Annotated in this window: 48 protein-coding genes; 11 read left to right on the forward strand and 37 right to left on the reverse strand. The window is 68.1% G+C overall.

Annotation, left to right across the window (positions count from 1 at the left end; translation table 11 throughout):
• Positions 1-300: 300 nt before the first annotated feature.
• The gene (locus tag WDC87_RS05090) at positions 301-1,206 is read right to left on the reverse strand and encodes an NAD(P)/FAD-dependent oxidoreductase (protein WP_088497009.1); all 906 of its coding nucleotides are present in this window, start codon (positions 1,204-1,206) and stop codon (positions 301-303) included.
• Positions 1,196-1,651, reverse strand: a complete 456-nt coding sequence (locus WDC87_RS05095; RefSeq protein ID WP_072168047.1) for an Rrf2 family transcriptional regulator — start codon at positions 1,649-1,651, stop codon at positions 1,196-1,198. Before WDC87_RS05095 ends, WDC87_RS05090 begins: the two co-directional genes overlap by 11 nt.
• A gap of 183 nt (positions 1,652-1,834) precedes the next feature.
• Here WDC87_RS05095 and WDC87_RS05100 point away from each other — a divergent pair, with 183 nt between their 5' ends.
• Both WDC87_RS05100 and dkgB read left to right on the forward strand, forming a co-directional pair.
• Positions 1,835-4,057 carry a methyl-accepting chemotaxis protein gene (locus tag WDC87_RS05100; protein WP_252744809.1) on the forward strand — a complete coding sequence of 741 codons (2,223 nt, stop codon included), beginning with the start codon at positions 1,835-1,837 and terminating at the stop codon, positions 4,055-4,057.
• Positions 4,058-4,199: 142 nt separating this feature from the next.
• Complete coding sequence (gene dkgB / locus WDC87_RS05105) at positions 4,200-5,009, forward strand: 2,5-didehydrogluconate reductase DkgB (RefSeq protein WP_088497006.1); 810 nt, start codon at positions 4,200-4,202, stop codon at positions 5,007-5,009.
• Positions 5,010-5,118: 109 nt separating this feature from the next.
• Here dkgB and WDC87_RS05110 read toward each other — a convergent pair whose 3' ends face one another.
• Both WDC87_RS05110 and WDC87_RS05115 read right to left on the reverse strand, forming a co-directional pair.
• Positions 5,119-6,807: an ATP-binding protein gene (locus WDC87_RS05110; protein ID WP_242015902.1), complete on the reverse strand. Its 1,689-nt coding sequence runs from the start codon at positions 6,805-6,807 to the stop codon at positions 5,119-5,121.
• A gap of 46 nt (positions 6,808-6,853) precedes the next feature.
• Positions 6,854-7,180 carry a hypothetical protein gene (locus WDC87_RS05115; RefSeq protein ID WP_242015900.1) on the reverse strand — a complete coding sequence of 109 codons (327 nt, stop codon included), beginning with the start codon at positions 7,178-7,180 and terminating at the stop codon, positions 6,854-6,856.
• Between the two features lie 427 nt (positions 7,181-7,607).
• Here WDC87_RS05115 and WDC87_RS05120 point away from each other — a divergent pair, with 427 nt between their 5' ends.
• Entirely contained in the window at positions 7,608-8,345 is a 738-nt protein-coding gene (locus WDC87_RS05120; protein ID WP_336331287.1) for a YdcF family protein, read from the forward strand.
• Here WDC87_RS05120 and WDC87_RS05125 read toward each other — a convergent pair.
• Positions 8,302-9,009, reverse strand: coding sequence for an alpha/beta hydrolase (locus tag WDC87_RS05125; protein ID WP_252744810.1), 708 nt, complete (start codon positions 9,007-9,009; stop codon positions 8,302-8,304). The two genes, WDC87_RS05120 and WDC87_RS05125, sit on opposite strands and share 44 nt — an antisense overlap.
• Before the next feature lie 109 nt (positions 9,010-9,118).
• On the opposite strand from WDC87_RS05125, the gene WDC87_RS05130 reads away from it, so the two are divergent.
• Positions 9,119-9,499: a YbjQ family protein gene (locus tag WDC87_RS05130; protein WP_065185897.1), complete on the forward strand. Its 381-nt coding sequence runs from the start codon at positions 9,119-9,121 to the stop codon at positions 9,497-9,499.
• Between the two features lie 55 nt (positions 9,500-9,554).
• On the opposite strand, the gene WDC87_RS05135 is transcribed toward WDC87_RS05130, so the two are convergent.
• A complete protein-coding gene (locus WDC87_RS05135; protein WP_252744811.1) occupies positions 9,555-12,281 on the reverse strand; it encodes a bifunctional acetate--CoA ligase family protein/GNAT family N-acetyltransferase in 2,727 nt (908 codons plus the stop codon).
• A gap of 85 nt (positions 12,282-12,366) precedes the next feature.
• Positions 12,367-13,737 carry a magnesium transporter gene (gene mgtE / locus WDC87_RS05140; protein WP_134971770.1) on the reverse strand — a complete coding sequence of 457 codons (1,371 nt, stop codon included), beginning with the start codon at positions 13,735-13,737 and terminating at the stop codon, positions 12,367-12,369.
• 343 nt (positions 13,738-14,080) lie between these two features.
• Here mgtE and WDC87_RS05145 point away from each other — a divergent pair, with 343 nt between their 5' ends.
• A complete protein-coding gene (locus WDC87_RS05145; protein WP_072168053.1) occupies positions 14,081-15,859 on the forward strand; it encodes a monovalent cation:proton antiporter-2 (CPA2) family protein in 1,779 nt (592 codons plus the stop codon).
• Between the two features lie 134 nt (positions 15,860-15,993).
• Here the strand turns inward: WDC87_RS05145 and WDC87_RS05150 are convergent, their stop codons facing one another.
• From WDC87_RS05150 to WDC87_RS05275, 26 genes are all read right to left on the reverse strand, one after another.
• Positions 15,994-19,332 carry an ankyrin repeat domain-containing protein gene (locus tag WDC87_RS05150; RefSeq protein ID WP_301655139.1) on the reverse strand — a complete coding sequence of 1,113 codons (3,339 nt, stop codon included), beginning with the start codon at positions 19,330-19,332 and terminating at the stop codon, positions 15,994-15,996.
• Entirely contained in the window at positions 19,325-19,585 is a 261-nt protein-coding gene (locus WDC87_RS05155) for a YcgL domain-containing protein (protein WP_014648833.1), read from the reverse strand. Before WDC87_RS05155 ends, WDC87_RS05150 begins: the two co-directional genes overlap by 8 nt.
• Before the next feature lie 160 nt (positions 19,586-19,745).
• Positions 19,746-20,186 carry a hypothetical protein gene (locus tag WDC87_RS05160; protein WP_005420284.1) on the reverse strand — a complete coding sequence of 147 codons (441 nt, stop codon included), beginning with the start codon at positions 20,184-20,186 and terminating at the stop codon, positions 19,746-19,748.
• 59 nt (positions 20,187-20,245) lie between these two features.
• Positions 20,246-21,484 (reverse strand): beta-ketoacyl-ACP synthase, encoded by a 1,239-nt coding sequence (locus tag WDC87_RS05165; protein WP_252744812.1) that lies wholly within the window; start codon positions 21,482-21,484, stop codon positions 20,246-20,248.
• Positions 21,484-22,215 carry a 3-ketoacyl-ACP reductase FabG2 gene (locus tag WDC87_RS05170; RefSeq protein ID WP_049416034.1) on the reverse strand — a complete coding sequence of 244 codons (732 nt, stop codon included), beginning with the start codon at positions 22,213-22,215 and terminating at the stop codon, positions 21,484-21,486. Before WDC87_RS05170 ends, WDC87_RS05165 begins: the two co-directional genes overlap by 1 nt.
• The gene (locus tag WDC87_RS05175; RefSeq protein ID WP_005420287.1) at positions 22,212-22,667 is read right to left on the reverse strand and encodes a hypothetical protein; all 456 of its coding nucleotides are present in this window, start codon (positions 22,665-22,667) and stop codon (positions 22,212-22,214) included. The genes WDC87_RS05170 and WDC87_RS05175 overlap by 4 nt, the downstream gene beginning before the upstream one ends.
• The gene (locus WDC87_RS05180) at positions 22,664-23,848 is read right to left on the reverse strand and encodes a beta-ketoacyl-ACP synthase (RefSeq protein ID WP_227837063.1); all 1,185 of its coding nucleotides are present in this window, start codon (positions 23,846-23,848) and stop codon (positions 22,664-22,666) included. The genes WDC87_RS05175 and WDC87_RS05180 overlap by 4 nt, the downstream gene beginning before the upstream one ends.
• Entirely contained in the window at positions 23,845-24,402 is a 558-nt protein-coding gene (locus tag WDC87_RS05185; protein WP_252744813.1) for a DUF3261 domain-containing protein, read from the reverse strand. The genes WDC87_RS05180 and WDC87_RS05185 overlap by 4 nt, the downstream gene beginning before the upstream one ends.
• The gene (locus WDC87_RS05190) at positions 24,390-25,640 is read right to left on the reverse strand and encodes an NAD(P)/FAD-dependent oxidoreductase (protein ID WP_252744814.1); all 1,251 of its coding nucleotides are present in this window, start codon (positions 25,638-25,640) and stop codon (positions 24,390-24,392) included. Before WDC87_RS05190 ends, WDC87_RS05185 begins: the two co-directional genes overlap by 13 nt.
• 53 nt (positions 25,641-25,693) lie before the next feature.
• Positions 25,694-28,048, reverse strand: coding sequence for an MMPL family transporter (locus WDC87_RS05195; RefSeq protein ID WP_252744815.1), 2,355 nt, complete (start codon positions 28,046-28,048; stop codon positions 25,694-25,696).
• Complete coding sequence (locus WDC87_RS05200) at positions 28,041-28,664, reverse strand: outer membrane lipoprotein carrier protein LolA (protein WP_172412127.1); 624 nt, start codon at positions 28,662-28,664, stop codon at positions 28,041-28,043. The genes WDC87_RS05195 and WDC87_RS05200 overlap by 8 nt, the downstream gene beginning before the upstream one ends.
• Positions 28,665-28,666: 2 nt before the next feature.
• Complete coding sequence (locus WDC87_RS05205; protein ID WP_252744816.1) at positions 28,667-29,098, reverse strand: acyl-CoA thioesterase; 432 nt, start codon at positions 29,096-29,098, stop codon at positions 28,667-28,669.
• Positions 29,085-30,635 carry an aromatic amino acid ammonia-lyase gene (locus WDC87_RS05210; RefSeq protein WP_151355158.1) on the reverse strand — a complete coding sequence of 517 codons (1,551 nt, stop codon included), beginning with the start codon at positions 30,633-30,635 and terminating at the stop codon, positions 29,085-29,087. The genes WDC87_RS05205 and WDC87_RS05210 overlap by 14 nt, the downstream gene beginning before the upstream one ends.
• A complete protein-coding gene (locus WDC87_RS05215; RefSeq protein WP_088497001.1) occupies positions 30,625-31,566 on the reverse strand; it encodes an acyltransferase in 942 nt (313 codons plus the stop codon). The genes WDC87_RS05210 and WDC87_RS05215 overlap by 11 nt, the downstream gene beginning before the upstream one ends.
• Position 31,567: 1 nt before the next feature.
• Entirely contained in the window at positions 31,568-32,338 is a 771-nt protein-coding gene (locus tag WDC87_RS05220) for a glycosyltransferase family 2 protein (RefSeq protein ID WP_065196793.1), read from the reverse strand.
• A complete protein-coding gene (locus tag WDC87_RS05225; RefSeq protein WP_252744817.1) occupies positions 32,328-34,013 on the reverse strand; it encodes an AMP-binding protein in 1,686 nt (561 codons plus the stop codon). The genes WDC87_RS05220 and WDC87_RS05225 overlap by 11 nt, the downstream gene beginning before the upstream one ends.
• On the reverse strand, positions 34,006-34,557 hold the full coding sequence (locus WDC87_RS05230) for a membrane protein (RefSeq protein WP_049416044.1): 552 nt from the start codon (positions 34,555-34,557) through the stop codon (positions 34,006-34,008). Before WDC87_RS05230 ends, WDC87_RS05225 begins: the two co-directional genes overlap by 8 nt.
• Positions 34,558-34,579: 22 nt before the next feature.
• Positions 34,580-34,837: an acyl carrier protein gene (locus WDC87_RS05235; RefSeq protein ID WP_005411609.1), complete on the reverse strand. Its 258-nt coding sequence runs from the start codon at positions 34,835-34,837 to the stop codon at positions 34,580-34,582.
• A 17-nt stretch (positions 34,838-34,854) separates the two neighbouring features.
• Entirely contained in the window at positions 34,855-35,112 is a 258-nt protein-coding gene (locus WDC87_RS05240) for a phosphopantetheine-binding protein (RefSeq protein ID WP_005411610.1), read from the reverse strand.
• Positions 35,099-35,896, reverse strand: coding sequence for a lysophospholipid acyltransferase family protein (locus tag WDC87_RS05245; protein ID WP_072167809.1), 798 nt, complete (start codon positions 35,894-35,896; stop codon positions 35,099-35,101). Before WDC87_RS05245 ends, WDC87_RS05240 begins: the two co-directional genes overlap by 14 nt.
• Positions 35,889-36,632 (reverse strand): beta-ketoacyl synthase chain length factor, encoded by a 744-nt coding sequence (locus WDC87_RS05250; RefSeq protein ID WP_227837050.1) that lies wholly within the window; start codon positions 36,630-36,632, stop codon positions 35,889-35,891. The genes WDC87_RS05245 and WDC87_RS05250 overlap by 8 nt, the downstream gene beginning before the upstream one ends.
• A gap of 214 nt (positions 36,633-36,846) precedes the next feature.
• Positions 36,847-37,860 (reverse strand): cytochrome d ubiquinol oxidase subunit II, encoded by a 1,014-nt coding sequence (cydB, locus tag WDC87_RS05255; RefSeq protein WP_252744818.1) that lies wholly within the window; start codon positions 37,858-37,860, stop codon positions 36,847-36,849.
• A 1-nt stretch (position 37,861) separates the two neighbouring features.
• Positions 37,862-39,259: a cytochrome ubiquinol oxidase subunit I gene (locus WDC87_RS05260; protein ID WP_252744819.1), complete on the reverse strand. Its 1,398-nt coding sequence runs from the start codon at positions 39,257-39,259 to the stop codon at positions 37,862-37,864.
• A gap of 213 nt (positions 39,260-39,472) precedes the next feature.
• Complete coding sequence (locus tag WDC87_RS05265; protein ID WP_053498343.1) at positions 39,473-39,688, reverse strand: hypothetical protein; 216 nt, start codon at positions 39,686-39,688, stop codon at positions 39,473-39,475.
• Positions 39,685-40,338 (reverse strand): sigma-70 family RNA polymerase sigma factor, encoded by a 654-nt coding sequence (locus WDC87_RS05270; RefSeq protein WP_088496996.1) that lies wholly within the window; start codon positions 40,336-40,338, stop codon positions 39,685-39,687. Before WDC87_RS05270 ends, WDC87_RS05265 begins: the two co-directional genes overlap by 4 nt.
• Positions 40,339-40,374: 36 nt before the next feature.
• Complete coding sequence (locus WDC87_RS05275) at positions 40,375-40,704, reverse strand: hypothetical protein (protein WP_252744820.1); 330 nt, start codon at positions 40,702-40,704, stop codon at positions 40,375-40,377.
• A 167-nt stretch (positions 40,705-40,871) separates the two neighbouring features.
• On the opposite strand from WDC87_RS05275, the gene WDC87_RS05280 reads away from it, so the two are divergent.
• The 5 genes from WDC87_RS05280 (at position 40,872) to hemF (ending at position 46,883) form a co-directional block, all read left to right on the forward strand.
• The gene (locus tag WDC87_RS05280; protein ID WP_252744821.1) at positions 40,872-43,241 is read left to right on the forward strand and encodes a S9 family peptidase; all 2,370 of its coding nucleotides are present in this window, start codon (positions 40,872-40,874) and stop codon (positions 43,239-43,241) included.
• On the forward strand, positions 43,238-43,657 hold the full coding sequence (locus WDC87_RS05285; RefSeq protein ID WP_005420325.1) for an NUDIX domain-containing protein: 420 nt from the start codon (positions 43,238-43,240) through the stop codon (positions 43,655-43,657). Before WDC87_RS05280 ends, WDC87_RS05285 begins: the two co-directional genes overlap by 4 nt.
• 30 nt (positions 43,658-43,687) lie before the next feature.
• Positions 43,688-44,248 carry a hypothetical protein gene (locus WDC87_RS05290; protein WP_032954647.1) on the forward strand — a complete coding sequence of 187 codons (561 nt, stop codon included), beginning with the start codon at positions 43,688-43,690 and terminating at the stop codon, positions 44,246-44,248.
• A gap of 70 nt (positions 44,249-44,318) precedes the next feature.
• Entirely contained in the window at positions 44,319-45,932 is a 1,614-nt protein-coding gene (locus WDC87_RS05295) for a hypothetical protein (protein WP_252744822.1), read from the forward strand.
• Positions 45,933-45,986: 54 nt separating this feature from the next.
• Positions 45,987-46,883, forward strand: a complete 897-nt coding sequence (hemF, locus tag WDC87_RS05300; protein ID WP_049415973.1) for an oxygen-dependent coproporphyrinogen oxidase — start codon at positions 45,987-45,989, stop codon at positions 46,881-46,883.
• 36 nt (positions 46,884-46,919) lie between these two features.
• Here the strand turns inward: hemF and WDC87_RS05305 are convergent, their stop codons facing one another.
• Together WDC87_RS05305 and polA are read right to left on the reverse strand one after the other, a co-directional pair.
• Positions 46,920-47,399: a YetF domain-containing protein gene (locus tag WDC87_RS05305; protein ID WP_049471161.1), complete on the reverse strand. Its 480-nt coding sequence runs from the start codon at positions 47,397-47,399 to the stop codon at positions 46,920-46,922.
• A 368-nt stretch (positions 47,400-47,767) separates the two neighbouring features.
• Positions 47,768-50,542, reverse strand: coding sequence for a DNA polymerase I (polA, locus tag WDC87_RS05310; RefSeq protein WP_088496993.1), 2,775 nt, complete (start codon positions 50,540-50,542; stop codon positions 47,768-47,770).
• 98 nt (positions 50,543-50,640) lie between these two features.
• Between polA and WDC87_RS05315 the strand changes: the two genes are divergently transcribed.
• Complete coding sequence (locus WDC87_RS05315) at positions 50,641-50,925, forward strand: DUF2782 domain-containing protein (protein WP_049443782.1); 285 nt, start codon at positions 50,641-50,643, stop codon at positions 50,923-50,925.
• A 147-nt stretch (positions 50,926-51,072) separates the two neighbouring features.
• Here the strand turns inward: WDC87_RS05315 and WDC87_RS05320 are convergent, their stop codons facing one another.
• Together WDC87_RS05320 and WDC87_RS05325 are read right to left on the reverse strand one after the other, a co-directional pair.
• Positions 51,073-51,519 (reverse strand): universal stress protein, encoded by a 447-nt coding sequence (locus WDC87_RS05320; protein WP_005420335.1) that lies wholly within the window; start codon positions 51,517-51,519, stop codon positions 51,073-51,075.
• A gap of 204 nt (positions 51,520-51,723) precedes the next feature.
• Positions 51,724-52,278, reverse strand: a complete 555-nt coding sequence (locus WDC87_RS05325) for a hypothetical protein (protein ID WP_088496992.1) — start codon at positions 52,276-52,278, stop codon at positions 51,724-51,726.
• Between the last annotated feature and the right edge of the window lie 72 nt (positions 52,279-52,350).

Genomic DNA, 52,350 nt, shown 5'->3' on the forward strand with positions numbered 1-52,350 from the left:
CCCCCCCCCCCCCCCCCCCCCCCCCCCCCCCCCCCCCCCCCCCCCCCCCCCCCCCCCCCCCCCCCCCCCCCCCCCCCCGTTTTTACAAGCACAACCCCCAAAACCAAATTTGTGCCTTTGTGGTGGGCTGGGATATGTTAATAAGACACAGGTCCACACCGGGCGCCAGGTGTTGTGGGTGATGGGTTAAAGGGGGCGGGCCCGGCCAAGGCCGCCACCCACCGCACCCAATTGCAGTAGATCCACGCCATGCGTGGATGGAACGGCGCCGACCAGGGTCGGCCTCTACCTGTGCAACGTTCAGCGCACGACGCTGTCTTCGGCCACCAGCGCGTGGTGCACGCCGATGCCCGCGCGCACGCCTTCGGCCATGGCCAGGGTGATGTTGCCGACCGTCGTCGCATCGCCTGCGGCATACACGTTCGGCACCGAGGTCTGCTTCATCATGTCGACCTCGATCAGCTCGCCCAGCGGGCTCTCGGCCAATGTGCAGCCCAGCTGCTGCACCAGCGGTGTGGCCATCACCTGGGTGGCCGGCACGAACAGCGCCCGCTGGGCGATGCGGCGGCCGTCGGCCAGCTCCACCTCCAGCCAGGTCGGCTGGTCGCCCTGCACGCGCAGCACCGGTGACGTCTCGATCTGCACGCCGCGCTGCTGCATGGCAGCCCGTTCCTCATCGGTGATCGGCAGGCCCTGGCTGAAGAAGGTGACATTGCCCCAGTCGGCAAACAGCGGCGCCTTGCTGGCGGACATCGGATGGCCACCAAGCAGGCCGATGGCGCCGCCACCCACTTCGTAACCGTGGCAGTAGGGGCAGTGCAGCACGGTGCTGCCCCAGCGCTCGGCCAGACCCGGCAGCGCCGGCAGCTGGTCGGCGATGCCGCTGGCCAGCAGCAGCTTGCGCGCGGCCAGCACCTGGCCATCGGCGGTACGTACTTCCACGGCCTCTGCGCTGGCGTTGGCCTGCACGGCCTCGGCATGCACCCAGCGCACGCTGGGGTAGTCCAGCAGCTGCTGGCGCGCGGCCTTCAGCAGCTCGGCACCGCTGATGCCATCCAGCCCCATCACCCCGTGCGAATGGCTGGCGAAACGATTGCGCGGCAAACCGGCGTCGATGACGGTGACCGGGCGGCGGGCACGGGCCAGGATCAGGCCCGCAGCAATGCCGGCATAGCTGCCGCCGACGATGAGCACATCAGGATTCATGGTGACCTTCCAGGGAACGGTGATGGGCGAGATGGCGGGCGAAGTCGGCGCCGAGCTTGTCCAGCGTGGTCGCCCGCAGGCGCTGTTCGAGCAGGCGCTGTGCTTCGCGTGCACCCTCCAGCAAAGCGCTGTTGACCAGCTGCTGGATCGGGCAGCCACCGCCGGAATCACGGGTACCGACCTGCACCAGCGACGGTGCGCCCACCGCCAGGTAGACGTCATGCAGGGTGATGGCTGCGGCATCGCGGGCCAACTGGCTGCCACCGCCATGACCGCGGGCGCTGTGAACCAGGCCCGCCCTGTGCAGCTGCGCCAGCAGGCGGCGGATCACCACCGGATGGGTCGGCAGGCAGGACGCCAGCTGCTCGGAGGTGCGCGGGCCGTCCTGGCCGACCAGGTGCGCCATCACGTGCAGGGCGTCAGAGAGCAGGTTCGCGGATTTCATGTAACTACATTAGTTACATTTATATCCCCTGTCCAGGGTCCGTATTCGTTCCATATGGACACATTTGTCCTATGAAACACTTTCTTCACATCACTAAACGAAACGCTAATGTGATGTTCGTCGGACTTCAGCGGGAGCTTGGCGGGTCGATACCGCATTGCCCCTTCCCGAGAGTGCTTCCCGATGAATGCGTCTGTCCGTGCTCCGCGCCTGCAGTCCAAGCTGCTCGGCGCGGTTTCTGTTGGCTTGGCCGTGGTCCTGCTGTGCGCGCTGGCTGGCCTGGCCTCCGCCTGGTTCAAGTTGTCCACCGAGGTTCCACCCGAAGTCGCGCACAGCCGCGACGCCGAACGCCTGCAGCGTGAGTTCCGCGGCCAGGTGCAGGAATGGAAGAACGTGCTGCTGCGTGGTCACGACGACGCGTTGCGTCAGCGCCATCTGGACGCCTTCGACAACGAAGGCCGCCTGGTCGAACGGCTGGCCAAGGGCCTGGTGACCAGCCCGGACGCGCGCACGCGTGAACTGGCGCAGGCGTTCATCGGCCTGCACGCGCAGCTGCAGCAGGACTATCACGCGGCGCTGCAGGCATTTGCCGCGGCCGGCTACGATCCCGCCGTCGGCGACACCCTCGTGCGCGGCAAGGATCGCGCGGTGGCGACCGCACTGGATGCATTGAGCAGGCATGCCACGCAGGTGGCCGAAGCGGCGCTGGCGGCACGTTCGCAGCAGGCGCGGCAGACCCTGCTGCTGTGCGCGTCACTGACGGTGCTGGCCGCCGTGCTGTTGCTGATCGGCCTGTCCTGGTGGCTGCGGCGCGCCGTGGTGCAGCCGGTACTGGCGGTGGAAGCCGCTGCACGCGCAGTGGCTGCCGGCGACCTGCAGCACGTGGTACAGGTGCGCAGCCGCGACGAGATCGGACGCCTCGCCCAGGCGATGCAGGCGTTGCAGTCCACGCTGCGCGGCGTGCTGGATGCGCAGGCCGCGATGGCCCAGGCGCACGAGGCCGGCACCATCAGCCATCGCATGGACGCCGCTGCCTTCCCGGGCGCGTTCGGCACCATGGTGGCCGACTGCAACACGCTGGTCGACGCGCACATCCGGGTGAAGATGCGCGCGATCTCGATCATGGGCCGCTACGCCGTCGGCGACCTCAGCCAGGACATGGAACGCCTGCCCGGCGAGAAGGCAGTGATCACCGAAGCGCTGGATGCGGTCAAGCACAACCTCGGGGCGATCAACGGCGAAATCCGCCGCCTGGCCGAAGCGGCGGCCGCCGGTGACTTCAGCCAGCGCGGCGACAGCGCGCGCTTCGAGCATGACTTCCGCGCGATGGTCGATGGCCTGAACCGCCTGATGCAGACCACAGAACTGAACCTCGGCGAAGTCTCGACGATGCTGCGCGCGATCGCCGATGGCCGCCTCGGTGCACGCATGCACGGTGATTTCCAGGGTGTGTTCGCGCGTATCGCCGGCGATGCCAATACCACCGCCACGCAGCTGGCGACCATCGTCACCGACATCAAGCACGCCTCCGGCAACATCCACACCGCCGCCGCGGAGATCGCCGCCGGCAACAATGACCTGTCGCGCCGTACCGAGCAGCAGGCCGCCAATCTGGAAGAGACCGCGGCATCCATGGAAGAGCTGACCTCCACCGTGCGCCAGAACGCCGAACACGCGCGCCAGGCCAACCAGCTGGCGATCGGTGCACAGGGTGTCGCCTCACACGGTGGCAGCGTGGTCGGGCAGGTGGTGGCGACCATGGGTGCGATCGAAACGTCGTCGCGGCAGATCGCCGACATCATCAGCGTGATCGATGGCATCGCGTTCCAGACCAACATCCTGGCGCTGAACGCGGCGGTGGAAGCGGCACGCGCCGGTGAGCAGGGCCGCGGATTCGCGGTTGTCGCCAGCGAAGTGCGCACGCTGGCGCAGCGCTCTGCGGCGGCGGCAAAGGAGATCAAGTCGCTGATCGAGGCGTCGGTGGAACAGGTCGGTGAGGGTGCGCAGCGCGTGCGCGAGGCCGGCGACACCATGGCCGAGATCGTCGCCTCGGTGCAGCGCGTGACCGACATCATGGCCGAGATCTCTGCGGCGTCGCAGGAGCAGAGCGCAGGCATCGAACAGGTCAGCCAGACGGTGATCCAGATGGACGGCACCACCCAGCAGAACGCCGCGCTGGTGGAGGAAGCCAGCGCCGCGGCGCGCAGCCTGGAACAGCAGGCGAACCGGTTGATCGATGCGGTCGATGTGTTCGACCTGTCGGCCACGGCGACAGCGAAGGACGCGTTGGCGCGCGGCCTGAGGGATCCGGTTGCCGGCCAGCGGCCGGCACCACCGTGGAGCGCGGACTGGGGTAGTGCCGGCCGCTGGCCGGCAGCGTCCAACGCTACATGGGTGGCGGCATGAACAGTGCGGACCAACGTTCCGCACTCATTACGGCCTGTGGTCGTACACGGCAGTGCAATGCACCGTTGCCGGCATGCACACGGCCGCTGGCCTACCCTTTCGTGGATAGTCCCGTCTCCCTCCCCCACTGCTGGAGCCCCTCATGACAGTCCCCGCCTTCGGTCTTGGCACTTTCCGCCTCAAAGACCAGACCGTGATCGATTCCGTGCGCAACGCGCTGGAGGTCGGCTACCGCGCCATCGATACCGCGCAGATCTACGGCAACGAAGCCGAAGTCGGCCAGGCCATCGCCGATTCCGGCGTGCCGCGCGATGAGATCTACCTGACCACCAAGATCTGGATCACCGAGTTCAAGCGCGAAGCGCTGCTGGCCAGCCTGCGTACCAGTCTGGAAAAGCTGCGCACCGATCATGTGGACCTGACGCTGATCCACTGGCCGTCGCCGAACGGCAAGGTCGACGTGCCGATGGAGGAGTACCTGACCGCACTGGCCGAGGCCAAGGCACAGGGCCTGACGAAGGAGATCGGCATCTCCAACTTCACCATCGCGCAGACCCGCAAGGCGATCGGCATCCTGGGTGCCGGCGCCATCGCCACCAACCAGATCGAGATCCACCCGTACCTGCAGAACCGCCTGCTGGTGAAATTCCTGCAGGACAACGGCATCCACATCACCGCCTACATGAGCCTGGCCTATGGTGAGGTAATCAAGGACCCGGTGATCCAGGCCATTGCCGGCCGCCACCAGGCCACGCCGGCACAGGTCGCGCTGGCCTGGGCGCTGCAGCAGGGCTTCTCGGTCATTCCGTCCTCGACCAGGCGCGAGAACCTGGCCAGCAACCTGGAGGCAGCAGCGATCCGCCTGACCGACGAAGACATGGGACAGATCGCCAAGCTCGACCGCGGCCATCGCCTTGCCAACCCCGAAGGCATCGCCCCAGCCTGGGATTGATTCCAACGACGGCGCGCAACTGCTCTGGTAGACGCCGACCCTGGTCGGCGCAGACGTCTGACCGATCGATGAAACGCCGTGCCGACCAAGGTCGGCACCTACCGGTCGGTCAGCGCTCGGCAACACCGCGCAACATATCCAGCACGTCGTGGATGTCCAGCGGCTTGCATAGAAAACCGGCAGCCCCCAGCGCGCGGGCTCTTTCAATCACCTGTACCCGCGTATCCGCGCTCATTACAAGAACCGGTGGCGCGCCGGGGTCCCTGGCTACCGACTCCAGCACCTCCCATCCGCTGCAGCCCGGCATGTGCAGATCCAGCAGCACCACATCAGGTCCGAGTGCCATGATCACTTTCCGCGCATCGTGGCCATCATGGCGGGAGCTGAGGCGATGGCCGGCGCTCTGCAGCAGGCGCTCCACCACCTCACGGTTGGTTTCCACGTCCTCGAACAGCAGGCAGTGCAGCGGTCGCACCGATGCTGCATGTGACTGAAGAAGCTGTTCAAGGGAAGGAGGAGAGTCCACCTCCAAGGTGGAGGCCACGGTGAAGCACCACACGAATGAGGCACCGCCTGCTTCACTGCGGCCCACGCTTATCGTTCCGCCCATGGCATCGGAAATCAGCCGAACGATGTACAGCCCCAGCCCGACACCCTGCTCGCAGCGTGCCTCTCCCTGGCTGAGCTGTACGAACGGCGAGAAGATCATCTCCAGATCCGCGTCTTCGATCCCCAAGCCGGAATCGCAGACCTCGATCTGAACCTGCCAGTCGTCACCTGACCGGGCAGCATTGATGGATACCGATACCTCGCCCGCCATAGGGCTGAACTTGATGGCGTTGCAGACAAGATTGGTCACCACTTGTTCGATACGGCCGCCGTCTGCCAGCATCCAGACATCGGGCTCACTCCCATCCAGCTGCAGAAGTACGCCCTTGTCGGCGGCAGCGGGCATGCAGGTCGCCTGTACCCCTTCGATGATCGAACGCAGCGAACAAGGATGAAGCCGCAACTGCAGCCGGCCACCATCGATGCTGGCCACGTCCAGCACATCATCGATACGGTGCCTGAGCGCCTGCGCCTGCGTGGCGACCGTCGCCAGTGCATGCCGTTGGGCCGCACTTACTGTCCCCACTTCCAGCAGCTGGATCCCACTGATGATAGCGTTCAGCGGCGTCCGCAGCTCGTGGCTCATCGTACTGACGAATCGGCCCTGTGCCTCACGCGAAGCAATGGCACGCAGCGCTATGTCACGCATCGCGGCTACCAGCGACGCCACCACCAGCGGCAACAGGACCGTCAATGCCAGCGCGTAGGCCAGGTAGGCGGGTCGAGAGACCCAGTAGCCTTCAGGCGCGGCCCACAGCAATGCCAGCGCAGTCGATGCAATCGCGGGAGCAATTGCCCTGCGGCCATACACCGCGGTGGCGGAGATCACGAGGAAAGGCAGGGCTGCATTGAGCGTCATCAGCAGGATGAACGCCGCATTCACCTGGATCGCAACCATTGCCAGGCTGAGCAGAAGGCCTACCCCATCGCACCAGCGGTGGCAGCGCTCCATGCAGAGACTTGCAACGAGTGCCCATGTCACGGATACCGCAAGCAGTGCAACGGCCACCGGCAACGCACGGGCCGCCTCATTGGCCAGAACCGGCTGCGGACCATCCACCCACAGCCAGCACCATAGCACCACCAGTGCCTGCAGCAGCACCCGGAATCCGCTGGCGCGTGGCTCCTGCAGGGACGACAGAAGCCAGGCCAGGCGATGCATCTCCAGCGCACGGGCTGCCTGCAGCAATGCTGCCGGTGCGGGGGCCTGCGAGGAAACACGGGGCTCGTGCACGTCAGCCCCCTTCCATCCGGAAATGCGTCGTCGCACGATGCAGAAGACGCTGCGCAGACAGTGCCAACGCGCATGCCCGCCGCCGCACAGCGCGCGCTTCTGTACCCGAGCGGAGACAGTCACTCAACGCGTCGCAGGCCAGCGCAACTCCGGCGCTGCCCAACGCCGAGGTAACGCTCTTCAAGGCATGCAGGCGCGCCAGCTCCTGCTCCATGCCACCGAAGGATTCTTCCTTCGCCATGCTCATCCACTGCGATATCGCCGCGTCCAACGCTGCGGTGAATGATGGGAGCTGGTGGGGCGACGTTGCCGCAATGAGATCCAGCATCGAGCGTTCCCCAAGCTCAGGCCGGTCCATGGCGTGTGGACCTGAGTGCAGTCCAACCCGGGACTTCAAGCTCTGCATCGCCTTCCTCCATCTGTCGCATTCAACACTTGAACGGGTGTACTCCTGCGCCCTGTTACGCCTGACTGGAAACCTCATGCGTCAGCATGCATGACCCACGAGCTACTGCATCCGCTGATGGATCTGTACGAAAAACTGTGGAAAGCAGCCACCCAACAGATGCCCTGCAGCAACCGCGAGCATGATTCCGCCTACGATGGCAGCACATCGGGCCGGGAGTGACAGTCGCTTCAGGTCCATGGCACCCAGCATGTAGGCAACGAATGCACTACGCCATCGGAATCCTTTCAAACTTCCCTCATGGACCACCATGCTGACATTGACGCTTCTCCTGCTGCTTTCATGCAGCGTGCTGGTCTTGAAACGCCGCCTGCGCAGCGCTGCACTTCTGGCGACGCTTCCCCTGGCCATTGCGGCCAGCGCCAGCCAGCCGATCACGCAATGGCTGCTGGACCGCGCGCAGGACACGCCGCTTGTCACTGAACATGCGCTACATCCACGCACTGTGATCGTACTGCTGGGTGCCGGAATCGATCACGATGCCCATGGCCCCAGGCCCGGGCTGGCCGGTTACAGCCGCCTGATGAGGGCTGCACAGCGTTACCACGAATGCGATCGCACGCGCGAGGTCTGTACGGTGCTTGCCAGCGGAGGCGTCACTGCCAACGGCGATGTCGCTGAGGCCGATGTCTACGCACGCGAACTGATGGCACTGGGCGTGCCCACCGAGCATATCGTCCGCGAGCGCACCAGCGCGAACACCTGGCAGAACGCCAGGAACAGCAGCGCGATCATCGGACATGACAGTTCGCGGGTGGTGCTGGTCACCTCGGGCCTGCATCTCACGCGGAGCTTGATCTACTTCCGTCACTTCGGCGTCGTGGCCGAGGGCCTGCCCAGCGACCGCCTCCGTGCCACCCGGGGGTGGTTGCCCTCCACATTCAATCTATTGCTGGTCGAAGTGATATTGCATGAGCGTATCGGCGTTCTGCGCTACCACCTCTACAACCGGATGGGCTGGAACGACGCCTCCATCGAGCCGGTCAGCATCGCGCCTGCAACAACCACCCACGCATTGCCGCACTGACCTCGTCCGGTTTCTCCATCGGCGCCAGGTGCCCGCAATCGGGCACCACCACCAGCTGCGAGTGCGGCACCATCGCGTGCATTTCCTCGCTCACCGCGAGTGGCGTAATGCGGTCGTTGGCGCCACATACGATCAGCAGCGGATCGCGGTAACCGGCCAGCACATCATGGCCATCGCGGCGTTCCAGTGCGCTCTGGCGCAGGAACACTTCCGCGCCCAGGCGAGCGGTCATGTCGCGCACGCGCTGCACCAGCACGTAGTCGTCCAGCCGCGAGGCGTCGATGTAGCTGCGCATCAGCACATCGCCGAAGCCGTGGAACTTCCCCGGCAGACGCACGCTGGCGCGCTGGCTGCGCCGCTGCTCGGCGCGCTCCGGCGAGTCGGCGTGGATCGAGGTGTCAATCAGCGCCAGCTGCAGCACCCGTTCCGGCGCGATGCGCAGGATCTGCTGGGCCACGAAGCCGCCCAGCGAGAACCCGGCCAGCGCAAAGCGCTCCGGTGCCTGCGCCAGCACGTCTTCGGCCACCGCCTGCAGGGTCTCGCCACGGGTCTGGTCGCCCACGGTGCAGTCGGCGATATCGGCCAGGTCGGCCAGCTGCGCGCGCCACAGCTCGGCATCGTTGAGCAGGCCGGGCAGCAGCAACAGGGGGATACGGTCGGTCATGGGGATATTGTCGCGCCAGCACGGTGACGGAACCATGCCGCAACGGGCGATTGCGTTGTAGAGTCGCGCCATGCTCGACTCTACAGAAGGCAGCGACACGGACGCGACCATGGCAGACCCCTACAACAGCGGCACCCCTTCCCCGCCGGCACTGCGCTTCGACGATGCGCTGGTCACCACCGCCTTCGAGCTGCCCGGCCATCGCGTCGTGCGCAACCTCGGCGTGGTGCGCGGCATCACCGTGCGCTCGCGTTCGATCGTCGGCAACTTCCTGGGCGGCATCCAGACGCTCTTCGGTGGCAACATCACCATCTACACCGAGCTGTGCGAACAGGCTCGCGAGGAAACCTACCGCGACATGGTCAAGCACGCGCGGCAGCTGGGTGCCAACGCGATCATCGGCATGCGTTACGACGCCACTGATGTGATGACCGGGCTGACCGAAGTGCTGTGCTATGGCACGGCGGTGGTGGTAGAGCCGGTGCGGTGATGCAGCCGCCAAGCGTACGCAAAAGCAGCCGAGCGTAGGCTCGGCTCTACTGGAATTACGCCACCGGCGGCACGTCGGGCACCTCGACCTGCTGCACCGGCAAGGTCACCATCATCACCGTCGGGTCGTCCGGGTCCAGCCTGGTCTTGAATCCCAGGCTCTGGCACATCGCCAGCATGGTGCTGTTCTCGCGCAGCACCTGGCCTTCGACCACGTCCAGGCCCAGCCACTTCGCGTACTCGATCATGATCGCCATCAGCCGCCAGCCGATGCCGTGGCCCTTCAGGTCCGAGCGGATCAGGATGCCGTACTCGCCGCGGTGGTAATCGGCATCGGCATGCAGGCGCACAGCGCCCAGCATCTCGCCGCTGCGCGGTTCGATCGCTACCAGCGCAATCGAGCGCGCGTAGTCGAGCTGGGTCAGGCGCGCGATGAATTCGTGGCTGAAGTGCTTCACCGACTGGAAGAAGCGCAGGCGCAGGTCCTCGTCGCTGACGCGGGCGAAGAACGCACGGAACAGCGCGTCATCCTCCGGCCGCACCGGGCGCACGAAGGCCCGGCCGCCATCGGACAGTTCGATGGTGCGCTCCCACTCCTTCGGATACGGAAACACCGAAAAGCGTGGATGGCCACGGCCCTTGTGCAGGATGCGCGACGGTGCCACTGCCACGCGTGCGTCGAGGGCAAGGATGCCCTTGCTGTCGACCAGCAGCGGGTTGATGTCCAGCGTGCGCACTTCGGGAATATCGGCGGCCAGCTGTGCCAGCTTGACCAGCGCCAGCGCCAGTGCGCGCTCGTCGGCGGCGGGCACATCGCCGTAGGCCTTGAGGATGCGCGAAGCGCGGGTCTGGCCGATCAGCTCGTGGGCCAGGCGCAGGTCCAGCGGCGGCAGGGCCAGCGCCTTGTCGTTGATCACTTCGACGGCGGTTCCGCCACGGCCGACCACGATCACCGGGCCGAACGTCGCGTCATCGGCGATGCCGACGATCAGTTCGCGCGCCTTCGGGCGGACGATGGTCGGCTGCACCAGCAGGCCATCGATGCGCGCATCCGGCCGCAGCTGGCGCGCACGCGACAGGATCGCGTTGGCCGCGCTCTGCACCGCCGGCAGCGTGGACAGGTTCAGGCGCACACCATCCACTTCCGACTTGTGCGGAATATCCGGCGAGAGAATCTTCAGCGCAACCGTGGCACCGCGCTCCAGCAGCGGCTGCGCCAGGTCCATCGCCTCGTGCGCATCACGCGCATGCATCACCGGCGCGGACGGAATGCCGTAGGCCTTGAGCAGCTCATGCGTGGCCAGCGGGTCCAGCCACTGCTGGCCATTGGCCAGCGCAGCATCAACCAACGCTCGCGCGGCCGCCGCATCGACATTGAAGTCCTGCGGCAGGCTGGGTGGCGTTTCCATCAGGGCGTTCTGCGCTTCGCGGTAACGCACCAGATGCTGGAAGCCGCGTACGGCCTCCGCCTCGGTCGGATAGGTCGGCACCCGCGCCGCGTTGAGCGTGGCGGTGGCCTGGTCATCGTTGCCCAGCCAGACCGCGAACACCGGCTTGTCGCGATGATGGCGCGGGCGCAGGCCGAGCGTGCGGGTCAGTGCCTGCGCAGCGTCAGCGGACGAGGTGAACGCGGTTGGCACGTTGACCACCATCACCGCGTCGTTCTCGTTGTCGGCCAGCAGCGCTTCGATGGCCGCGGCATAGCGCTCGCCATCGGCATCGACCACGATGTCGACCGGATTGCTGCGCGACCAGCCCTGCGGCAATACCGCATCGAGCTTCTGCACCGTGCTGTCGGACAGGGTGGCCAGCGTGCCACGCAATGCGATGAGTTGGTCCACGGCCAGGCGACCGACACCACCACCATTGCTGAGGATGGCCAGGCGGCGACCGGGGAAGGTACCCAGCCGCCCCAGCGATTCGGCGGCGGTGAACAGCTCGTCCAGCGCGCCGACGCGCAGCAGGCCGGCGCGGTTGAAGGCCGCGCCGTACACATCATCGGCACGCGCCAGGGCCTGCACATGGGTATCGCGGCTGCCCGGCTGCACGCGCTCGGCGCGGCCGGACTTCACCACCACCACCGGCTTGGCGCGGGCGGCGGCACGCGCGGCCGACATGAATTTGCGCGCGTCCTTGATCTGCTCGACATAGAGCAGGATGGCGCGGGTGCGGTAGTCGGTGGCGAAGTAATCGAGCAGGTCGCCGAAGTCGACGTCCATCGTGTCGCCCAGCGAGACCACGGCGGAGAACCCGACCGAGCGCGCCACGCCCCACTCCACCAGCGCGGCGGCGATCGCCGAGGATTCGGAAATCAGCGCGAGGTCGCCTGCCTGCGGGAAATGTGCGGCGATACTGGCATTCAGTCGCGCGTGCGGCGCGATCACGCCCAGGCAGTGCGGCCCGAGGATGCGCAGGCCATGCTTGCGCGCCACCGCCTCTACCTGTGCGGACAACGAACCCGGGCCTTCGCCCAGGTGCGCGGTGAGGATGATCGCCGCCTGCACGCCGCGCTCGGCGGCGGTACGCACCACCTGCGGCACGATCGCCGCCGGTGCGGTGATGACGACCAGGTCCGGTACCCAGTCCAGATCCTTCAAGCGCTTGACCGTGAGGATGCCATCGATTTCGGCATGCCGCGGGTTGATCCACGCCACCTTGCCGGGGAAACCGGTGCCGCGCAGGTTACGCATCACCGCGCGGCCGGCCGAACGCTCACGCGGACTGCCGCCGATCACCGCGACCGACTGCGGACGGAACACAGACTGCAGGTGGTAGGTACTCATGCGCCTACGGTACCCAAAAAAGGGGACGGAGGGGATTAAGTCGTTTGTGCACAAACGACTTAATCCTCTCCGTCCCCTTTTTCTGTTACAGCAGCGTGCCGTGCAGGATCAGCGCGGCGATGCTGAAGTAGATCACCAGGCCGGTCACATCCACCAGGGTGGCCACGAACGGCGCCGAGGCGCTGGCCGGGTCGAAGCCGAGCCGCTTCAGGACGAAGGGCAGCATCGAGCCGGACAGCGAACCGAAGGTGACGATGCCGACCAGCGCGGCACCGATGGTGATCGCCAGCAGGATCCAGTGCTCGCCGTAGTCATGCAGGCCACCCAGCTGCCAGATCACGATGCGCACGATCGCCAGGCAGCCGAGGATGGCACCCAGCACCATGCCGGTCGGGATCTCGCGGATGGCCACCTTCCACCAGTCGCGCAGGCGCAGTTCGCGCAGCGCCAGGCTGCGGATCAGCAGCGAGGTGGCCTGCGAGCCGGAATTGCCGCCCGAGCTCATGATCAACGGGATGAACAGGGTCAGCACCACCGCGCGCGCCAGTTCGTCTTCGTAGTGCTGCATCGCGCTGGCGGTCAGCATCTCGCCCAGGAACAGCACGCTCAGCCAGCCGGCGCGCTTGCGCAGCATCTCGAAGAAGCCGATCTGCATGTACGGCTTGTCCAGCGCTTCCATGCCGCCGAACTTGTGCGCGTCCTCGGTGGATTCCTCGATCAGCGCATCGAGCACGTCGTCCACGGTGACGATGCCGAGCATCTGCTGCTGCGCGTCGACCACCGGGATCGCCAGCAGGTCGTGGCGGCGGATCAGCCGCGCCACTTCTTCCTGGTCCATCAGCGCGTCCACCGTCACCGGCGGATTGACCTGGGCGACGTCCAGGATCGATTCCTCGGGCAGGCCGGTGATCAGCCGGCGCATGGTCACCACCTGCTGCAACTGCTGGGTGGCCGGCTCCAGCACGTAGATCGCGTACACCGTCTCGCGGGTACGCTCGACCTGGCGGATGTGCTGCAGGGTCTGCGCCACGGTCCAGCTGGCGGGTACCGCCACGTACTCGGTGGTCATCAGCGCGCCGGCGGTGTTCGGCGGATAGCTCAGCAGCTTCTGGATGGCCTGGCGGGCGTCGGTGCCCAGCAGCGGGATCAGCCGCGCGCGTTCTTCCTCATCCAGCTCGTGGACGATGTCGGTGGCGCGATCGTCAGCCATCAACCCGAGCAGGGCAGCGGCGCGTGCCGGCGGCAGCGCGGCCACCAGCTCACCGCTGCGGTGCAGTTCCGGCGCTTCCAGCATCTTCACTGCACGCGGCAACGGCAGCGCGGCCAGCGTTTCCGCAGCGCGGGCCAGTTCCAGTGTGTTGAGGAATTCCACCGCATCGGCGGTGTTGTAGTTCGCCAGCGGTGCGGCCAATGCGGCGGCATCGGCCACCGGGCGCAGCAATTGCTTCTGGTTCATCGGTTTTGCCTTGTGGGGGTGCGACCTCGCGCAACGCCAACGCAGGCAAACCGTCCCGATGTCAGGCGGTGGCCATCGCTGGCGTCGAACGAGGTCGACTTCTACTGTCGCTGGACATGGGTTGGGGACTCCGGAATGCGCGTGCCGGCGGTGCGCCGCCAGCGGCGGGCAGTCTGGACCCGCGGGCCATGCAGGTCAACCCGGCATCCCTGCGCCGGGCGCCGGCCGGCCGGTTGTTCTCGTGCATACACCGACCGGCGCGCATAATGGCCGGGTGGCGCTCGCCACGCTTTCCTCACCCGAACGGACGCACTGCGGGCTTCCCCGATGACCAGGTATTCCCATGCATAGCGGCGGTCTGGAACTGGCCCTGGTGCTGCTGCTGGCGGCGGTCATTGCCGTGCCGGTGTTCAAGAAGTTCGGCTTCGGCGCGGTGCTGGGCTACCTGGCGGCCGGCGTGGTGCTGGGCCCGGACGGGCTGGGCTTCGTGCAGGACGCCGACCGCATCCTCGGCGCGGCCGAGATCGGCGTGGTGATGCTGCTGTTCGTGATCGGCCTGGAGCTGTCGCCGGCACGTCTGAAGGTGATGCGGCGCTCGGTGTTCGGCGCGGGCGCGGCGCAGGTGGCGATGTCCGGGCTGGTGCTGGGCGGCCTGCTGCTGCTCGACCACTTCCAGTGGAAGAGCGCGCTGGTGGTCGGTGTTGCGCTGGCGCTGTCATCCACCGCGGTAGGCCTGCAGCTGCTGTCCGAGCACAAGGCGATCAACAGCGACCATGGCCGGCTGGGTTTTGCCATCCTGCTGTTCCAGGACCTGATCGCGATCCCGCTGCTGGCGGCCATCCCGCTGCTGGGCGGGGCGAAGAACGAGACCCTGCGCTGGGAAGACGCCGCCGTGGCCCTCGGCGCGCTGGCCGTGGTGATCCTGTGCGGACGACCGGTGCTGCGCAAGGTGTTCAGTATCATCGCCCGCACCCGCAGCCCGGAAGTGTTCACCGCCACCGCCCTGCTGGTGGTGCTGGGCACTGCCTGGTTCATGCAGGAAGCGGGCCTCAGCCCCAGCCTGGGCGCGTTCCTGGCCGGGGTGCTGCTGTCCGATTCGGAGTTCCGGCACGAACTGGAAGCGCAGATCGAGCCGTTCAAGGGCCTGCTGCTGGGGCTGTTCTTCATCGCGGTGGGCATGGGCATCGATCTCGACCGCATCGCCGCAGAGCCGTGGCTGATCGCCGCCGGCGTGGCGATCCTGCTGGTGGTCAAGTTCAGCCTGCTGTATGTGATTGGCCGTATTGCAAAGCTCAGTCCGCGGCAGTCGCTGCTGCTGGGCAGCGTGCTGTGGCTGGGGGGCGAGTTCGCCTTCGTGGTGTTCAACGAAGCGCAGCGCGCGCACCTGCTGGGCAACGCCAATCACGATCGGCTGGTGGCGATCGTCGGCCTGTCGATGGCGATCACGCCACTGCTGATGATCGCGCTGCTCAAGCTGCTCGGCCAGGAGAAGGCTCCACCGCGCGGGACCGCCGAGGCCGACAAGGTGGCACCGGACAACCGGCCCAAGGTGCTGATCGCCGGCATGGGCCGCTTCGGCCAGGTGATCGCACGCCTGCTGACCGCACAGAAGGTGCCGTTCGTGGCGCTGGAGGCGAACCCGGACACGGTGGCCGACCTGCGCCGCTTCGGCAACCAGCTGTACTACGGCGACCCGACCCGCCCGGAGATGCTGCGTGCAGCGGGTGGCGAGCACATCGATGTGTTCGTCATCACCGTGGACGACCCGGAGACCAACCTGCGCGCGGTGCGCATGGTGCGCCGGCTGTACCCGGACGCGAAGGTGCTGGCGCGTGCACGCAACCGCCAGCATGCCTGGCGACTGATGGACATGTCGGCCGAGCCGTTCCGCGAAGTGTTCGGCACCAGTCTGGAAATGAGCGGGCGCGTGCTGACCGCATTGGGCGTGGCACCGGACGTGGCCGAGCGCCATGTGCAGCGTTTCCGTGAGCATGATGAACAGCTGCTGCGCGACCAGTACCTGGTGTACGACGACGAGGCCGCGGTGATCCAGACCTCGCGTGATGCACGCAACGACCTGATGCACCTGTTCGAAGCTGACGCGGAAAGCGACGGCGAGTAGGTGTGCCGGCCAACGGTCGGCATCCACCTGATCGATGGCGGACCCGGTAGTGCCGGCTGCTGGCCGGCAATCCCGTGATCCCGGAGATGTCATGAGGTAGCCGGCCAGCGGCCGGCACTACCCTTTTCCAGGGATCAGCCGTTGTCGCGCAGGAACCGGGCCATCGAGGAGACGCCCGGCACGCGCGGCTCGAACTCGCCAGCCACGTCGATGAAGCCGCGCATCACTGCGATCTCGCGCGGACTGCGGTTGAGGCTGTCGCGCGCTTCAGGATCGGCGCCGGCGCGCAGCAGGCGCTGCACCAGCAACGGCAGGCCATGCAGCGCGGCCAGGTGCAGCGGGCCAAAGCCGCGCGGGTCGCGTACGTCCAGGCTTACGTCCTCGTCCAGCAGGCGCTCCACTGCGGCCATCACCACCTGCTCGTCGCAGGCGGTACCCGGCTCGGCGCGCGCGCCCAGCAGCAGCAGCAGCGGCGTGACAGCACCAGCGGCGGCCTGGTCCGGTTCGGCACCGGCCAGCAGCAGGGTGTCGAGCAGGGCCAGCAGGCGCGAGCGGTCGCGGGCACTGAAACCGTACAGCGCGGCACAGTGCAGCGGACCCAGCTGCTGCGCGTCACCGGCATGCACGTCGGCACCCGCCGTGAGCAGGCGCGCGACGATGTCCGGAAGGCCCAGCGCGGAGGCCAGCATCAGTACCGTCACGCCACCCGGCAGGCGGTGTTCCAGCTTGGCGCCAGCGTCGAGCAGGGCCGAAACGATGTCCACCTGGCGCATGCTGACCGCCGCCGACAGCGGCGTCGCGCCACTGGCCGCCGCGTGCTGCGGATCGGCGCCGCGCGCCAGCAGCAGGTCGGTTACCGCCAGGTGGCCGCCACCGGCAGCACGCAGCAGCGCGGTGCAGCCCTGTGCGTCGACCGCGTCGACGGCGAAGCTCAGATCGATGAGGCGGCGCACTGCATCGACGTCACCGGCCATTGCGGCGGCCGGCAGATCGGCCTCGCGCAGGGTCCGGCGCGGCAACGGCCACACCCGCCAATCGAGCCAGTCGGCCAGATCGCGGCGACCGATCGACAGCGCCACGCCCAGCGGTGTCTGGCCGTCGGCGGCACGTGCTTCGGGCGAGGCACCATGCTGCACCAGTAGCTTAAGCGCGCCTTCGCGGGCCAATGCGGTGGCCAGGTGCAATGCGGTCATGCCATGGCTGTCGCGCGCTTCACGATCGACGCCCGCCTTGAGCAGGGCCTGCTGCAGGCGCAGCCAGCCCAGGCGCACCGCCAGCGACAGCGGCGGATCGCCCGCCGGCGAGGCGGCGAACGGATCGGCGCCACGCTCAAGCAGTTCCAGTGCCAGCTGTTCCAGGCCGCGCGCGGCCTGGTCGTGCTGTGCGCAGGCAGCAAGGAAGCGCGCCAGGCCACCGCGGCCGGCCGGCGACAGGCCACGCTGCAGCATCACCTGCAACGCCGGCACCGCATCGATGCCGCGCGACAACAGCGCGAACATCGGCGTATCGGAGCAGGCATCACGCACATAGGGATCGGCGCCGTGGCCCAGCAGCCAGTCCACCGCACGCGGTTCCAGCGCCAACTCCGGATCGAGCAGCAGCCCGCCCAGTTCCTCCGGCTGGCACAGCCTGGCCAGCGCCGCCATGCCGTCGGTATTGCCGAAGCCCAGGGCCTCGCGCAGCAGGGTCAGCGGCGGACGATCCGGCAGCAGGCCGCTGGCACTGGCCGCTTCGCCACGATCGGCCAGGCCATCACTGACCGCGGCCGGCAACGGATAGGACGGGTCCAGCAGGGCTACGATCGCCCAGCGGCCGGCCTCGGCGGCGTAGTCCACCGCACGGCGGCCGAGCGGATCGGTGGCATCGGCCGCGATGCCCAGTTCGACCAGGCGCTTGATCAGCAGCGGCGAGACATCCTCGGCCATCGCCGCCAGCTGCACCGCATTGCGGCCTTCGCCGTCCACCGCGACCAGGTCCGGCTTGTGCGGCAGCAGGTGCTCGATCGCGGCGGCGCGACCGGCACGGGCCGCTTCCAGCCACGGCGTACGCCCCAGTGCATCGCGCGCCTCCAGATTGGCGCCCGCGCCGAGCAGCACGCCGATGATCTCGACATGGCCGGCCAGGGCCGCCTCATGCAGCGCACTGCGGCGCTGGCGATCGCGGGCGTCGGCCCGTGCCTTGTGCTTGAGCAGCAGCTGCACGCCCGCCGGATCATCATCCTCGGTGGCGGCGGCGGCCAGCAGCACCGGGGTGCCATCGGCCGGTTCGCAGCGTGCACCGCGTTCGAGCAGGAAGCGGGCCAGACGCCAGTTGCCCACCTGGCAGGCCACCGCCAGCGGCGACCAGCCATCACGGTTCAGCGCATCGACTTCGGCAGCGGCATCGCGCAGCAGCGCGGCCACCCCCGGGTCGGAACTGCGTGCGGCATGGTGCAGCGGGGTGTTGCCATCGCTGTCGGTGGCACGCGAGTCGGCGCCGTTGGCGAGCAGGGTCATCACCGCTTCGGGGCGGCCATGCCAGCTGTCGCGGGTCGCCGCCAGCAGCGGGGTCATGCCCCGGTGCGGCGCATTCACATCGACGCCGCGGGCAATCAGTTCGCGCAGCAGGCGCAGGTCCGGCAGCACCGCAGCCAGCACCGCCAGGCTGCGCTGGTCACGCCAGTTCGGGTCCGGCAGCGCATACGGATCGGCACCGGCCTGCAGCAGCTGCAGGCCCCGGTCGATGCGGCCCTGGCGGGCGGCTTCATACAGCGCCGGTGTCAGTTCCTGCGGCGCCATCGCCTCCAGCGGCACGGTTTCGGCCGCCGCTGCGAACATCGGTTCGGGTTCAGCGCTGGACGCCGCCAACGGGCTGGAGCGCAGCGACACCAGCGGCGCAGGCGCGACCCGCTGCAGCAGCAGGTGCAGCACCGGCGACAGCAGTACGACCGCCAGTGCGGCGGGCCAGCGCGCGCTTTCCGGCAACAGGCCCGGCCAGGCCGGCAGCACCACCAGCGCGGCCAGCGCAATGACCAGCGCGGCCACGCCGAGGCCACGCCAGGCAGTCAGGTCGCGCCCCGCCAGCGCCTGCCAGTGCTGGGCCAGGCTGCCATCCAGGCGTTCGACATCGTTCCACAATGGCCAGGTGCGCCAGGCCGCCAACAGGCCGGCACTGACCAGTACGCTCAGGCCAAGCACTGCCGCCAGGCTGCCGCTGTCACGCAGTGCTGCGAGCGGCCAGGCCAGCAGCAGCGCCAGCAACAGCGGGGCGGCTGCCCACAAGGCCAGCAGCGCCGGCAGGTCCTGGCGTGCGACCACCTTCAGCGGCAGCAGCGCGCGGCTGCGGCGCCACCACGATATCGCCAACGCGAACGCGGGCTGCGCCAGTGCGGCAAGGACCGCACCCGGAACGCCGCCCACGGCGGCGCCCAGCGCCAGCACGGCGCCCGCGGCGAAGGCAATTGACAGAATGCGCGGACGGGAGGCGTCAGTCATAGTGGCGCGGCATCAGGCTGGCCACCGACGGCGGCACCTGCAGGTAGAACCCGCGCTCGCTCATTTCGCTGCGGACCTTTTCCGGGTCAGCCTGTGCCAGGCGGCGCTGGGCATCCAGGGCCACCTCCAGCACGAAGGCGAGCGTCCCCAGCGAGGTGAGCAGCGGCGCGGGCAGCGCGCTGAAATCATCGCGTCGGGGAACGTAGACGTAGGTGTCCGGCTTGAGTTGGCTTTTATAGACGTAGGCGTGCATGTCCGCGGGACGATAACCCGGGAAGAGCCATGATTGTGTCGGAAAGCCGACACCGGGGAAAGCCGTCAGCCGACGATGGCGGCGCGATCGGCGGCGTTTCGCCTGCGGGGTTCAGCAATGTGGCGGCGACGTTCAGGCTGCGCCGCCGCCACACGGGCGCTTACTTGACCTTGGCGTAGGTGCCCTTCAGCGCGACACCCGCGAGGATGGCACCGGCGTAGCACTCGTAGTTGGTGCTGCTCTTGAACTCGTTCTTCTTGTAATAGCTGACGATGTCGACCACGGCGTTGGCGCCGCGCGACTTGGCACCGTCCTGCAGCGCGCGCAGTGCCGACAGCGCAACCCAGCGGCAGGCCTCGGCATCGCTCTTGTTGGCGGCGTTGGTCTTCTTGTTGGTCACGTCTTCGCCCAGGCGCTGCTGCACGCTGACCGGCTGGCCGGCCAGATAGAAGCGCACGCTGCCGTCGATGCCGGCGTCCTTGGCGGCCTGCGAATTGACCAGTTCCTGCAGGGACTGTTCGACACGCGTGTCGCGGGCGGAAGCGGTGGAAGTCAGGGCCAGCAGCGCGGTAGCCGTGGCGATCATGAGAGTGCGGCGCATCGGAACATCTCCTTGTCGAGGGTGCGGGGGTAACGGGAACGGTATGTTGGCGCAGTGGATCACTCGCTCCAGCGGCGGAACACCAGCGAGGTGTTGATGCCGCCGAAGGCGAAGTTGTTGCTCATCACGTACTCGGCCTGCAGTTCGCGGCCCTGCCCGGTGATGAAGTCGAGCTGGCCACAGCGCGGGTCGACCTCGGCCAGGTTCAGGGTGGGCGCGAACCAGCCGGCACGCATCATCTGGATGCTCACCCAGGCCTCGAACGCGCCACAGGCACCCAGCATGTGGCCGACGTAGCTCTTCAGCGAGCTGATCGGCACGCGGCTGCCGAACACCTGTGCGGTAGCCTGGGTCTCGGCGATGTCGCCGTGGTCGGTGGCGGTGCCATGGGCGTTGACGTAGTCGATCTGCGCCGCGTACAGGCCGGCGTCCTCCAATGCCAGGCGCATGGCCTGGGCCATGGTGTCGGCACTGGGCTGGGTGACGTGCTGGCCATCGCTGTTGGTGCCGTAGCCGACCACCTCTGCAAGGATGGTGGCGCCGCGCGCCTGCGCGTGTTCCAGGTCTTCCAGGATCAGCGTGCAGGCGCCCTCGCCCAGCACCAGGCCATCGCGGCCGGCATCGAACGGGCGAGGCGTGGTCTGCGGCGCGTCATTGCGCACGCTGGTGGCGAACAGCGTGTCGAACACCGCTGCAGCGGTGGCATCGAGCTGCTCGGCACCGCCGGCCACCATCACCGTCTGCTTGCCGCTGCGGATGGCTTCATAGGCCGCGCCCACACCCTGGCTGCCCGACGTGCAGGCGCTGGAGGTGGTGTACACGCGCCCGGACAGGCCGAAGAACACGCCGATGTTGACCGGCGCGGTGTGGCTCATCATCTTCAGGTAGGTGGTGGCGCTGATGCCATCCGTGGTGAATTCGTTGAGCATGCGCCCGAATTCGCCGGTGGCCTCGTGGCTGCCGGACGAGGAGCCATAGGCCACCCCGGTACGGCCACTGCGCAGCACCGGATGCTCATGCAGGCCGGCCTCGCGCAGCGCCACCTCGGTGGCGCGCACCGACATGATCGCGACCTTGCCCATCGAGCGGGTGGTCTTGCGGTTGTAGTTCGGCGGCAGCTCGAAGTCCTGCGCCGGCGCGGCCAGCTTGGTGTTCAGCCCGGCATAGACATCCCACTCGGGCATCGCACGCACCGCGTTGCGGCAGCTGCGCAGGTGTGCCTCGATGGTCGGCCAGTCGTGGCCGAGTGGACTGATGGCGGCGGCGCCGGTGACCACCACGCGACGATCGGCGGCCATCAGAGCATGCCTCCGTTCACCGAGATCACCTGCCGGGTGATGTAGCCGGCCGGTTCGGACAGCAGGAACGCCACGGTAGCCGCCACTTCGTCCGGGCGGCCAACGCGGCCGGCGGGAATCAGCTTGAGCGCGTGTTCAACCACTTCGTCGTTGAGCATTTCGGTCTCGATCAGGCCCGGGGCCACGCAGTTGACGGTGATCTGGCGGCTGGCCAGTTCCAGCGCCAGGGCCTTGGTGGCGCCGATGATGCCGGCCTTGGCGGCACTGTAGTTGACCTGCCCGCGGTTGCCGGCCAGTCCGGAGACCGACGACAGGGTGACGATGCGGCCCGGCTTGCGCCGCCGCACCATCGGCATGATCAGCGGATGCAGCACGTTGTAGAAGCCATCCAGGTTGGTGTGGATGACCTGGTCCCAATCGTCCGCTGACAGCGCCGGGAAGGCGCCATCGCGGGCGATGCCGGCATTGCAGACCACGCCGTAGTACGCGCCGTGCGCTTCGACATCGGCCTCCAGGGCGGCCCGCGCAGACGCGCGGTCGGCCACGTCGAACACCAGCACGCGGGCCTGCTGGCCCAGTGCCTGGATCTCGGCGACCACCGCCTGTGCTTCATCCACGCGGCTGCGGCAATGCACCACCACGTCGAAGCCATCGCGCGCGATGCGCAGCGCGATGGCCCGGCCGATGCCCCGGCTGGCGCCGGTCACCAGCACGCTTCGATTCCCTGTCATGCCTGTCCACTCTCCAGATAGGCCATCGCGTCGGCCGGTTCGAACACCGAGACGTTGGCTGTCGCCCATTCTTCCTCGCCTGCCAGGATGCGGCAGGCGAACATCCCCAATCCATTGTCACCCAACAGCTCGCAGCGCGCCTGCACGCGCAGCCGCGAACCGCTGGGGAAGCTGCTGCGCGCGCTGCTGTAGCGGCGGCTGCCGAGCAGGAAGCCCAGCTGCGGTGGCCTGCCGGCCGCACGCGCGCGGCAACCGGCCCAGGCCGCGATGGCCTGCGCCATGTACTCGATGCCGACCCATGCCGGCACCTGGTCATCCTCGACGAACAGGCCGGCCTCGGGCACCACCAGTTCGGCCTCGATGGCGTCCTGGTCCCATTGCGTGATGCGCTCCAGCAGGCACATGTCCTGGCGGTGCGGCACCACGTCTTCGATCGCGTACAACGTGTTCATCGACGCTCCAGTGCCAGCACGGCATTGCTGCCGCCGAAGGCGAACGAATTGCTCAGCACCCGCCGCGGCGGCTGCGCAAGGCGCGTGCCCGGTGCGACCAGCGGCAGCACCGGCAGTGCCGGGTCGGCCACGCCGTCCCACCAGTGCGGCGGCAGCAGCTGCTGCGGGTTCTCGGCCAGCACGATCCAGCACAGCGCCGCCTCGATGGCACCCGAGGCACCCAGCGTGTGGCCGGTCAACGGCTTGGTCGAACTGGCCGGCACGTGGCTGCCCAGCACCTGCGACATGGCCAGGCTTTCCATCGCATCGTTGTGGCCGGTCGCGGTCCCATGCAGGTTCACATAGTCCACTTCTCCGGCGGCCCAGCCAGCACGCTGCAGCGCCTGCTGCAGGGCATCGATGGCGCCCAGGCCCTGCGGGTCAGGGGCGGACATGTGGTGGGCGTCGGCCGACTCGCCCCACCCCGCCAGGCATACCGGGCCGGGTTCGCGGGTGAGCAGGAACAGCGCGGCGCCTTCGCCGATGTTGATACCGGTACGATGCTGCGAGAACGGATTGCAGCGTTGGGCCGAGACCGATTCCAGCGCGCTGAAGCCGGCCACGGTGAAGCGGCACAGCGAATCGGCGCCACCGGCGATCACCGCATCGACGATGCCGGCGCGCAGCATGCGTGCAGCCGACATCAGCGCCTTGGCACTGGACGAGCAGGCAGTGGACAGGGTCCATGCCGGCCCCTGTGCGCCACTGCGCTGGCGCACGAACTGCGCGGCGGTGCCCATTTCCTGCTGGGCGTAGTCAAAGCCCTGCGGCCACTGGCCCTGTTCGGCATGGCTGCGCAATGCCTGCTCGGATTCACCAATGCCCGAGGTGCTGGTGCCCAGCACCACCGCCACGCGCTCGGCGCCATGGCGGGCGATCGCCGCGGCCACTGCCGGCGCGATCTGAGCCAATGCCACGTCCAGCAGGGCATTGTTTCGCCCGCGCAGGGCCACCGGCAGATCATCCAGCGCCGGCAGCGGCGTGCGTACTTCTCCCAGCGCCAGGGTGCGCCCCGGCAACAGGCTGTCGTTGTCGCTGAGCCCGCCCGGCGCGTCGGCGAACAGTGCCGACGTCACTGCGGCGCGGCCAGCGCCGAGTGCACAGACCACACCCAGGTCGTTCAGGTAGATCGGTGCGCTCATCGGTCCGGCCCGGCCATGTCGATCGATTCGATGCGCAGCGCATAGCCTTCGGCGCGGTTGTCCAGCTGCACGCTGCCATCGTCCAGCCGCTGCAGGTGCAGCCACACGGTGCCCTCACGCGACAGGCTGCGCTGATGGCCATCATCACTGACCTGCCAGCCCGCCGGCAGCACGGCGGCAATGGCCGCGGTCGGCCACAGCGCGAACTGCAGGTCATCCAGCACGCGCTCGGCGCGCACCTGCGGTGGCAGCCATGGCGCGCGCTGCTGGGTCAGCTGCTGGCCGTCCCATTGCAGGCGCACGCCGGTCTGGCCCATCGCCTGCACGGCCAGCTGCACCTGCTGAGCGTCGGCTTCCAGCAGCGCGTCGAGATCGCGCTCATGCGTGCCGAAGCGGAAATGCAGCTGCTGCTGCAGCGCCAGCGGCGCCGGCAGGCTGGCTGGCGCCAGGCGCAGCGGCGGCAGTTCCACCTTCGGTTTCGGCATGCGGCCGGCACAGGCGGCCAGCAGCAGGCACAGCAGCAGGGCCGCAGTACGGAAGATCAGGCGCTGCACAATTCCTCCAGCACGCGCATGCGGCGACCACTTTCATCGGCCACATACGGATTCTTGGTGTCCCAGGCGTAACCGGCCAGGATGGAGCTGATCATGTCGCGCACTTCGGGCTGCTGCTGCGGGTGGTAGATGATCTTCTGGAAGCCGCCCTGGTACCAGCTTTCGACGAAGCGGCGGAAGGTCTTCACGCCCGCGCGCAGCGGGATCGAGAACTCGGCCTCCCAGTCCACGGCCTGGCCGGCATAGCGGCGCTTGAGGCATTCACTGGCGAGCTGCGCGGACTTGAAGGCAATGGTCACGCCGGAGGAGAACACCGGATCGAGGAACTCGCCGGCGTTGCCCAGCAACGCGTAGCCGGGCCCCCACAGCGAACTGACGTTGGCCGAATAGCCGGTGATCCGGCGCACCGGCAGCACCGCCCATTCGGCGTTGGCCAGCAGGCGGGTCAGGTTGGGGTCCTCGCCGACGATGGCCTGCAGCTTCTGCAGGTCGTCACCCTCGTAGCGCTCGAAGAACGACGGCTCGGCGACCACGCCCAGCGAACAGCAGCCATTGGAGAACGGGATCGTCCAGTACCAGACGTGGATGTGCTCGGGGTGGGTGGTGATCAGGATCTTGTTGCGATCGAAGTCCGCTTCGGCCGGAATGTTGTCGCGCACGTGGCAGAAGATCGCGCCGCGCACCGGGAAGTTGGACGGCGACTCCAGCTGCAGCAGCCGCGGCAGCAGCCGCGCGAAGCCGGAGGCATCGAGGATGAAATCGGCCTCGATGCGGTATTCACTGCCGTCCGGGCGACGTACCGTCACCGCCGGTTGATCGCCCGGCTCGACCGCAAGCACTTCGTCGCCGAAGCGCAGCGTGGTGCCCATGCGCTCGGCGCCGCGTGCCAGCACGTTGTCGAAGTCGGCGCGCTGCACCTGGTAGGTGGTGCCCCAACCCGGCGAGAACTTCTTCCTGAAATCGAACGCAGTACGCGCTTCGCCGTGCACGAAGGCGGCACCGTTCTTGTACTGGAAGCCCGCCTCGACCACGTCCTGCAGCAGGCCGGCCGCCTCGATGTACTCCATGCTCTGCGGCAGCAGGCTTTCGCCGATGGAGAAGCGCGGGAACTGCTGGCGCTCCAGCATCAGGACCTGGCGGCCCTGCTGGCGCAGCATCGCCGCGGCCACGGAACCGGCCGGGCCGGCGCCGATGATCAGGATTTCAGTGCGTTCGACAGCATCCACAGCAGTGTTCATCGGTGCGTCCTTGTTGCTCGATCAAATGGAAAGAAGGAAGTCGGAAAACAGGCTCAGGCCGGCGGCAGATCGTGCGGCGGCGGACGGAACAGCGGCGAGATCAGCCAGACCAGGCCGATGCCGAACAGCAGGGTCAGGCCGAACGCGCGCAACGCCGGGGTCTGCGACAGGCCCAGCAAGCCGAACGACAGCCAGGTGCTGGCCGCGCCCACGCACACGGCCAGCCAGGCACTGGCGTCGCCGCGGTGCTCGATCAGGAAAATGCCGTAGTCGATGCCCATGCCCAGCAGCAGCATCAGTGCCAGCACGTTGAACAGCTGCAGCGGCTGGCCGAACAGGCCCAGCAGGCCCAAGGTCAATGCGCCGGCAATCAGGGTCGGCGCGAACACGCGCCAGGCCTGGCGGCGGTAGCGCAGCCACAGCGCGCCGAACACCAGCACGATGCCGACCAGCAGCAGCCCGCCCATCAGCTTGCGGTAGTGGCCCAGCAGCTGCGAGAAGTCGGCGGTGCGATCCACCCAGCGAACGCCGGGCAGGCCTTCGGCGGCACCGCGCAGGGTGGCCAGCGTATCCGCGCGCGACAGGTCATCGACCATCACCACGCTGATCATCTGCCCGCCGACCTGGCCCACCCACAGGTGCCGGAACGGCTGCGAGGCCGGCGAGGCCAGGAACGCTTCGGCGGTGAGTGGCGCGTCCGCGAACGGCGGTCGCTGCAGTGGCTCTCCCACGGCCTCGGACACGGCCGCAAGCACACCCGGTTCAACCTTCGCAGTCAGCGCCGCATCGGCCTGCTGGCGCGACGGCGACGGCAGCCAATCGCTGATCGCGCGATAGCCCCCAATGCGCTTCTGGTTGGCCAGTACGCGCAGGCGTTCGGTCAACGCTTCCTCACGCTGCAGCAGCTGCGCCGCGTCGGTGCCCTGTACCAGGTAGAACTGTGCCGGGCTGGGCATGCCCAGCAGCTGGCTCAAGCGGATCTGCTGCGCCATCAGCGCCGGCGGCGACGATTGCAGGCTGCGCAGGTCGTCGTTGCTGTTCAGGCGGGCAATGCCGATGGCAGACAGCGCCAGCGTGATCACCACGAACACCGTCACCGGCCGGCGGCCATGCAACCGCGGGAAGCGCTCCAGCGTGTTGCCCAGCCACTGCGAGAAACGGGTCTGGCGGATCTCACCGCCATCCAGCCACGGGAACCAGAAGATTACCGTGAGGAAGGCGGCGGCCAGGCCGACCACCGAGAACAATGCCATCTGGCGCAGGCCCGGGAACGGGGCCAGGCCCAGTGCCAGGTAGGCCAGCGCGCTGGTCAGCAGGGCCAGCCACAGGCCGGGCAGCAGGTGCCGCAGCAGCTTCCAGCGACGATCGGCCGGTTCGGCCTGGCGCGAAGCGAACCAATGGATGCCGTAGTCCTCGGCCACGCCCACCAGCGACGCGCCGAACACCAGGGTGAGCACGTGCACCTTGCCGAACACCACTACGGTCACCGCCAGCGCCACGCCGCAGCCGATCAGCAACGACGCGGCGACCAGCAGGATCGGTCGCAGCGAACGGAACGCCAGCCACACCAGCAGCAGCACCGCGGCCAGCGAGCCCCAGCCGATCGTGTTGATCTCCTGGTTGGCCTGCACCGCCGCCGCTTCGGCGTGCAGCGGCACACCCGCATGCAGGATTTCCAGTTCTGGCGCCGCCGCCCTGGCGGCCAGCCCGGCACGTTCCAGCAGGCCGTCGAGATGGCGCTCGCCGTCAAGCTGGAACGCCGACCCCGGCGTATCGAACTGCAGTACGGCCCAATGCCTGCCCTCGGCTTCGAGCAGGCCGTCATCGCCCAGCCGCAACCCCGACCCCTGCGCCTGCTGCTGCCACCATTGCGGCCACAGCGAGAGCGGGTCTTGCCGCCAATCGGTCAGGCGCGGTGCGCCCATCGGACCGTACAGCGCAGCCAACGCCTGCTCGGCCAACGCGCCCGGCTCGCTGCCCTGCAGCTGCTCGCGCTGGGCCGGGGTCAGCAGGCGGTCGCGGTACGGCGCGTAGAACGCGCGCGCCTCGTCGAACCAGCCTTCGATCGAACCGCTGGGCACCAGCAACGCGCTGTCGGCATCCGCCGCCATCGCCGCAGCGAACGCCGCCTGTGCGCGCTTGGCGGCGGCGCCATCCTTGCTGCCCAGCAGCACCACCACCTGGCGCGAGCTGCCGTCGGCGATGCGCCGGGTGACGTCACTCAACAGGCGGTCATGCGCGTCCTGCGGCAGCAGGGCGAGGATGTCGGTGTCGATCCGCGACTGCTGGCTCCACAGGCGCCATTGCTGCGCACCCAACACCAGCAGGAGCACCAGCCAGGCGATGCCCAGCCAGTGCCACCAGCGCCGCAACCGGTCCGGCCCGTTCGATGCTGCACCCTCACTCAAAGCGGCGTGCCTCGTCGGCGGTGAGCGTGGCCGGCGCTTCGCTCAGTGCACTGAACTGGATCTGCGTGCGGTCCTTGTTGGCCTCGACGATCTCGACCTGGCGCACGTAGCGGTCACCTTGCAGGGTCAGCGACTGGAACGCCTTGGCCAGCATCGCCGACTTCGGCGTCAGCCGCAGCCGCCAGCCCTGCCCTTCACGGCTGGCCGCCACGTTGAACTGGCCGGACAGCGCCTGCACGTCGCCACTCATCAGCGCGAACATGATCGCGTTCACCGAACGCATCGCCGGCTGCTGCCGTGCATCGAGCTCGACACGGGTGCTGCCATCGCGCTGGCGGCTGAGGATGCGGTCGGCGGTGACCACCACTTCGGAGGGGAACGGCTTGAGCGTGGTCCAGATCACGCCATGCTGGCGCGCGACCACGAAGCGGCCCTGCGAGCGCAGCGGGTTCTTGAAGCCGCTGACCTGCTTTTCCTGGCTGAACTGGCCACGCAGCACGTCCGGCCGCGCCACCGCCTGGGTGATCACATCGATGGCGGGGTCGGCGGCCTGCACCTGCGGTGCGGCAATGAACATCAGCGCGCACAGCAGCACGCTGGAAAGACGGACAAGCATGTTCACGGCGCAGGCACTCCCAGGCGTTCCCACAGTACCGGCGGGCACTGGTACAGCATTTCCCTGCTGGTCGCGTCCACCGCGACCTTGATGGTCATCGCACGGGTCAGCACCTGGCCGCTTTCCGCATCAAGGATCTCGTACTCGATCTTCAGCCGGTTCTCCCATTCCACGATGCGCGCAATCACGCGCAGCGCCTGGTTGAACAGCAGCGGGCGCACGTACTTCACCCGCGCATCGACCACCGGCCACAGGTAGCCCGATTCGAGCATCTGCGGATAGTCGTAGTCGTAGCGCCCAAGCAGCGCGCAGCGCGCGATCTCGAAGTACTTGAAGTAGTTGCCATGCCAGACCACGTTCATCGGATCGCAGTCATGGAAGGCGGGGGTCAACGCAATTTCGCCAACCCGTTCAATAGCCTCATTCACCGGCATACAGCTCCCAACGTTGCGCGCGGATCTCCACCAGCAGTTCCCGCAGTTCGCGATCCAGCGCGCGGTCTTCTTCAACCAGGGCGATGCGCTGCCCCAGGTCGGCGTACATGTCGGCCAGACTGCCATGCAGCTGGGCGTTCAGGCCAACCCGTTCGCGCAGCGCCAGGCCCTGGCGGGCGGCGATCAGCATCGCGGCCACCACCTGCTCGGTCAGCTCGATCACGCGCAGGCAGTCGCGCGCGGCGATGGTGCCCATGCTGACCTTGTCCTGGTTATGGCACTCGGTGGAACGCGAGAACACGCTGGCCGGCAGGGTCTGCTTCAGTGCTTCTGCGGTCCAGGCCGACACGCTGATCTGCAGCGCCTTCAGGCCATGGTTGATGGCCGCGCGCTGGCCGGTGGCCGCCGACAGGTTGGCCGGCAGGCCATGGTTGTAACGGGCATCCACCACCAGCGCCAGCTGCCGGTCGAGCAGGTCGGCAACGTTGGCCACGGTGTTCTTCAGGGTGTCCATCGCCAGCGCGATGTGGCCGCCGTAGAAGTGGCCGCCATGCAGGATGCGCTCGCCGTCGGCATCGATCAGCGGATTGTCGTTGGCGCTGTTCAGTTCGGTTTCGATCAGCTGGCGCAGGAACGGCAGGCTGTCCTCCAGCACGCCGATCACGTGCGGTGCGCAGCGCAGCGAATAGCGGTCCTGCAGGCGCTGTTCATTGCGTGGCGGACGCTCGCTGTGCAGGTCGCTGCGCAGGCGCGCGGCGATGCGGCCCTGGCCCGGGTGCGGCTTGGCCGCGAACAGGGTTTCGTCGAAGTGGTGCGCGTTGCCGTCGCTGGCCAGCACGTTGAACGCGGTCAGGCGCGTGGCCATCCGTGCCAGGTAGTCGGCGCGCTGCCAGGCCAGGCAGGCCAGGCCGGTCATCACCGCGGTGCCGTTCATGATCGCCAGGCCTTCCTTCGGCCGCAGCTTCAGCGGGGTCATGCCGATCTTCGCCAGCACCTCGGCAGCAGGCTGCACGCGGCCATCGTGCAGCACCTCGCGCTCGCCGCACAGCACCGCCGCCACGTAGGACAGCGGGGTCAGGTCACCACTGGCCCCCACCGAGCCTTCGGCCGGGATCATCGGCAGCACGTCGTGCTGCAGCAGCGTGGCCAGGCCTTCCAGCAGCGGCATGCTGACACCGGACATGCCACGCACCAGCGACGCCAGGCGCGCGGCCAGCACCGCACGGGTCTCGACCGGGTCCAGGTAACGGCCCAGGCCGCAGCCATGGTAGGTGTACAGGTGGTGCGGCAGTTCAGCCACCAGTGCCGGCGGGATGTTCACCGTGCACGAATCGCCATAGCCGGTGGTCACACCGTAGATCACGCCATCTTCGCGCAGCAGGCGGTCAAGGAAGTCGGCACCGCGCTGGATGTGCGCGCGGAACGCCGGCGCGTCGCTCAGTGCGGCCTCGCACTGGCGCTGGGCCAGGGCAACCACGTCTTCGATGGTCAACGGTGCATCGCCAAAGCGGCACACGGGTACGGCGTCAGTCGTCATGCGGAGCCTGATCCCAGAAGGGGAAGAAATTGAACCAGTCCAACGGGGACTGGATGACCTGGAGTTCCAACCAGCGCGCGAAGCGCTGTGCCTGTTCGGCAAGTGCCGCGTCGCGCGAGCCACGCGGCAGCACGATGCGTTCGGCGAACTGTTCAAAAGCCACGCGGTAGCCCTCGCCCTGGTGCAGGCAGGCCATGGTGTAGACCGGGCAGCCCAGCGCCGCAGCCAGCACGTAAGCGCCGATAGGGAACGGTGCGCGGTGGCCGAGGAAATCGGCGGTGACACTGCGACCGCCCTGCACCGGCGTGCGGTCGCCGACGATGGCGACGAAGCCACCCGCCGCCACGCGCTCGGCCAGCATCATCGCTGTGGCCGGCCCCATTCCGGTCACCTGCACCAGCTCCACCGCCGCCAGCGGGTCCAGCCGCTGCAGCAGGCGGTTGAAGCGCTGCGCATGCGCGGTGTGCACCAGCACGGTGATGCGGAACCCCGGCACCTGTTCGGCCAGCACCTGGCACAGTTCCAGGCAGCCGATGTGCGCGGTGAGGATCAGACCGCCTTCGCGGCGCGCGATCTTCTGCAGCACCAGGTCGCGGTGCAGGTGGATACGGTTGGCCGGGTAGCGCCCGCCCAGGCCGAGGATCTTGTCCAGCATCGTGTCGGCGAAGGCGAAGAAGTGGCGCAGGCTGTCGCGCCGGGTTGGCGCGCGGCCGAGCACGCCGCTGTATGCCTGCAGCCGCTGCAGGTACTGCATCGAGGCCTGTCGCCCCACACGGTTACCCAGCCAATGGCAGGCCACCACCGGCCACGCGCACAGGCGGAATGGCCAGCGCCCGAACCAGCGGTGCACCCAGCACAGGAACAGCACGCCGGCCACCGACGTCGATTCGCCGATGTCGGCCCAGTGCGGGGCGTCCTGCGCGGTCGCCATCTCAGCGCTGCCCCTGCAGGCGGCGCCACAGCAGCCGCGGTGCGCGCCAGAGCATGCCGAAGAACAGGCGGGTGTGCATGCGGCTGATGCGCACGTTGTCGCGCCACACATCGAAGTGCGACACGCCATCGGCGGGATAGGTCACGCGCGTGGCCAGGTGCTCGACCGGCAGCTGGCGCCAGTACAGGCGCACCATCACTTCAGTATCGAAATCCATGCGCCGGCCGATGGTCTCTTCACCGATCAGGCGCAGCACCGGTGGCAGGGGATACACCCGGAATCCGCACATGGTGTCGCGCAGGTGCAGCGACAGCGTGTTGATCCAGACCCAGACGTGGGTGGCGTAACGGCCATACAGGCGTGCCTTGGGAACACTGGCGTCGTAGGCCGGAATGCCGCAGATCACCGCGTCGGGATGCACACGCGCGGCCTCGATGAAGCGTGGCAGGTCAGCGGTATCGTGCTGGCCGTCTGCGTCGATCTGCAGCACGTGGCTGTAGCCACGCGCGCCGGCTTCAGCAAAACCGGCCAGCATCGCCCCACCCTTGCCCTGGTTGGCGTCCAGGCGCAGCAGGTCGACGCCCTGGCGCTGTGCCAGCGTGCGCAGCACCGCCGCGCACGCCTCATGCGAACCATCGTCGACCAGCAGGCAAGGCAGGCCAGCGGCCTGCACACCGTCGACCACCGCCACGATGGCGTGCTCGTGGTCGTAGACGGGAATCACCACCAGTGGCGCGAACGCGGCACCGGCAACGGCCGGGTCAGTCCGCATCGGCGAAAACCACCTTGCCGCTGGCATGCACACCGTGGCTGGAGGTATAGCGGAAGGCCAGCACGTTGCGTGCGGCATCCCAGTCCAGCTGCAGGGTCAACTCATCGCCGGGGCGGGCCACGTGCTGGAACTTCACCGCGTCCATGCGCAGGAACGCGCGCGGCATCGCAAATGCCTGGCGGCCGAAACGCATCGCCCAGTCCAGCTGCGCAACACCGGGCAGGATCGCCGCCTGCGGGAAGTGGCCCTGGAACGGCCGCAGCGCCGGGTCGAGGGTCATGCGCAGCGTGGCGCTGGCGGCGTCGCGGCAGTCCCAGACCGGCACCGGCATCAGTGGCTGGAACAGCGCCGCCAATGCCGCCTGGGTCACCTTGCCCTGCGCGTTGATCGGCAACGCCTGCACCAGCCGCCAACGGCGCGGCCGGGTCACCGCGTCATGCGCATGCGCCAGGCGCGCGCCCAGGCGTTGGCCCAGCGCACGGCGCGCGGCGTCGCCGCCCTCCAGCAGCGCCGGATCGGCCGGAACCACCACGGCGGCCAGCTGCTCGCGCTGCCCGGGCAGCACCAGCACGCGCACGTCATCCACTTCGGTGTCTTCGCGCAGCGCGCGTTCCAGAGCATCCAGCGAGACGCGGCGCTCTTCGATCTTGACGATGCGGTCGGCGCGGCCCAGCAGCCGGAAACGGCCATCGGCCAAGGCTTCCACGCGGTCCTGGGTGCGCCACCAGCCGGGAGTTTCCAGATGCGCCGAGGCCACCGCCAGGCAGCCGTCGTCGATCCGCCATTGCACACCCGGCAGCGGCTGCCACGGCGGCAGGTCGGTGTCCCAGCGGCGCCAGGCGATACCGCCGGTCTCGCTGCTGCCATAGACCTCGGTCGGCGCCACGCCCAACCACTGCCGCACCTGTCGCGCCGCGTCCTCCGGCAGCGGGCCACCGGAGGAGAACACCGCACGCAGGCGGCCATGCAGGCTGGCCCAGTCGAGCTGCTCGGGCAGGCGCTTGAGATGGGCCGGCGTCGCCACCAGCACCGTGTCGGTACCGGCCAGCGCACCCACCAGGTCTTCGTGGAAGAACCGACGCGGATGGATCAGGCGGCCGGCGGCCAGGGGCCACAGCACGCGGAACAGCAGCCCGTAGATGTGCTGGTGGGACACCGTGCCGTGCACCTGCGCGCCATCCAGCTGCGCACCGAACGCGGCCTGCAGCGCTTCCACCTCGCGCGCCAGCTGCTCCAGGCGCTTGCCGATCGCACTGGGCTGGCCGGTGCTGCCGGAGGTGAACACGCACAGCTCGCAGGCGCGCTCGTCCAGCGCCTGCAGTTCGTCGTCCAGTGTGGCGTCCAGCGCCGCCAGCGGGCGGTAGTCGGCCGGTACGTCGCCCGCGAAACCGCTCACCTGCGGCTGCAGCGCCTGCAGCGTGGCCGGCAGGTTGTCAGCGGCCAGGAACACCCGCTTGCCGGCATGCCAGGCGCCGAACAGCGCCGCAGCGAAGGCCACGGCGTCATCGAAATACAGGGCCCAGTCGCGGCCTTCAGCCGCCGCAAAGGCGGCGCGCCAGCCCCGTACGCGCTGGCGGAAGCAGGCGTGGTCAACCATGTCTCCGTCGCACAGGCCGACGCTGCGCTGCGGCCGCGCCTCCAGCAGCAGCCGGTCCAGGGCAATCCACTCAGCCATGCGCGTGCGCCGCCTTCACCCGCCGCCGCACCAGCCACTCACCTGCGAACAACACGCCCATCATCACGTACGCCAACAATCCGTTGTAGAGCATCCAGGCCCGGTCCGACGCGTACAGCGCGGTCAGCAGGGCCAGGCTGCCGTTGAGAACGAAGAAGCCGCACCACACCTGGGTGACGCGGCGGGTATAGGCCACCGCGAACGGGGGCAGGTCCGGCTCCTGCAGCCGCGCCAGACGCTCCACCAACGGCGGCCCGAAGCGCAGGCTGGTGCCGAACACCGCCAGCATCACCGCATTGACCAGCGCCGGATACAGCTTCAGCGGCAGGGCCTGGTTGAGCACGGTGGCCAGCACCGCCAGCAGGCCGGTGCCGGCGGCGGCGGCCCACCACAACGGCTGGCGCGTGCTCAGCGCACGCAGCAGGGCCAGGGTGAACAGCAGCAGCGACAGCCAGCGCGGCTCGAAGCGGCCCATCGCCAGGTACACCAGCAGCGGGTAGGCAAGCGAAATCGCTGCCACCACGACGGTACGTGCGCGAGCCATGGCGAAGCCGCCGGCGCTGCGGTCAGGCGGCTGCCTGGTCCGGCAGCAGTCCATGCACGACATCAACGATGTCCTGCACGGTGCGCACGGCCTTGAACGCTTCCGGCTGCAGGTTGCGGCCGAGCAGTGGCTTGAGCTGCACGATCAGGTCGACCGCATCGATGCTGTCGATGTCCAGGTCGTCATACAGGCGGGCCTCGGGGGTGATCCGGGCGGTTTCAATCTCGAAGCTGTCGGTCAGGATGCTGACGATGCGTTCGAACAGTTCATTCTTGGTCATGGCAATTCCTGGCGCCGTTACGACTGGCGGGCGGCGACGAACTCGCCGAGCGCGCGCACGCTGGAGAAATGGCGACGGGTTTCTTCCGAATCGGCCGAGAGGCTGACACCGTACTTCTTCTGCAGCGCCAGGCCCAGCTCCAGCGCGTCGATCGAATCCAGGCCGAGGCCCTCGACGAACAGCGGCGCGGTCGGATCGATGTCCTCCGGCGTGATGTCCTCCAGCGAAAGGGAGGAAATGATCAATTCCTTGATCTCGTGCTCAAGTGCTTGCACGGGGCGGATCTCCAGACAGGTCGAAATAACGAGAAAGGTGCTCGGTGACGCGGCGGGCTGCCAAGGCATCCCCCCTTGGCGAGTCGTCATCGGCCAGGAAGGGCGCGATCGGGATATCTTCGCCGATCTGCAGCCGAACGTGAAAGCGACGTGAGGGGACACGATACCACTTCTGTCCCTTGGTCAACGTGGGCGGGGTGCAGGTAATCCGCACCGGGGTGATGTCCAGCCGGCCGCGGACGGCGATGTTGGCGGCCCCGCGCTGCAGCCGCGGCGGCTGGCCCGGCACGCTGCGGGTGCCTTCGGGGAAGATCACCAGGGTGCCGCCGGCGTGCACCGCCGCCACGCAGTCATCGACCAGGCCAGCGCCATCGTCATTGGAGATGTAGCCGGCCGCCCGCACCGGACCGCGCATGAACGGGTTGCGGGCCACGGCCCGTTTCACCACGCAATCGGCGTTGGGCAGCAGCGAGATCAGGCAGACCACGTCGATCAGGGTCGGGTGATTGGCCAGGACCAGCAAACCGTCGCGCTGCAGGCGTTCACCGCCCTCGATCTGGTAGGTCATCACCCCCAGCGCGCGCATCAGGCGCAGATGGCTGGCAAAGGCAACCTGAACCACCCGGCGCGCCCGGCGGCGACGGACCACCGGGTCGCGCATCAGCAGCAGCACCGGCATCACCAGCACGCCCAGCAGCAGGCCACCCATGCCGAATGCGGCAAAGCTCAGGCCGGTGCCGAGCACCCGCCAGGCATGATCGAGGCGGCGCAGCGCCTCAGCCACGGCGCCCCCAGTGCCAGCGCTGGCCCAGGGCCACGTGCTCCAGCGCCGGCGCACCGGACAGCAGGAAGCGGTGCAGGTCCAGCGCGTGCGGCAGCGCGCCCGGGGCGGTGGCAGGGGCCTCCGGCGCCGCCTCCCACTGCAGGGAGAGGGTCGGCTGGCCCGGCATCGGCGCCGTCAAACGCCAACACCAGGCAAAGAACGGGTCGGGTTCGTCGGCGAACGTCGCGTAAATCTCGGGAAGGCGCGACTCATACACCACGACCCGAACTTCGCGGGCGCCATCGGCGAGCAGACCGGCCGCTTCCAGGCAGGCGGTTTCGACCGTGGCCTGGCCGGCGGCCAGCGCCAGGTAGTTGCCACGGTGGCCGCGCGCGATCGAGTACAACGCAGCGATCGCGTTGTGCACCGACAGGCCGAACCCCGTTGGTGACAAGGGCTGATCGTTGGACAGCGCCCCCAGCAGCTCCATCGAACGGGCCACGTCGCCGTGGCGGCTGGCGAACACCAGCGGGACCTGGCTGTCCGCCCCCTGCCCCTCCTCGCACCAGCAGGCGGCCTGGATCGCCATCCGGCCCAGCCGCTCGATGCGCCGGCGCTGCATTGCCGGGATCTCGGCCAGCGCCGGCGTGTCTTCGCCAACCGGCGGATACGGCGCATCGGCCCAGCCCAGCCACTGGCTACGTTCGCTCAGGCCGGGCGCCCAGGCAGCCCAGTCGACGATGGAGAATTCGATCATTTAGCGAAGGTGCTTCAACGGGAGAACGATAGGCACGAGCCATTACGGCGACGCGCGGCGCCCCCCAGTCCTGCAGCCGTGCGTCCGTCCAGGACGTCGCCGGCTGCCCCCCTGGCTGCCGGAAAGGAGCGCACGCTAGCACGTCCTGCACGGGGTGTGCAGGTTTCACATTCCCCAACACGGGAGCCGGCACCGGCGGCCCCGCTTCAAAAGATCAGTGGTAACCGGTATCGGCGTGCACCTTGCCACGGAACACCCGGTACGACCACGCCGTATAACCGAGGATGACCGGCAGCAGAATGACCAGGCCAACCAGGGTAAAGCCCAGCGAGGAGGCCGGCGCGGCGGCCTGCCACAAGGTCATCGAGGGTGGCAGCAGGTAGGGCCACATGCCCAGTACCAGGCCGAGGAAGCCGAGCACGAACAGGGCCAGGCTGAGCAGGAACGGCGGCAGGTCATGGCGCGGGCGGTTGGCACTGCGCCACAGCGCGGCGGCTACCGCCAGGGTCAGCAGCGGCACCGGCGACAGCCACCAGAAGTTGCCGTCGCTGAACCAGCGCGCCATCAGCCGCGAATCGAGGAACGGCAGCCAGCTGCTGACCAGGCCCATCGCCGCGATCACCGCCACCACCAGCGGCCGGGTCATCTGCCGCGCCAGCGCCTGCACGCGTCCCTCTGTCTTCAGGATCAGCCAGGTGCTGCCCAGCAGCGCATAGCCGGCCACCAGCGCGGCACCGGTCAGCATCGCGAACGGGCTGAACCAAGCGAACGGCCCGCCCTGATAGACACCGTCCACCAGCGGGATGCCCTGCACCAGGGTGCCCAGGATCACGCCCTGGGCGAACGTCGCCAGCAGCGAACCGAGGCCGAACGCCACGCTCCACAGCCGGCGTGACCGATGTGCCTTGAAGCGGAATTCAAAGGCCACGCCACGGAACGCCAGCGCCACCACCAGCACCAGCACCGGCAGGTACAGCGCCGACAACAGCACCGCATAGGCCCTGGGGAAGGCCGCCAGCAGGCCGGCACCACCCAGCACCAGCCAGGTCTCGTTGCCGTCCCAGATCGGCGCGGCGGTGTTCATCATCAGGTCCAGCTGCTCCTCGTCCTCGGCGAAGGGGGCGAGGATGCCGATGCCAAGCACGAAGCCGTCCAGCACCACGTACATCAGCACGCCGAAGCCGATCACCGCGAACCACGCCACCGGCAGCCAGGTCATCAGGTCCATGTCAGCGCTCCTCCAGCGGTTCGTCGGCTGCCGACAGCGGGCGCGCCGGGGTGTGGCTGCCGTGGTCCAGCGACGGCCCTTCGGCGTAGGGCTGCGGTCCGTGGCGCAGGATCTTCACCAGGTACCAGATGCCCCAGCCGAACACGAAGGCATAGCCAACCACGTAGACACCCAGCGACAGCGCGGTCATCCACGCGCTCTGCGGGCCGACCGCATCGGCGGTGCGCAGCAGGCCATACACCACCCATGGCTGGCGCCCCATCTCGGTGACGAACCACCCCGACAGCAGCGCGATGAAACCGCTGGGCAGCATCCAGTTCCAGCCGCGCAGCAGCCATGGCGAATCGAGCAGCTTGTTGCGCCACAGCTGGAAGGCCGACACCCAGGCCAGCAGTAGCATCAGCGTGCCCAGCCCGACCATGATGCGGAAGGCAAAGAACACCGGCGTCACCGGCGGCCGCTCGCTGGCCGGTACCGAGGTCAGCGGGTCGAAGGTGCCGTCCAGGCTGTGGGTCAGGATCACGCTGCCCAGCTTCGGGATGGCCACTTCGAAATCGTTGCGCTCCTCCTTCTCGTTGGGCAGCGCGAACACCACCAGCGGTACGCCCTCGCCTTCCAGGGTCTCATGCCAATGCGCTTCCACCGCCGCGATCTTCATCGGCTGGTGCTTGAGCGTGTTCAGGCCGTGCATGTCGCCGACGAAGATCTGCACCGGCACGGTCAGCGCGGCGAATGCCACGGCGGCGATCAGCATGCGCCGGCCCGCTTCCACGTGCGTGCCCTTGCGCAGGTACCACGCGCCCACGCCACCAATCACGAAACAGGTGGTAATGAACGAGCCCAGCGCCATGTGCGCGAGGCGGTAGGGGAACGAGGGATTGAACACCACCTGCCACCAGTTCACCGGATGCACGATGCCGTTGACCATCTCGTAGCCGGCCGGCGTGTGCAGCCAGCTGTTGGACGACAGGATCCAGAACGTGGAGAACAGCGTGCCCAGCGCAACCATGCAGGTGGACAGGAAATGCAGGCGCGGCGAGACCCGGCCCCAGCCGAACATCATCACGCCGAGGAAGCTGGCTTCCAGGAAGAACGCGGTCAGCACCTCGTAGGTCAGCAGCGGGCCGATGACCGTGCCGGCCACCTCGCTCAGCCGCGGCCAGTTGGTACCGAACTGGAAGGCCATGACGATGCCGCTGACCACGCCCATGCCGAACGACACCGCGAAGATCTTCTGCCAGAAGAAGTACAGCTCGCGCCACACGGGCAGCCTCGTGCGCAGCCAGCGCCATTCGATGAAGGCCAGCCAGCTGGCCGTGCCGATGGTGAAGGCGGGGAACAGCACGTGGAAACTGATGACGAATCCGAACTGGATCCGGGACAACAACAACGCGTCCAAGGGACGCCTCCTGCCTGCGACCGGTGGGATACCGGACCACTTTAGGAGGATTTCGTTAAAACGGGATGCGACCGGGTGACGCGCTGCTTCACTTTGTCGCAGGGGTCAACCGTTCTGGTAGCTGCCAACCTTGGTTGGCACACACGCCCAAACGCCGACCCAGGTCGGCCTCTACCCACCGCGATTGGAGCGGCCCCTTGCCCGGCGGGTGCCTCAGTGCCAGAAATACCAGGCCGCCGCAGCCAGCAGGGCGCCAAACAACAGCACCTGCACCACCACATAACCCACGCCACCGTCGCGCGACTCAGCGGCAATGCGCTTCTGCAGCGCCTCGCTCACATCCGGCGTGTCTTCCTGCTGTGCCTGCTCACGCAACGCCTGTGCCAGCGCGCGCGCTTCCGCATCGCGAGGGTCGGTCGGTGGATTCACAGCAGCTCTCCGGCGGTGGCATGCCGCGTCAGTTCCTGCTTCAGGATCTGGCGCGCGCGGTGCAGATGGCTCTTGATGGTACCGCGCGCCAGCCCGGTCACCTGTTCGATCTCGGCCAGATCGAAATCCTCCAGGTAATGCAGGCCGACGATCAGGCGCTGCGGCGGACTCAGCCGTTCCAGTGCCGCGCCGAGCTGGCGCCCGGCCTGCAGCGCCTCGCTCAACTCGGCCGGCCCGGGGCCTTCATCGCCGATCCCCAGATCCTCCGGCACCTCCACCGCCACCATCCACTGCGCCTCCAGCCGCCGCCGGCGCAGGTGCTGCAACGCCGTGGTGTAGGCGATCCGGGAAACCCAGGTGCGCAGCGAGCATTCAAAACGAAACCGATGCAGCTGGCGGAACACGGCAAGGAAAGTTTCCTGCAGCAGGTCGGCGACCTGGTCGCGGTCGCCCACCATGCGTCCGATCACATGCGCGCAGGTGCGCTGGTGGGTCTCCACCAGCTGCGCGAAGGCCGACTGCGAGCCATCGATGATGGCCCGCACCAGGGCCTGGTCCGCGTCCAGCGCTTTGGCGGGGGCCGCCGTCGCCGCCGTATCCTCGCGGCGACGGCCCCGCAGTGCCGACAGCGCTTCGCCGAGCAGGCTCATGCGCGGGGCGCCCCCTGTGCCCGTGGCATGCCTGCCTCAGCCCTTGCGTGCGGCAGGCCGGGTGAAGTGCCAGGCCAGCAGCTGGCCGAGGCCGGCACTGCCGACCAGCGCGGCGGCGGCGCCAAAGGTCAGGTCACGGGCCCCGATGGCGTCCAGCATGGCCATGGCCAGGGCCAGGCAGACCAGGCTGATGCCCCAGCGCAACGCACCCTGGCGGCGGCGCTCTTCTTCCAGCACAGCCAGCGAGCGGATCACTTCCTCCGGTACGTGCGGGGCCACCAGCTTGCTGCGCGCGCGCGCATCTGCAATGGCATGGATCGCGTAGGCGATGCAGATGAAGAGGGTGATCGGGATCAGTTCCTGCATGGTCGGGCTCCTGTTCGGTGGATGATGCGGGTTCAGGAGAATGGATGCGCGACCACGGCAACCGGTTGCGCCACTTTGCCAATGCCGCTGCCATGACCTGTGGCCCCTGCCCCCGGCCCGGACGGCTGCTACCCTTGCCCGGTTTCCTCTTCTGGTGCCGTCCGCCCATGTCCCGAGTGCTGCCCCTGTCCCTCCTGCTGTCGGCCGTGCTGGCCGCACCGGCTGCGCATGCCGCGCCGACGCCGATCACCATCGAACAGGCCATGGCCGACCCGGACTGGATCGGCCCGCCGGTCGAGAAGGCCTGGTGGTCGTGGAACAGCCAGCAGGTGGAATACCAGCTCAAGCGCAACGGCAGCCCGGTGCGCGACACCTTCCGCCAGCCGGTGGCCGGCGGCGTGGCCGCGCAGGTGGCCGATGACCAGCGCGGCACCCTGGACGTCGCCGATCCGGTCTACGACCGCAGCCGCAGCCGCAGCGCCTTCGTGCGCAATGGCGATGTGTTCGTGCGCGACCTGCGCAGCGGCGCGCTGACCCAGCTGACCCGCAGCAACGAGCGCGCGGGCAACGTGAACTTTGCCGCGGACAACGGCGTGATCTGGCGCGTCGGCCAGAACTGGTTCCACTGGACCGCCGCCAGCGGCGTGCAGCAGGTGGCCAGCCTGAAGGCCGAGAAGGACCCGCGCACGCCGCCGAAGGCCGACGTGCTCCGCGACCAGCAGCTGCGCACGCTGGAAACCCTGCGCCGCGACCGCGAGCAGCGCGAGGCATTGAAGGACCAGGACCAGCGCTGGCGCCAGGCGGATCCGACCCGCGCACCGGGCCCGGTCTACCTGGGCGCCGACGTCGAGATCGGTGACAGCGTGCTGTCGCCGGACCTGACCCACCTGATCGTGGTGACCAAGCCGAAGGACTTCGACGACGGCCGCACCAGCAAGATGCCGCTGTACGTGACCGAGTCGGGCTACGAGGAAACCGAGGACACCCGCACCCGCGTCGGCCGCAACGGCTTCGAGCCACACACCCTGTGGTACGTGGATGTGCGCACCGGCAAGGCCGAGAAGGTCTCGCTGTCCGGCCTGCCGGGCATCAGCACCGACCCGCTGGCCGAACTGCGCCGCAAGGCCGGCAAGGATGCGCTGAAGGGCGAGCGCAGCGTGCAGGTGATGAGCGACTTCATGGGCGGCGGCATCCGCTGGAGCGCCGACGGCCAGCAGGCCGCGGTGATGCTGCGCGCCAACGACAACAAGGACCGCTGGATCATCAGCGTCAATGCTGCCGACGGCCGCGTGCAGAACCGCCACCGCCTGACCGACAACGCCTGGATCAACTGGGGCTTCAACGATTTCGGCTGGATGGCCGATGGCCGCACGCTGTGGCTGTTGTCCGAGGAATCGGGCTTCTCGCACCTGTACACCCAGGCCGGCACCGCCAAGCCGCAGGCGCTGACCAGCGGCAAGTGGGAAACCTCGGCGCCGGTGCCGTCGGCCGATGGCAAGGGCTTCTACTTCCTGTGCAACCAGCAGGCGCCGCATGACTACGAAGTCTGCGCGGTCGACACCGGCAGCCGCCAGGTGCGCGAGCTGACCAGCCTCAACGGCGTGGAGGATTTCTCGCTGTCGCCGGACGGCCAGCAGCTGCTGGTGCGCTACTCCGGCGCCTACCTGCCGCCGCAGCTGGCGGTGCTGCCCAGTGCCGGTGGCCAGGCGCGCGTGCTGACCGACACCCGCACCGCCGACTACAAGGCACGCCAGTGGATCCAGCCGAAGCTGGTGGCAGTGCCGTCCAAGCATGGTGCCGGCGTGGTCTGGGCCAAGTACTACGAACCGGAAAACAAGGAACCGGGCCGCAAGTACCCGATCGTGATGTTCGTGCACGGCGCCGGCTACCTGCAGAACGTGCACCAGCGCTACCCGGCCTATTTCCGCGAGCAGATGTTCCACAACCTGCTGGTGCAGAAGGGCTACATCGTGCTGGACATGGACTACCGCGGCAGCGAGGGCTACGGCCGCGACTGGCGCACGGCCATCTACCGCAACATGGGCCACCCGGAACTGGAAGACTACAAGGACGGCCTGGACTGGCTGGTCGACACCCAGCAGGGTGACCGCGACCACGCCGGCATCTACGGCGGTTCCTATGGCGGCTTCATGACCTTCATGGCGCTGTTCCGTGCGCCGGGCACCTTCAAGGCCGGCGCCGCGCTGCGCCCGGTGGTGGACTGGCACAACTACAACCACGGCTACACCAGCAACATCCTCAACACCCCGGACATCGACCCGGAGGCGTACCGCATGTCCTCGCCGATCGAGTACGCGCAGAACCTGCAGGACAACCTGCTGATCGCCCACGGCATGATGGATGACAACGTGTTCTTCCAGGATTCGGTGAACCTCACCCAGCGCCTGATCGAACTGCACAAGGACAACTGGTCGATCGCCCCGTACCCGCTGGAACGCCACGGCTATGTGCGTGCCGATTCCTGGCTGGACCAGTACAAGCGCATCCTCAAGCTGTTCGAGCAGAACCTGAAGTGAGCAACGCCGCAGCCACGATCCGGATCGTGGCTGCGGTCATCCTGGATGACCGCGGCCGGGCGCTGGTGGTGCGCAAGCAGGGTGCGCGCCGCTTCATCCAGCCCGGTGGCAAGCCCGAACCCGGCGAGGCGCCCCTGCAGGCGCTGGCCCGCGAGCTGGACGAGGAACTGGGCGTGCAGCTGCGCGCCGATGCCGCCATCGCGCTGGGCACGTTCGAGGACTGGGCTGTGAACGAGCCCGGCCACCGCGTGCAGGCACAGGCGTGGTGGGTGCAGGTGGACGGTGCGCCGCAGGCGCGCGCCGAAATTGCCGAACTGGCCTGGGTGCCGCTGCAACCGCCGCATGGCCTGCCCTTGGCACCCTTGAGCGAACACCATATCCTGCCGGCCGTCGCCACCCGGGCGACGGCCCGCTGAGCAGGCGGGCGCCGACTGCAAGGACATCGGATGTCAATGTCGATCCCGTCGATCCCCTCGCCGCTTTCCCCGGCCTATCACGCCTGGGTGCGCCCGGTCGCACAGGCTTCGTTCTGGCTGTCACTGCTGCTGACGATCTACTTCGTGCTGCAGGGACTGGTGCTGTGGCCGCTGCAGAACCTCAGGCTGTGGCGCCTGGTGGAAAGCGAAGTGCAGCAACAGCAGCTGCACAGCCTGGTCTGGCTGCTGGCGCACCCGGTGGCCGCGTCAATGGTCGTCGCGCTGTTGTGCCTGGCCTCGACCGTGTCCAGCTGGGGCCTGCTGCGTGAACGTCGCTGGGGCCTGTGGAGCTTCGTGGTACTGCTGCTGCTGAGTGCCCTGACCAACTTCGCAGCCGCCTGGTGGCTGGACCTGTTCATGGGCGACTTCATTCCGCTGCTGGCCGATGACCCGGCCCTGCTGCAGGAGCTGCAGCTGAAACGCTGGCTGATCACGCTGACCGTGGTCGGCATGTCGTTCGTGCTTCTCGGCCTGCAGGGCTGGCTGGCCTGGCGACTGCTGCGTCCCGACGTGCGCGCGCGCTTCCACTGAGTTCTTCCGGGCGTGGGCCAGGGCCTCCGGCAGCACCCGGCGTTTTGCCTTTGATCGTCAAGGAGACGACATGCTCTCACTCGCACCGTACCGCCACTGGCTGGCCTGGGCGTTGCTGCTGGCCACGCCGGTGGCCGCGGCACAGTCACCGCAATGCGGCCTGTTCAAGGCCGACGAAGGCAGCAGCACGCTGCGCGTCAGCTCATCCAACCGCGGCGAGCAGAAGCACTTCGGCAGCGCACCGACCCCGGTCGCGTTCCAGCAGATCGAAGGCAAGCTGCAGCTGGTGAATCTGGAATATGGCCTGCCCAGCGCGCTGCAGGTGCGCGACCGTGGCCGCACCCTCGAGGTGGACGGCACGGTCTACACCCTGCAGGCCCCTGCACAGTGCGCCGCAGCCGCCGCGCCGGCTGCGGGCAGCTGCCTGGCCGATGCGGCGGCCTGCCTGGACAACCGCCACGAGGCCACCCCCACCGCGCTGGCAGCGGCGTGCCGGGAAGGCGTGCCCGGCATGTGCCTGCAGCTGGCCGATCGCTGGCATGACGAGGCCAGGGCGCCGGCCACGCCGGATGAGGCGCAGCAACAGGCCATCCTCGATACCGCACTGGCCGGCATCGAACTGCCTGTGCCGTGCCGGAATGGCGGCTTCAGCAACGAGACACCGGCCTGTGCAGCGGCGCTGGAAGCGGATCCGGCGCTGCAGGAGCAGATCGTCAAGGCCGCGATGGGTGCGGCGATGGTCGAAGCCGTGAGCTCCGTGCTGTCACCCTCCACGCCGGTGGTGGTGCCGGCCGCGCAGCGCCAGCAGCTGTTGCAGTTGTGCCAGCAGGTCGGCCATGGCGGCTTCTGCAGCCGCGTGGCCGAGCTCTCGTGGGAATCCGGCGACCCCTTGCAGGCGGTGCAGGCACTGGCCACAGCGTGCGCGCCCGGCAATGACAGCGCCGCCTGTGAGCGCCTGCCTGCGTTGCAGGCGCTGGGCGCCTCGTTGCGGCCGCAGCCGGCTACGGCGCTGCCCTGCGGCACCTTCCGCGCCGCAGGTGGCCTGGTGGATACGCTGGACTTCGGCGATGCAGGACGGGTCGGCATCGGCTGGGACAGCCAGCTGCGTGCCCGTGTCGAAGACGGCGACGTCCGCATCCGCCACGACAAGGGCGGCGACTTCGTGCTGCGGCCGTTGCCCGGCGGCCAGCTGCTGGGCCTGGACACGTGGACACGCTTCCAGGTGTTCGTGCCGACCGGCGGGGGCGCGAGCACCTGCAGCCCGCCGAAACACTACACGGTGCTGCCGCTGCCGCAGGACTGCCCGCAGGCGCTGGCCAGCGGCGGTGCCGAAGCCTGCTGCGCGCAGGGCAAGCTGCAGGGCTGCAACATTCTTGGCAACCGTCTTGCGCTGTCCGGGCAGTGGCGACAGGCGGCAGAGCACTACACCACCGTGTGCCGTGCCGGCGTGCGCGAGGGCTGCGAGAACCTGGTCGCAGCGCAGGGCCGCAGCAGCGACGTCGACGCCCATGCGACGCTGGAGCGGCTGTGCGCCGCCGACCGCAGCGGGCGCCACGTCGCCTGCGATGTGCTGGACACCGGAAACTGGAGCGCCCTGGAGCTGGGTCGCGTCCTGCAGGAGGCGGTGGACGAAGCGACGGCCGAGGACGCTCCGGCGCCGCGCACTTCCAATCGCAAGCGCTGAGCCTGCCAGGGCCTGTCCGCAGCGTTGGCCGGGCCCTGCGGTAAAGTACGCGCCATGAACGAATTCGAGCGCGTTCGCGCCTACCTCACCGAGCTGCAGGACCGCATCTGTGCGGCGATCGAGGCCGTCGATGGCCGGGCCCGCTTCCAGGAAGACCTGTGGCAGCGTGCCGAGGGCGGTGGCGGGCGTACCCGCGTGCTGCGCGACGGTGCGGTGTTCGAGCAGGCCGGCATCGGCTTCTCCGACGTCGCTGGCAGCCGCCTGCCGCCGTCGGCCTCGGCCAACCGCCCGGAACTGGCGGGCGCCTCCTGGCGCGCCACCGGCGTGTCGCTGGTGTTCCACCCGCTCAACCCGTACGTGCCGACCACCCATGCCAACGTGCGCTTCTTCCAGGCGCAGCGCGACGGTGAAGTGGTAGCCAGCTGGTTCGGCGGCGGCTTCGACCTGACCCCGTTCTATCCGTTCGACGAGGACGTGCAGCACTGGCACCGGGTCGCACGCGATCTGTGTGCGCCGTTCGGCGACGAACGCTACGCCGCGCACAAGCGCTGGTGCGACGAATACTTCTTCCTGCGTCATCGCAACGAAACGCGCGGCGTCGGCGGTCTGTTCTTCGACGACCTGCACGGCGATTTCGAGCGCGATTTCGATTATCTGCGCGCGGTCGGCGACGGCTTCCTCGATGCGTACCTGCCGATCGTGCAGCAGCGCAAGGACACCCCGCATGGCGAACGCGAACGCGAGTTCCAGCTGTACCGCCGCGGCCGCTACGTGGAATTCAACCTGGTCTACGACCGCGGCACCCTGTTCGGGCTGCAGAGCGGTGGCCGCAGCGAAAGCATCCTGATGAGCCTGCCGCCGCGGGTGCGCTGGGAATATGGCTTCTCGCCCGAACCGGGCAGCCCCGAATCGCGCCTGGCCGACTATCTGGTGCCGCGCGACTGGCTCTGAGGGGTGCCGTCGCGCGGGGCGTGGGCTCGGCGCTGGTCAGCTGCCCTTCCGCGCGATGATGGTGATGTGCCCGGTGGTCTCCAGCAGGGCAATCTGCACGTCTTCAATCTGCAGCCCGCCCTGCTGGCGCAGCGCGGCGTCGAAATCTGCACGGCTGATCAGTTCGCGGCGGAGAACGCCCTCCAACAGCCGGCCATCACGCGCGATCACGGTGGGCTCTCCTTCGATCATCCGCTCCATGCGCCGATTCCGGGTGGTCAACCAGCCCACCCCATAGTTCAGCACGATCAGGGTGGCCGCCAGCAGCAGGCCACCACCCAGCGAGGTGTCAGTGCCCAGCAGCGCGTTCTGCACCGCGTTGCCCAGCAGCACGATCAGCAGCACGTCGAAGGGCGTGATCTGCCCCAGAGCCCGCTTGCCGCCCAGCCGGACCATGCCCAGCACCACCACATAGACCACCACCGCGCGCAGGATGAATTCCCACCACGGCATCGCCAGTGCGAACAGATCGGGCATCGTCTTCCCCTGCGGAGCGGTGGCCCAGCCTAGCACCTGGGGTCAGATCCCTTTGCCCGTCGGGCAAAGGGATCTGACCCCATCCGAGGTTCCGGCGACACAAATAAAAAGCCCCGCTGACCAGGGGGAGGTCAACGGGGCCGGGGAACGGGCACTTGGGGAGGAGTCCCCGTTCCGAGATCTGCTCCAGGGGATGGGAGAGATCCACAACAGGCATTGCGCCTGTCGGGAGTTATAGAAGCACTCCGAACACTAACGGTTCGTGAAGGGGCCCCATTTAATGAAATTCAATCGGGGCAACATTCATGGTCGAGTCAGAAACCCCCGACTCATGAACACATTCACGTCGTTTTCGGCCTTAAATGCCGTCAGTGCGCTTCGTCCCAGTTGTTGCCGACGCCCGTGTCGACCACCAGAGGCACCCGCAGTTTGGCCGCTTGCGACATGCGCTCCACCACCTGCAAACGCAAGTCTTCCACGAAACTGCTTTCGGTTTCGAACACCAGTTCATCGTGCACCTGCAGGATCATCCGTGCCGGTGCCCCGCTGTCGCGCAGCCACTGGTCCACATCCACCATTGCACGCTTGATGATGTCGGCGGCGGTGCCCTGCATCGGCGCGTTGATCGCGGCGCGCTCGGCCCCGGCACGCAGGCCCTGGTTGCGGGCGTGGATGTCGTTCAGGTACAGGCGGCGGCCGAACAGGGTTTCCACATAGCCCTGGTCACGGGCCTGCTGGCGCATCCGCTCCATGAAGTCGCGCACGCCCGGGTAGCGGCTGAAGTACAGCGCCACGTAGTCCTGCGCCTGGCCCCGGTCGATGCCCAGGTTGCGGGCCAGGCCGAAGGCGCTCATGCCGTACATCAGGCCGAAGTTGATCGCCTTGGCGGCGCGGCGCTCGTTCGGGGTCACCTCCTCCAGCGTGCGCCCGAACACCTCGGCGGCGGTGGCACGGTGCACGTCGGCGCCCTGCTCGAAGGCGCGCACCAGGCCCGGATCCTCGGACAGGTGCGCCATGATCCGCAGCTCGATCTGCGAATAGTCAGCGGCCAGAAGCTGGCAGCCTTCCGGCGCCACGAACGCGCGACGGATGCGGCGGCCGTCCTCGGTGCGGATCGGGATGTTCTGCAGGTTCGGGTCCGACGAGGACAGGCGGCCGGTAGCGGCGCCGGACTGGTGGTAGCTGGTGTGCACCCGACCCGTGTCCGGATTGACCATCTCCGGCAGCTTGTCGGTGTAGGTGCTGCGCAGCTTGGCCAACCCGCGGTAGTCGAGGATCACCCGCGGCAGTTCGTGCTGGTCGGCAATCGCTTCCAGCGCCTCTTCGTTGGTGCTGGGCTGGCCCTTCGGGGTCTTCACCACTGCCGGTAGCTTCAGCTCGTCAAACAGCACCGCCTGCAGCTGCTTGGGCGAATCGAGGTTGAAGCTGCGGCCGGCCAGCTCGGTGGCCTTCTGCTGCGCGGCCAGCATGCGCGAGGACAGGTCCTGGCTCTGGCGGCGAAGTTCGTCGGTGTCGATCCGCACGCCGTTGGCTTCGATCGTGGTCAGCACCGGCACCAGCGGCATCTCGATGGTGCGGTACACGCTGTCCAGCGCCGGCTCGGCCAGCAGCTGCGGCTGCAACGCGTGGTGCAGGCGCAGGGTGATGTCGGCGTCTTCGGCCGCATAGCGGCTGGCTTCGTCGATGCCTACCTGCGAGAACGGGATCTGCTTGGCGCCCTTGCCGGCCACGTCCTCGAACTTGAGGGTGCTGTAGCCCAGGTAACGCAGGGCCAGCGAATCCATGTCGTGGCGGGTGGCGGTGGAATTGAGCACGAAGCTCTCGAGCATGGTGTCATCGTGGTAGCCCTGCACCGCCACGCCGTGGCGGCGCAGCACATGCAGGTCGTACTTGCCGTGCTGGCCCAGCTTCTTTTTCGTTGGGTCCTGCAGCGCCGGGCGCAGTGCGTCCAGCACCTGCTGCATCGGCAGCTGGGCCGGCGCACCCGGGTAATCGTGGCCGACCGGAATGTACGCCGCCCTGCCCGGCTCGACGGCCAGGCTGATGCCCACCAGGCGCGCGCGCATCGCGTCCAGCGCGTCGGTCTCGGTATCGAAGCTGATCAGCTCGGCCTGCTGCAGGCGTTCGACCCAGGCCTGCAGCTGCCCGCTGGTCAGCACGGTCTCGTATTCACCCGGCGCGGACAGTGCCGGATCCAGCGTGCCGGCGGCGGGCGCCTCGACGCTGCCACGCGCGAAGCCGGCCGCAGTGCCGCGCAGGCTCGGGGTCGCCTCGCTGGCAGCCACCGGTGCCGGCACAGGCGCGCCCAGCTCCTTCAGGGCCTGGGTGAAACCGTAACGCGTATACAGCTCGGTCAGCGCCGGCACATCCTGCTCGCGCAGCGCCAGCGTGGTCGGGCTGGCCTCCAGTTCCACATCGGTGCGGATCGTCACCAACTCGCGGTTCAGTGGCAGGCGTTCCAGCGCAGCGCGCAGGTTCTCGCCGATCTTGCCCTTCATGGTCGGCGCGGCCGCCATCACCCCGTCCAGGTGCTGGTACTCGGCCAGCCACTTGGCGGCGGTCTTCGGCCCGCACTTCTCCACGCCCGGCACGTTGTCGACCGCGTCGCCCATCAGCGCCAGCAGGTCGATGATCTGATCGGCGCGCACGCCGAACTTGTCCATCACCGCCGCGTCGGAATCCATGCGGCTGCCGGTCATGGTGTTGACCAGCTCGATGCCCGGCCGTACCAGCTGGGCGAAGTCCTTGTCACCGGTGGAAATGGTCACCTTCAGGTCCTGCGCCAGGCCCTGCAGCGCAAGCGTGCCGATCACATCGTCGGCTTCCACGCCGGGGATGCGCAGGATGCTGATGCCCAGCGCTTCGACGATGCGGCACATCGGCTCGACCTGGCTGCGCAGTTCATCGGGCATCGGCGGGCGGTTGGCCTTGTACTGGTCGTACAGGTCATCACGGAAGGTCTTGCCGGGCGCATCGACCACGAACGCGACGTAGGCCGGGCGTTCCTTCAGCGTCGAACGCAGCATGTTGACCACGCCGAACAGCGCGCCGGTGGGTTCACCCTGTGCATTGGACAGGGGCGGCAGCGCGTGGAACGCGCGGTACAGGTAACTGGACCCGTCGATCAGGACTAATCTGCTCATGCGCCGATTCTACGCGCCCGTGCCTGCACCGCGGCGACACGGCGCGCACACCGCGATGGGGCATAATCAGGGCTCTTTCCAGGCAAAGGCCCCCGCCGATGAAGACCCTGATGCTGGCTTCCCTGCTCCTGCTCGCTGGCTGCGCCAGCATGGGTGGCGCGGGTGCTCCCCCGGTGGACGTCAAGGGCGCGGATGTGTCCAGGCGCACCATGGACAACGGCGATGTCATCGAGGAATACCGTGTGTCCGGCCAGCTGCGCATGGTCAAGGTGACCCCGTCGCGCGGTGCCCCGTTCTACATGTACGACAAGAACGGCGATGGCCGATTCGACAACGACAAGGATGGCGTGTCGCCGGTCTACTGGAAGCTGTACAGCTGGTGAGGTGACCGGGTCGGATCCCTGCGATCCAGTAGATCCACGCCATGCGTGGATTCACCCCAGCCCCCTACAAAAAACAACGCCGGCACGCATCCTGCGCACCGGCGTCGGGTCCCCTCCCCGGGGAACGCTTCAATCAGGGGGTATGGATCAGCGGATGACCAGTACCGGCAGCGTGCTGCGCGCCAGCACCTCGGCAGTCTGGCTGCCCAGCAGTACACGGGTCACGCCACGGCGGCCGTGCGAGGTCATCACGATCAGGTCGCTGTTGCGCTCGGCCGCCGTCTCGATGATGCCGTCGGCCGCGTAGCGGTCCAGCACGTGCACCGGGTTGGCCGTGATGCCCTGCTCGGCGGCCTTGGCCAGCGCCGGCTGCAGCACCTTCTGCGCGCCTTCCTCGCGGTCAGCCTTGTATTCCGGGCTGTTCATGTAGCCCACGCTCCAGCCCATGGCGTCATACATGCCCACGGCCCACGGCTCGGACACGGTCACGATATCGACCTCGGCATTGAGGTCCTTGGCCAGCTCCAAGCCCTTGGCCAGGCCCTTGTCGGCCAGCTCGGACCCGTCAGTGGCAATCAGGATGCGCTTGTACATGGTAGGGCTCCGTGGCGGTCTGCCAGATGGGAACAACACCATTACACACCGGATGTGGAGGCGGCGCCTTGAGCAGGATCAATCCGGCGCCGTGCAGCGGCCCGTGCGCGCCACCCGCTTGCCCGCCCCCCTTCTGTAGAGCCGAGCCCATGCTCGGCTTCGGATGCATGAGCCGAGCATGACTCGGCTCCACATTTTCCGCCCTCAGGCGATCTGCACCACGCGTGCGTTCTGGCACAGGGGGTAGCTGCCCACGAATTCAGCGATCGCATCGCGCATCGCCTCGAACGATTGGCCGTACATGTACAGCGCGGTCTCGCTCGGGCCCTGCCACCAGCTGCAGATCTCGCCAAGGCCATCAATGCGCTCGGACAGCTGCTCGAACACGTGGTTGGAATCGCACTGTTCGTAGACCTCGTCCGGCAGGTTCAGGCCATCCAGGTAGATGCCCAGGCCCGCGGTCACGCCGAAGCTGCGATCGGCTTCACCCGCGCCCTGGATCTTCGAGCCCTTCGGTGCACCCAGCTGCTCCAGCAGGTCGATCAGCTTGGGCACGCCATCGGCATCGACCAGCGCCACTTCGATATCGCCGTATTCGACCTCACCCAGATCGGACATCGCCGTGCCGCCGCCGGTGATCTCGCCGACATTGGCCGCCTGCAGCAGCGCATCGAGTGGGTCCTCGAACAGTTCGTGGCGATGCTCCGGCTGCAGCCGGGCGTTCAACTTCACGGTGACGTGCAGCGTAGGTTCGGTCATGGGGCGTTCCTGGAAGAAGTGCCGCCTATTGTAGAGCCGAGCCCATGCTCGGCTGCTTTTCCCGCCAGAAGC

The organism is Stenotrophomonas maltophilia group sp. Smal12, from assembly GCF_037079935.1.
Classification (GTDB): Bacteria; Pseudomonadota; Gammaproteobacteria; order Xanthomonadales; family Xanthomonadaceae; genus Stenotrophomonas; species Stenotrophomonas sepilia.

What these genes read in the sequence shown, in the direction of transcription:
- mgtE (WP_134971770.1), bottom strand. Translation starts at nt 13,737, where the DNA reads ATGAACCAGAAGCAATTGCTGCGCCCGGTGGCCGATGCCGCCGCATTG.
- WDC87_RS05205 (WP_252744816.1), bottom strand. Translation starts at nt 29,098, where the DNA reads ATGCCGGTGAATGAGGCTATTGAACGGGTTGGCGAAATTGCGTTGACC.
- WDC87_RS05100 (WP_252744809.1), top strand. Translation starts at nt 1,835, where the DNA reads ATGAATGCGTCTGTCCGTGCTCCGCGCCTGCAGTCCAAGCTGCTCGGC.
- WDC87_RS05135 (WP_252744811.1), bottom strand. Translation starts at nt 12,281, where the DNA reads ATGAGTACCTACCACCTGCAGTCTGTGTTCCGTCCGCAGTCGGTCGCG.
- WDC87_RS05130 (WP_065185897.1), top strand. Translation starts at nt 9,119, where the DNA reads ATGGCAGACCCCTACAACAGCGGCACCCCTTCCCCGCCGGCACTGCGC.
- WDC87_RS05115 (WP_242015900.1), bottom strand. Translation starts at nt 7,180, where the DNA reads ATGCTGGATCTCATTGCGGCAACGTCGCCCCACCAGCTCCCATCATTC.
- WDC87_RS05280 (WP_252744821.1), top strand. Translation starts at nt 40,872, where the DNA reads ATGTCCCGAGTGCTGCCCCTGTCCCTCCTGCTGTCGGCCGTGCTGGCC.
- WDC87_RS05220 (WP_065196793.1), bottom strand. Translation starts at nt 32,338, where the DNA reads ATGCGGACTGACCCGGCCGTTGCCGGTGCCGCGTTCGCGCCACTGGTG.
- hemF (WP_049415973.1), top strand. Translation starts at nt 45,987, where the DNA reads ATGAACGAATTCGAGCGCGTTCGCGCCTACCTCACCGAGCTGCAGGAC.
- WDC87_RS05270 (WP_088496996.1), bottom strand. Translation starts at nt 40,338, where the DNA reads ATGAGCCTGCTCGGCGAAGCGCTGTCGGCACTGCGGGGCCGTCGCCGC.
- WDC87_RS05230 (WP_049416044.1), bottom strand. Translation starts at nt 34,557, where the DNA reads ATGGCTCGCGCACGTACCGTCGTGGTGGCAGCGATTTCGCTTGCCTAC.
- WDC87_RS05090 (WP_088497009.1), bottom strand. Translation starts at nt 1,206, where the DNA reads ATGAATCCTGATGTGCTCATCGTCGGCGGCAGCTATGCCGGCATTGCT.
- WDC87_RS05305 (WP_049471161.1), bottom strand. Translation starts at nt 47,399, where the DNA reads ATGCCCGATCTGTTCGCACTGGCGATGCCGTGGTGGGAATTCATCCTG.
- dkgB (WP_088497006.1), top strand. Translation starts at nt 4,200, where the DNA reads ATGACAGTCCCCGCCTTCGGTCTTGGCACTTTCCGCCTCAAAGACCAG.
- WDC87_RS05250 (WP_227837050.1), bottom strand. Translation starts at nt 36,632, where the DNA reads ATGATCGAATTCTCCATCGTCGACTGGGCTGCCTGGGCGCCCGGCCTG.
- WDC87_RS05180 (WP_227837063.1), bottom strand. Translation starts at nt 23,848, where the DNA reads ATGAGCGCACCGATCTACCTGAACGACCTGGGTGTGGTCTGTGCACTC.
- WDC87_RS05290 (WP_032954647.1), top strand. Translation starts at nt 43,688, where the DNA reads ATGTCAATGTCGATCCCGTCGATCCCCTCGCCGCTTTCCCCGGCCTAT.
- WDC87_RS05095 (WP_072168047.1), bottom strand. Translation starts at nt 1,651, where the DNA reads ATGAAATCCGCGAACCTGCTCTCTGACGCCCTGCACGTGATGGCGCAC.
- WDC87_RS05225 (WP_252744817.1), bottom strand. Translation starts at nt 34,013, where the DNA reads ATGGCTGAGTGGATTGCCCTGGACCGGCTGCTGCTGGAGGCGCGGCCG.
- WDC87_RS05190 (WP_252744814.1), bottom strand. Translation starts at nt 25,640, where the DNA reads ATGAACACTGCTGTGGATGCTGTCGAACGCACTGAAATCCTGATCATC.
- WDC87_RS05275 (WP_252744820.1), bottom strand. Translation starts at nt 40,704, where the DNA reads ATGCAGGAACTGATCCCGATCACCCTCTTCATCTGCATCGCCTACGCG.
- polA (WP_088496993.1), bottom strand. Translation starts at nt 50,542, where the DNA reads ATGAGCAGATTAGTCCTGATCGACGGGTCCAGTTACCTGTACCGCGCG.
- WDC87_RS05210 (WP_151355158.1), bottom strand. Translation starts at nt 30,635, where the DNA reads ATGACGACTGACGCCGTACCCGTGTGCCGCTTTGGCGATGCACCGTTG.
- WDC87_RS05200 (WP_172412127.1), bottom strand. Translation starts at nt 28,664, where the DNA reads ATGCTTGTCCGTCTTTCCAGCGTGCTGCTGTGCGCGCTGATGTTCATT.
- WDC87_RS05150 (WP_301655139.1), bottom strand. Translation starts at nt 19,332, where the DNA reads ATGACTGACGCCTCCCGTCCGCGCATTCTGTCAATTGCCTTCGCCGCG.
- WDC87_RS05145 (WP_072168053.1), top strand. Translation starts at nt 14,081, where the DNA reads ATGCATAGCGGCGGTCTGGAACTGGCCCTGGTGCTGCTGCTGGCGGCG.
- WDC87_RS05315 (WP_049443782.1), top strand. Translation starts at nt 50,641, where the DNA reads ATGAAGACCCTGATGCTGGCTTCCCTGCTCCTGCTCGCTGGCTGCGCC.
- WDC87_RS05125 (WP_252744810.1), bottom strand. Translation starts at nt 9,009, where the DNA reads ATGACCGACCGTATCCCCCTGTTGCTGCTGCCCGGCCTGCTCAACGAT.
- WDC87_RS05170 (WP_049416034.1), bottom strand. Translation starts at nt 22,215, where the DNA reads ATGACAGGGAATCGAAGCGTGCTGGTGACCGGCGCCAGCCGGGGCATC.
- WDC87_RS05295 (WP_252744822.1), top strand. Translation starts at nt 44,319, where the DNA reads ATGCTCTCACTCGCACCGTACCGCCACTGGCTGGCCTGGGCGTTGCTG.
- WDC87_RS05215 (WP_088497001.1), bottom strand. Translation starts at nt 31,566, where the DNA reads ATGGCGACCGCGCAGGACGCCCCGCACTGGGCCGACATCGGCGAATCG.
- WDC87_RS05160 (WP_005420284.1), bottom strand. Translation starts at nt 20,186, where the DNA reads ATGCGCCGCACTCTCATGATCGCCACGGCTACCGCGCTGCTGGCCCTG.
- WDC87_RS05155 (WP_014648833.1), bottom strand. Translation starts at nt 19,585, where the DNA reads ATGCACGCCTACGTCTATAAAAGCCAACTCAAGCCGGACACCTACGTC.
- WDC87_RS05320 (WP_005420335.1), bottom strand. Translation starts at nt 51,519, where the DNA reads ATGTACAAGCGCATCCTGATTGCCACTGACGGGTCCGAGCTGGCCGAC.
- cydB (WP_252744818.1), bottom strand. Translation starts at nt 37,860, where the DNA reads ATGGACCTGATGACCTGGCTGCCGGTGGCGTGGTTCGCGGTGATCGGC.
- WDC87_RS05165 (WP_252744812.1), bottom strand. Translation starts at nt 21,484, where the DNA reads ATGGCCGCCGATCGTCGCGTGGTGGTCACCGGCGCCGCCGCCATCAGT.
- WDC87_RS05325 (WP_088496992.1), bottom strand. Translation starts at nt 52,278, where the DNA reads ATGACCGAACCTACGCTGCACGTCACCGTGAAGTTGAACGCCCGGCTG.
- WDC87_RS05175 (WP_005420287.1), bottom strand. Translation starts at nt 22,667, where the DNA reads ATGAACACGTTGTACGCGATCGAAGACGTGGTGCCGCACCGCCAGGAC.
- WDC87_RS05235 (WP_005411609.1), bottom strand. Translation starts at nt 34,837, where the DNA reads ATGACCAAGAATGAACTGTTCGAACGCATCGTCAGCATCCTGACCGAC.